At 67.7% G+C, this 56,468-nt stretch carries 59 protein-coding genes (2 of these 59 only partly in view); 39 read left to right on the top strand and 20 right to left on the bottom strand.

Annotated features, from left to right (window positions below; all coding sequences use genetic code 11):
* The 5 genes from AB0L57_RS28735 to AB0L57_RS28715 form a co-directional block, all read left to right on the top strand.
* On the top strand, positions 1-185 hold the end of the coding sequence (locus AB0L57_RS28735; RefSeq protein ID WP_364968596.1) for an acetyl-CoA C-acetyltransferase. The gene continues 997 nt to the left of window position 1, outside the view; only the last 185 of its 1,182 coding nucleotides appear in the window; the start codon falls outside the window, past its left edge; it ends in the stop codon at positions 183-185.
* Between the two features lie 78 nt (positions 186-263).
* Entirely contained in the window at positions 264-617 is a 354-nt protein-coding gene (locus AB0L57_RS28730) for a DUF3817 domain-containing protein (protein ID WP_357569725.1), read from the top strand.
* Positions 618-678: 61 nt separating this feature from the next.
* Positions 679-1,527 (top strand): tetratricopeptide repeat protein, encoded by an 849-nt coding sequence (locus tag AB0L57_RS28725; RefSeq protein WP_364968630.1) that lies wholly within the window; start codon positions 679-681, stop codon positions 1,525-1,527.
* 32 nt (positions 1,528-1,559) lie between these two features.
* Positions 1,560-1,928 carry an SSI family serine proteinase inhibitor gene (locus AB0L57_RS28720; protein WP_364968591.1) on the top strand — a complete coding sequence of 123 codons (369 nt, stop codon included), beginning with the start codon at positions 1,560-1,562 and terminating at the stop codon, positions 1,926-1,928.
* A gap of 6 nt (positions 1,929-1,934) precedes the next feature.
* On the top strand, positions 1,935-2,456 hold the full coding sequence (locus AB0L57_RS28715; protein ID WP_364968588.1) for a hypothetical protein: 522 nt from the start codon (positions 1,935-1,937) through the stop codon (positions 2,454-2,456).
* Position 2,457: 1 nt separating this feature from the next.
* On the opposite strand, the gene glgB is transcribed toward AB0L57_RS28715, so the two are convergent.
* Both glgB and AB0L57_RS28705 read right to left on the bottom strand, forming a co-directional pair.
* Positions 2,458-4,608: a 1,4-alpha-glucan branching protein GlgB gene (gene glgB, locus AB0L57_RS28710; protein WP_364968585.1), complete on the bottom strand. Its 2,151-nt coding sequence runs from the start codon at positions 4,606-4,608 to the stop codon at positions 2,458-2,460.
* A gap of 31 nt (positions 4,609-4,639) precedes the next feature.
* Positions 4,640-6,643, bottom strand: a complete 2,004-nt coding sequence (locus AB0L57_RS28705) for a maltotransferase domain-containing protein (RefSeq protein ID WP_364968581.1) — start codon at positions 6,641-6,643, stop codon at positions 4,640-4,642.
* A gap of 161 nt (positions 6,644-6,804) precedes the next feature.
* On the opposite strand from AB0L57_RS28705, the gene AB0L57_RS28700 reads away from it, so the two are divergent.
* The 5 genes from AB0L57_RS28700 to AB0L57_RS28680 all read left to right on the top strand — a co-directional run bounded on the left by AB0L57_RS28700 (position 6,805) and on the right by AB0L57_RS28680 (position 12,921).
* On the top strand, positions 6,805-7,566 hold the full coding sequence (locus AB0L57_RS28700; RefSeq protein ID WP_364968578.1) for a dienelactone hydrolase family protein: 762 nt from the start codon (positions 6,805-6,807) through the stop codon (positions 7,564-7,566).
* Positions 7,567-7,626: 60 nt separating this feature from the next.
* A complete protein-coding gene (gene glgP / locus AB0L57_RS28695; RefSeq protein WP_364968575.1) occupies positions 7,627-10,284 on the top strand; it encodes an alpha-glucan family phosphorylase in 2,658 nt (885 codons plus the stop codon).
* 79 nt (positions 10,285-10,363) lie between these two features.
* Entirely contained in the window at positions 10,364-10,801 is a 438-nt protein-coding gene (locus AB0L57_RS28690) for a hypothetical protein (RefSeq protein ID WP_364968572.1), read from the top strand.
* A gap of 108 nt (positions 10,802-10,909) precedes the next feature.
* Positions 10,910-12,271, top strand: coding sequence for an NCS2 family permease (locus tag AB0L57_RS28685; protein WP_364968569.1), 1,362 nt, complete (start codon positions 10,910-10,912; stop codon positions 12,269-12,271).
* 119 nt (positions 12,272-12,390) lie between these two features.
* Positions 12,391-12,921 (top strand): DoxX family protein, encoded by a 531-nt coding sequence (locus AB0L57_RS28680; protein WP_364968566.1) that lies wholly within the window; start codon positions 12,391-12,393, stop codon positions 12,919-12,921.
* A gap of 161 nt (positions 12,922-13,082) precedes the next feature.
* On the opposite strand, the gene AB0L57_RS28675 is transcribed toward AB0L57_RS28680, so the two are convergent.
* Positions 13,083-15,158 carry an ATP-dependent DNA helicase gene (locus tag AB0L57_RS28675; RefSeq protein ID WP_364968563.1) on the bottom strand — a complete coding sequence of 692 codons (2,076 nt, stop codon included), beginning with the start codon at positions 15,156-15,158 and terminating at the stop codon, positions 13,083-13,085.
* Positions 15,159-15,314: 156 nt separating this feature from the next.
* On the opposite strand from AB0L57_RS28675, the gene AB0L57_RS28670 reads away from it, so the two are divergent.
* The gene (locus AB0L57_RS28670) at positions 15,315-16,187 is read left to right on the top strand and encodes an alpha/beta hydrolase (protein WP_364968560.1); all 873 of its coding nucleotides are present in this window, start codon (positions 15,315-15,317) and stop codon (positions 16,185-16,187) included.
* Between the two features lie 38 nt (positions 16,188-16,225).
* Here the strand turns inward: AB0L57_RS28670 and AB0L57_RS28665 are convergent, their stop codons facing one another.
* The gene (locus AB0L57_RS28665; RefSeq protein ID WP_364968557.1) at positions 16,226-16,813 is read right to left on the bottom strand and encodes a nicotinamidase; all 588 of its coding nucleotides are present in this window, start codon (positions 16,811-16,813) and stop codon (positions 16,226-16,228) included.
* A gap of 34 nt (positions 16,814-16,847) precedes the next feature.
* The gene (locus AB0L57_RS28660) at positions 16,848-18,161 is read right to left on the bottom strand and encodes a nicotinate phosphoribosyltransferase (protein WP_364968554.1); all 1,314 of its coding nucleotides are present in this window, start codon (positions 18,159-18,161) and stop codon (positions 16,848-16,850) included.
* Positions 18,162-18,410: 249 nt separating this feature from the next.
* Between AB0L57_RS28660 and clpS the strand changes: the two genes are divergently transcribed.
* The 10 genes from clpS to AB0L57_RS28610 all read left to right on the top strand — a co-directional run bounded on the left by clpS (position 18,411) and on the right by AB0L57_RS28610 (position 25,388).
* Positions 18,411-18,704 carry an ATP-dependent Clp protease adapter ClpS gene (gene clpS, locus AB0L57_RS28655; protein ID WP_364968627.1) on the top strand — a complete coding sequence of 98 codons (294 nt, stop codon included), beginning with the start codon at positions 18,411-18,413 and terminating at the stop codon, positions 18,702-18,704.
* Positions 18,705-18,726: 22 nt separating this feature from the next.
* Entirely contained in the window at positions 18,727-19,296 is a 570-nt protein-coding gene (locus AB0L57_RS28650) for a DUF2017 domain-containing protein (RefSeq protein WP_364968551.1), read from the top strand.
* 33 nt (positions 19,297-19,329) lie between these two features.
* Positions 19,330-20,391: a P1 family peptidase gene (locus tag AB0L57_RS28645; RefSeq protein ID WP_364968548.1), complete on the top strand. Its 1,062-nt coding sequence runs from the start codon at positions 19,330-19,332 to the stop codon at positions 20,389-20,391.
* A 137-nt stretch (positions 20,392-20,528) separates the two neighbouring features.
* Positions 20,529-20,951, top strand: a complete 423-nt coding sequence (locus AB0L57_RS28640) for a M67 family metallopeptidase (protein ID WP_364968545.1) — start codon at positions 20,529-20,531, stop codon at positions 20,949-20,951.
* A gap of 54 nt (positions 20,952-21,005) precedes the next feature.
* Positions 21,006-21,314 (top strand): MoaD/ThiS family protein, encoded by a 309-nt coding sequence (locus tag AB0L57_RS28635; RefSeq protein WP_364968542.1) that lies wholly within the window; start codon positions 21,006-21,008, stop codon positions 21,312-21,314.
* Positions 21,315-21,320: 6 nt separating this feature from the next.
* Positions 21,321-22,283 (top strand): cysteine synthase, encoded by a 963-nt coding sequence (locus AB0L57_RS28630; protein ID WP_364968539.1) that lies wholly within the window; start codon positions 21,321-21,323, stop codon positions 22,281-22,283.
* 74 nt (positions 22,284-22,357) lie between these two features.
* On the top strand, positions 22,358-23,119 hold the full coding sequence (locus tag AB0L57_RS28625; RefSeq protein WP_364968536.1) for a rhomboid family intramembrane serine protease: 762 nt from the start codon (positions 22,358-22,360) through the stop codon (positions 23,117-23,119).
* A gap of 69 nt (positions 23,120-23,188) precedes the next feature.
* Positions 23,189-23,953, top strand: coding sequence for a cyclic nucleotide-degrading phosphodiesterase (locus AB0L57_RS28620; protein ID WP_364968624.1), 765 nt, complete (start codon positions 23,189-23,191; stop codon positions 23,951-23,953).
* Between the two features lie 53 nt (positions 23,954-24,006).
* Positions 24,007-24,774, top strand: coding sequence for a ribonuclease PH (gene rph, locus AB0L57_RS28615; protein WP_364968532.1), 768 nt, complete (start codon positions 24,007-24,009; stop codon positions 24,772-24,774).
* A complete protein-coding gene (locus AB0L57_RS28610; protein ID WP_364968528.1) occupies positions 24,774-25,388 on the top strand; it encodes a non-canonical purine NTP pyrophosphatase in 615 nt (204 codons plus the stop codon). Before rph ends, AB0L57_RS28610 begins: the two co-directional genes overlap by 1 nt.
* A 275-nt stretch (positions 25,389-25,663) precedes the next feature.
* Here AB0L57_RS28610 and AB0L57_RS28605 read toward each other — a convergent pair whose 3' ends face one another.
* The 3 genes from AB0L57_RS28605 to AB0L57_RS28595 form a co-directional block, all read right to left on the bottom strand.
* Positions 25,664-25,981 (bottom strand): DUF3817 domain-containing protein, encoded by a 318-nt coding sequence (locus AB0L57_RS28605; protein ID WP_364968621.1) that lies wholly within the window; start codon positions 25,979-25,981, stop codon positions 25,664-25,666.
* A gap of 80 nt (positions 25,982-26,061) precedes the next feature.
* A complete protein-coding gene (locus AB0L57_RS28600; RefSeq protein WP_364968525.1) occupies positions 26,062-26,541 on the bottom strand; it encodes a transcriptional regulator in 480 nt (159 codons plus the stop codon).
* A 110-nt stretch (positions 26,542-26,651) separates the two neighbouring features.
* Positions 26,652-27,527 carry an oxidoreductase gene (locus AB0L57_RS28595; RefSeq protein WP_364968522.1) on the bottom strand — a complete coding sequence of 292 codons (876 nt, stop codon included), beginning with the start codon at positions 27,525-27,527 and terminating at the stop codon, positions 26,652-26,654.
* 229 nt (positions 27,528-27,756) lie between these two features.
* On the opposite strand from AB0L57_RS28595, the gene AB0L57_RS28590 reads away from it, so the two are divergent.
* The gene (locus tag AB0L57_RS28590) at positions 27,757-29,790 is read left to right on the top strand and encodes an MDR family MFS transporter (protein WP_364968519.1); all 2,034 of its coding nucleotides are present in this window, start codon (positions 27,757-27,759) and stop codon (positions 29,788-29,790) included.
* Between the two features lie 35 nt (positions 29,791-29,825).
* Here AB0L57_RS28590 and AB0L57_RS28585 read toward each other — a convergent pair whose 3' ends face one another.
* Together AB0L57_RS28585 and AB0L57_RS28580 are read right to left on the bottom strand one after the other, a co-directional pair.
* Positions 29,826-31,031, bottom strand: coding sequence for an NAD(P)/FAD-dependent oxidoreductase (locus tag AB0L57_RS28585; protein ID WP_364968515.1), 1,206 nt, complete (start codon positions 31,029-31,031; stop codon positions 29,826-29,828).
* Positions 31,032-31,229: 198 nt separating this feature from the next.
* Positions 31,230-31,889 (bottom strand): PadR family transcriptional regulator, encoded by a 660-nt coding sequence (locus AB0L57_RS28580; RefSeq protein ID WP_364968512.1) that lies wholly within the window; start codon positions 31,887-31,889, stop codon positions 31,230-31,232.
* 339 nt (positions 31,890-32,228) lie between these two features.
* Here AB0L57_RS28580 and AB0L57_RS28575 point away from each other — a divergent pair, with 339 nt between their 5' ends.
* The gene (locus tag AB0L57_RS28575; protein WP_364968509.1) at positions 32,229-32,843 is read left to right on the top strand and encodes an NAD-dependent epimerase/dehydratase family protein; all 615 of its coding nucleotides are present in this window, start codon (positions 32,229-32,231) and stop codon (positions 32,841-32,843) included.
* Here the strand turns inward: AB0L57_RS28575 and AB0L57_RS28570 are convergent.
* Complete coding sequence (locus AB0L57_RS28570) at positions 32,795-33,634, bottom strand: helix-turn-helix transcriptional regulator (RefSeq protein WP_364968506.1); 840 nt, start codon at positions 33,632-33,634, stop codon at positions 32,795-32,797. The two genes, AB0L57_RS28575 and AB0L57_RS28570, sit on opposite strands and share 49 nt — an antisense overlap.
* Before the next feature lie 155 nt (positions 33,635-33,789).
* Between AB0L57_RS28570 and AB0L57_RS28565 the strand changes: the two genes are divergently transcribed.
* Entirely contained in the window at positions 33,790-34,437 is a 648-nt protein-coding gene (locus AB0L57_RS28565) for a pentapeptide repeat-containing protein (protein WP_364968503.1), read from the top strand.
* Between the two features lie 9 nt (positions 34,438-34,446).
* On the opposite strand, the gene AB0L57_RS28560 is transcribed toward AB0L57_RS28565, so the two are convergent.
* Entirely contained in the window at positions 34,447-35,070 is a 624-nt protein-coding gene (locus AB0L57_RS28560; protein WP_364968500.1) for a hypothetical protein, read from the bottom strand.
* Between the two features lie 143 nt (positions 35,071-35,213).
* Entirely contained in the window at positions 35,214-35,882 is a 669-nt protein-coding gene (locus AB0L57_RS28555) for a VIT family protein (protein WP_364968497.1), read from the bottom strand.
* A gap of 143 nt (positions 35,883-36,025) precedes the next feature.
* Here AB0L57_RS28555 and AB0L57_RS28550 point away from each other — a divergent pair, with 143 nt between their 5' ends.
* On the top strand, positions 36,026-36,667 hold the full coding sequence (locus AB0L57_RS28550; RefSeq protein ID WP_364968494.1) for a methyltransferase domain-containing protein: 642 nt from the start codon (positions 36,026-36,028) through the stop codon (positions 36,665-36,667).
* On the opposite strand, the gene AB0L57_RS28545 is transcribed toward AB0L57_RS28550, so the two are convergent.
* The gene (locus tag AB0L57_RS28545) at positions 36,664-37,626 is read right to left on the bottom strand and encodes an MBL fold metallo-hydrolase (RefSeq protein ID WP_364968491.1); all 963 of its coding nucleotides are present in this window, start codon (positions 37,624-37,626) and stop codon (positions 36,664-36,666) included. The genes AB0L57_RS28550 and AB0L57_RS28545 overlap by 4 nt on opposite strands.
* 27 nt (positions 37,627-37,653) lie before the next feature.
* Positions 37,654-38,124, bottom strand: a complete 471-nt coding sequence (locus tag AB0L57_RS28540; RefSeq protein ID WP_364968488.1) for a MarR family winged helix-turn-helix transcriptional regulator — start codon at positions 38,122-38,124, stop codon at positions 37,654-37,656.
* Between the two features lie 642 nt (positions 38,125-38,766).
* On the opposite strand from AB0L57_RS28540, the gene AB0L57_RS28535 reads away from it, so the two are divergent.
* The 9 genes from AB0L57_RS28535 to AB0L57_RS28495 are packed head-to-tail and all read left to right on the top strand — an operon-like array spanning position 38,767 to position 47,269.
* On the top strand, positions 38,767-39,612 hold the full coding sequence (locus AB0L57_RS28535; protein ID WP_364968484.1) for an ABC transporter permease: 846 nt from the start codon (positions 38,767-38,769) through the stop codon (positions 39,610-39,612).
* Between the two features lies 1 nt (position 39,613).
* Complete coding sequence (locus AB0L57_RS28530; protein WP_364968481.1) at positions 39,614-40,480, top strand: ABC transporter permease; 867 nt, start codon at positions 39,614-39,616, stop codon at positions 40,478-40,480.
* Positions 40,481-40,484: 4 nt separating this feature from the next.
* A complete protein-coding gene (locus tag AB0L57_RS28525; RefSeq protein WP_364968479.1) occupies positions 40,485-41,510 on the top strand; it encodes an MlaD family protein in 1,026 nt (341 codons plus the stop codon).
* Positions 41,507-42,505, top strand: coding sequence for an MlaD family protein (locus AB0L57_RS28520; RefSeq protein WP_364968476.1), 999 nt, complete (start codon positions 41,507-41,509; stop codon positions 42,503-42,505). The genes AB0L57_RS28525 and AB0L57_RS28520 overlap by 4 nt, the downstream gene beginning before the upstream one ends.
* A complete protein-coding gene (locus AB0L57_RS28515; protein WP_364968473.1) occupies positions 42,493-43,524 on the top strand; it encodes an MlaD family protein in 1,032 nt (343 codons plus the stop codon). Before AB0L57_RS28520 ends, AB0L57_RS28515 begins: the two co-directional genes overlap by 13 nt.
* Entirely contained in the window at positions 43,524-44,609 is a 1,086-nt protein-coding gene (locus AB0L57_RS28510) for an MlaD family protein (RefSeq protein WP_364968470.1), read from the top strand. The genes AB0L57_RS28515 and AB0L57_RS28510 overlap by 1 nt, the downstream gene beginning before the upstream one ends.
* Positions 44,606-45,658: an MlaD family protein gene (locus AB0L57_RS28505; RefSeq protein ID WP_364968468.1), complete on the top strand. Its 1,053-nt coding sequence runs from the start codon at positions 44,606-44,608 to the stop codon at positions 45,656-45,658. The genes AB0L57_RS28510 and AB0L57_RS28505 overlap by 4 nt, the downstream gene beginning before the upstream one ends.
* A complete protein-coding gene (locus tag AB0L57_RS28500; protein ID WP_364968465.1) occupies positions 45,655-46,611 on the top strand; it encodes an MlaD family protein in 957 nt (318 codons plus the stop codon). Before AB0L57_RS28505 ends, AB0L57_RS28500 begins: the two co-directional genes overlap by 4 nt.
* A gap of 22 nt (positions 46,612-46,633) precedes the next feature.
* The gene (locus tag AB0L57_RS28495) at positions 46,634-47,269 is read left to right on the top strand and encodes a hypothetical protein (protein ID WP_364968462.1); all 636 of its coding nucleotides are present in this window, start codon (positions 46,634-46,636) and stop codon (positions 47,267-47,269) included.
* Between the two features lie 19 nt (positions 47,270-47,288).
* On the opposite strand, the gene AB0L57_RS28490 is transcribed toward AB0L57_RS28495, so the two are convergent.
* Positions 47,289-47,768, bottom strand: coding sequence for a carboxymuconolactone decarboxylase family protein (locus AB0L57_RS28490; RefSeq protein WP_364968460.1), 480 nt, complete (start codon positions 47,766-47,768; stop codon positions 47,289-47,291).
* A gap of 12 nt (positions 47,769-47,780) precedes the next feature.
* Positions 47,781-48,857, bottom strand: a complete 1,077-nt coding sequence (locus tag AB0L57_RS28485) for a dihydrodipicolinate reductase (protein WP_364968458.1) — start codon at positions 48,855-48,857, stop codon at positions 47,781-47,783.
* A gap of 135 nt (positions 48,858-48,992) precedes the next feature.
* Between AB0L57_RS28485 and AB0L57_RS28480 the strand changes: the two genes are divergently transcribed.
* From AB0L57_RS28480 to AB0L57_RS28470, 3 genes are all read left to right on the top strand, one after another.
* Positions 48,993-49,289: a DUF6412 domain-containing protein gene (locus AB0L57_RS28480; protein ID WP_364968455.1), complete on the top strand. Its 297-nt coding sequence runs from the start codon at positions 48,993-48,995 to the stop codon at positions 49,287-49,289.
* 86 nt (positions 49,290-49,375) lie between these two features.
* Positions 49,376-50,206, top strand: coding sequence for a membrane protein insertase YidC (yidC, locus tag AB0L57_RS28475; RefSeq protein ID WP_364968453.1), 831 nt, complete (start codon positions 49,376-49,378; stop codon positions 50,204-50,206).
* A gap of 229 nt (positions 50,207-50,435) precedes the next feature.
* The gene (locus tag AB0L57_RS28470) at positions 50,436-52,997 is read left to right on the top strand and encodes an AAA family ATPase (RefSeq protein WP_364968450.1); all 2,562 of its coding nucleotides are present in this window, start codon (positions 50,436-50,438) and stop codon (positions 52,995-52,997) included.
* A gap of 20 nt (positions 52,998-53,017) precedes the next feature.
* Here the strand turns inward: AB0L57_RS28470 and AB0L57_RS28465 are convergent, their stop codons facing one another.
* Together AB0L57_RS28465 and AB0L57_RS28460 are read right to left on the bottom strand one after the other, a co-directional pair.
* Positions 53,018-53,290 carry a hypothetical protein gene (locus AB0L57_RS28465; RefSeq protein WP_364968448.1) on the bottom strand — a complete coding sequence of 91 codons (273 nt, stop codon included), beginning with the start codon at positions 53,288-53,290 and terminating at the stop codon, positions 53,018-53,020.
* A gap of 63 nt (positions 53,291-53,353) precedes the next feature.
* Positions 53,354-54,007 (bottom strand): helix-turn-helix domain-containing protein, encoded by a 654-nt coding sequence (locus AB0L57_RS28460; protein WP_364968446.1) that lies wholly within the window; start codon positions 54,005-54,007, stop codon positions 53,354-53,356.
* Between the two features lie 114 nt (positions 54,008-54,121).
* Here AB0L57_RS28460 and AB0L57_RS28455 point away from each other — a divergent pair, with 114 nt between their 5' ends.
* Positions 54,122-54,892 carry an SDR family NAD(P)-dependent oxidoreductase gene (locus AB0L57_RS28455; RefSeq protein ID WP_364968443.1) on the top strand — a complete coding sequence of 257 codons (771 nt, stop codon included), beginning with the start codon at positions 54,122-54,124 and terminating at the stop codon, positions 54,890-54,892.
* Positions 54,893-54,984: 92 nt separating this feature from the next.
* A complete protein-coding gene (locus AB0L57_RS28450; RefSeq protein ID WP_364968440.1) occupies positions 54,985-55,467 on the top strand; it encodes a nuclear transport factor 2 family protein in 483 nt (160 codons plus the stop codon).
* Between the two features lie 16 nt (positions 55,468-55,483).
* Here the strand turns inward: AB0L57_RS28450 and AB0L57_RS28445 are convergent, their stop codons facing one another.
* A protein-coding gene (locus tag AB0L57_RS28445; RefSeq protein WP_364968438.1) for an AraC family transcriptional regulator crosses the window boundary here: on the bottom strand, positions 55,484-56,468 show its 3' portion. Its footprint extends 56 nt past the window's final position; the window shows 985 of its 1,041 coding nt (coding positions 57-1,041); its start codon lies beyond the right edge, outside the window; the stop codon is at positions 55,484-55,486.

The raw sequence follows: 56,468 nt of genomic DNA, 5'->3' as shown, positions 1-56,468 counted from the left end.
GCATCGATCCGGAGAAGGTGAACGTCAACGGTGGCGCGATCGCGATCGGTCACCCGCTCGGGATGTCGGGCGCGCGGATCCTGCTGCATCTGGCGCTGGAGTTGAAGCGGCGTGGCGGCGGTGTCGGCGTGGCCGCGCTGTGTGGTGGCGGAGGTCAGGGCGACGCCCTCATCGTGCGGGTCTGAACCCGGTCGCGGCCGGATACCTGTGGTATGACCCACACCTACTACGACACTCCGTAGTCGTTCGGCACAATGGTGCCCATGGGCGAATTCTTCGACGTGAGCACCGTGGCCAAACGAGTGCGTCTGTTCGGATTGCTGGAAGCGCCGTCGTGGGCGCTGCTGCTGCTCGGCTCGGTACTCAAGCGGCTACCCGAACCCATCACCTGGCCGGTGATGGTGTTCGGCATGCTGCACGGCCTCATCTTCGTGCTGTACGCGATCAGCCTGCTGCTGGCCTGGCGCGAGTTCGAGTGGCCCGGTAAGACGATTCTGCTGGGACTGGTGTCGTCGGTGGTGCCGTTCAGTTCGGTGTGGTTCGAGCGGTGGGCGATTCGGAGCGGGCAATTGGGTGAACTGAGCCCGACCCCGGCACCGACGGCCGCCGTCTCGTGACAAACTGGATGTCGTGACTCGACCTGCCGCACGTCGTCCTTCGCCCGCCGTCGCCGCCGCCATGTCCGGCGCGGTGGATCTGTCCGCTCTCAAACAGCCGGCTGCCACCGACGTTCCGGGCGATCATGCCGTCACCGAGGCCGATTTCGAGACCAAGGTGCTGCGGCGTTCGCTCGAGGTGCCGGTGGTCGTGGTCCTGTACTCCCAGCGGAGTCCGGGCAGTGTCGATCTGGTGAAGCTGTTCGAGCGGCTGGTCGGTCAGGCCCAGGGCGGCTGGGAGCTGGCCACCGTCGAGGCCGAAGCCAACATGCGCATCGCGCAGGCCTTCGGAGTGCAGGGCATCCCGACCGTCATCGCGGTGGCCGCGGGGCAGCCCCTGGCCGATTTCCAGGGCTCACAGCCGGAAGCGCAGGTCACGCAGTGGCTGGACGCGGTCGTCGACGCTGTGCAGGGCAAGTTGCCGGGTGCGGACGCGGAGGAGGGTGACGCGCCGGCACCGGAGGATCCGCGTTTCGTGGCCGCGGAGGAGGCGCTCGACCGCGGCGATATCGCCGGCGCCGAGGCGGCCTACGAGGCGATTCTGGCCGCCGAGCCCGCCAATGAGGAGGCCAAGGCGGCGCTGCGCCAGGTCCGGTTCTTCGACCGGGCTCGTGCACTGCCCGCCGATGCGATCGCGGTCGCCGATGCCGACCCGGCCGATATCGATGCCGCCTTCACCGCCGCCGATGCCGAACTGTTCAACCAGGAGCCCGATGCGGCCTTCGATCGGCTGATCAACCTGATCAAGCGCACCGCGGGTGACGATCGGAATCGGGTGCGTTCCCGGCTGGTCGAATTGTTCGAACTGTTCGACACCGCCGACCCGATCGTGGTGGCCGCCCGCCGCAAACTGGCGACCGCGCTGTACTGAGTGCGCGAACCGCCGCGGGGATGGGAGCTGGTGTGATCAGGGTGATGCGGTGTGTGGCCGGTGCGGCGTGTGCGGCGGCCGTGCTGGTGCCCGCGGGTGGCGCCGGGGCACATGATGCGGCCACCAGTCTCGTCTTCACCCGGACCGAACCCGATCGCGCACCGCGGACCGTCACGCTGACCTGTGATCCGGTCGGTGGCACACATCCGGATTCGGCGGGGGCCTGCGCATATCTGGCTGACGGCGAGCTCGAGCTGCCCGATTCGGATGCGAGCGTCCGGTGCGTGCGGTACTACCCGGTCGAATTGCGGGCCCACGGCACCGTGCACGGGACGCCGGTCTCGGTGGAACGCACCTACGGCTGCCGGGTTCCCGATCTGCCGGCCCCCTGGCAGTTCTGAGTCGTGATGACGGTGCGCACCGATCATCCGATCGTCACTGCGATTCTCGACCGTCACCGTGACGAGCTGGGAATGGATCTGGTCACCTACCGCAACCACGTGCTGCGGGGGATGAACTATCACGGCCTGCTGTTCGGCGCGGAGCTTCCCGATGCCGCCGTGCTGGCCTGGACCGTCCACGATCTGGGGATCTGGACCGCCGCGACCTTCGACTACCTGGAACCCTCGGCGGCGCTCGTGGACGAGTACGCGGCCATCGCCGGGGTCGTCGACATCGGCGCGGCGCGGCGGATGGTGCTCGACCACCACCGGCTGCGGGGAGTCGGTGACCGGCTCACCGAGACCTTCCGGCTGGCGGATCGGATCGACGTCAGCCATGGCCTGCTGCGGTCCGGGCTCACGCGCGATGCGGTCCACACGATCGTCGCGGCGCTGCCGTATCACGGGTTCCACGCGTTCCTGCTGCGTGCGGGATCGGGATGGGCGCTGCGCCATCCCGGCCGCCCGCTGCCCATGCTGCGCTGGTGAGCTAGCGGGTCAGCCAGATCGCGCTGTTGGGCGCGAGGGCCAGCACCGCGGAGCAGGGGCGCCCGTGCCACGGTTCCTCGGTCGCGTCCACGCCACCGAGATTGCCGATGCCGCTGCCGCCGTAGCCGGTCGCGTCGGAGTTGAGGATTTCCCGCCAGCGGCCCCCGGTGGGCAGGCCGATCCGGTAGCCGGGCTGTTCGATACCGGAGAAGTTGAACACGCAGGCCACCACCGAGCCGTCGGTGCCGTAGCGCAGGAAGGCCAGGACATTGGCGATGTGGTCGTCGGCCTCGATCCACGCGAAGCCGCCGGGTGCGGTGTCCTGGGTCCACAGCGCGGGATGGGCGCGATAGGTGGTGTTGAGGTCGGTGACCAGCCGGCGGATCCCCTCGTGCAGGGGGTTGGCCAGTTCGTCCCAGTCCAGGCCGCGATCGTGTGACCATTCGCGGAACTGGCCGAATTCCTGGCCCATGAACAGCAGCTGTTTGCCCGGATGGGCCCACAGGTAGGACAGCAGCACCCGGACTCCGGACGCCTTGGCGAAGTCGTCGCCCGGCATCCGGGTCCACAGTGTGCCCTTGCCGTGGACGACCTCGTCATGGCTGATCGGGAGCAGATAGTTCTCACTCCACGCGTACACCGCGGAGAAGGTGATCTCGTTGTGGTGCCAGCTGCGATGGACCTGATCGTGGGCCAGGTAGCCGAGGGTGTCGTTCATCCAGCCCATATTCCATTTCAACGTGAAGCCGAGACCGCCGACATCGGTGGAGCGGGTCACGCCGGGCCAGGTGGTGGACTCCTCGGCGATGGTGACCACGCCCGGATGTTCGGTGTGGATCGCGGTATTCATCTCACGCAGGAAGGCGACGGCTTCCAGATTCTCCCGGCCGCCGTGGATATTGGGCTCCCAGCCGCCCGGTGGTCGCGAGTAGTCCAGATAGAGCATGGAGGCGACGGCGTCGACACGCAGTCCGTCGATGTGGAACTCCTCGATCCAGTACCGCGCGTTGGCGACCAGGAAGTTGCGGACCTCGTTACGCCCATAGTCGAAAACGTAGGTGCCCCACTCCAATTGCTCGCCGCGGCGTGGATCCGGATGTTCGTAGAGCGGTGTCCCGTCGAAGCGGGCCAGCGCCCACTCGTCGCGGGGGAAATGGCCGGGAACCCAGTCGAGGATCACGCCGATACCGCGGCTGTGCAGATGGTCGACGAGGGCGCGCAGATCGTCGGGGGAGCCGAAGCGTGCGGTCGGAGCGTAGTAGGAGGTGATCTGGTAGCCCCAGGAGCCGCCGAAGGGATGTTCGGCGACGGGGAGCAGCTCGACATGGGTGAATCCGAGTGCGGCAACGTATTCCGCGAGTTGTTCGGCGGCGGCCCGGTAGTCGGTGCCCGGCCGCCACGAGCCCAGGTGCAGTTCGTAGATGCTCATCGGCGCACGGGTGGGGTCGAGGGCGGCGCGGGCGCTGCACCACTGCCGGTCGGTCCACTCGAATGCACTGCGGGTGACGACCGAGGCGGTGGCGGGCGGGACCTCGGTGGCGAAGGCCAGGGGGTCCGCGTGGTCGGTGGTGCGTCCGTCGGCGCCGTGGATCCGGAATTTGTACCGCGCTCCCACCGGTACGTCCGGGACGAACACCTCCCAGATCCCCGCGGAGCCCAGTCGGCGCATCGGCGTGCTGGTACCGCCCCAGCTGTCGAAATCGCCGAAGACGGTGACGCCGCGCGCATTCGGTGCCCATACCGCGAACGAGGTGCCGGTCACGTCCCCGTCGAGGGTGGTGTAGCGGCGGGGATGGGCGCCGAGGACCTCCCACAGTCGCTGGTGGTGTCCCTCGCCGATCAGATGTAGATCCAGCTCGCCGAGAGTCGGCAGGAACCGGTATCCGTCGGCGGTCAGCACCGTCCGGCTGCCCGGATACGACACCACCAGGCGGTAGTCCCACAGCTCCTCGAATCCGACCACACCTTCGAAGACGCCATGGCCGATGTGGTGCAGCGGATGATCGGTATCGCCGATCCGCGCGCTCACCGAATCGGCATGCGGGCGAAGAGTTCTGATCACGGTGCCGCCGCGATCGGGATGGGCACCCAGGACGGTGTGCGGGTCGTGGTGGGTGCCGGCCGCCAGGAGCATGAGGTCGCGCCGATTCATCGTCGCGACCACCCGCCCGCGACGGCGGTGATCATCGGAACGTCCGGCGATAGGCTAGTTCGGTGCGCTCGGCCGCGGCGACGGCCGGCAGGACGAGGATGTGCGCCGGTGCCCGCACCGGATCCAGCCGCACGTAATTGGTTTGGGCCCAGTGATATTCCTCACCGGTGATGTCGTCGCGAACCGTCGGATGATCGTGCCACTCGCGTCCGATGGCGGGCAGATCGAGCGAGACCATGCCGTCCTCCGCTCCGAACGGGTTGAGGTTCACCACGATCAGGACGGCGTCGCCGGAGCCGGGATCGACCTTCGAGTAGGCCAGCAGTGCGGGATTGTCGACATGATGAAAGGTGATGCAGCGCAACTGCTGCAGTGCCGGATGCGCCCGCCGGATCTCGTTGAGCCGGGTGATGAACGGTTCCAGGGATTCTCCGCGCGCGGCCGCCTCGGCGAAGTTGCGCGGGCGTAACTGGTATTTCTCCGAGTCGAGGTATTCCTCGCTGCCGGGGCCGGCGGCCTGATGCTCGAACAGCTCGAATCCGGAGTACATGCCCCAGCTCGGGCCCATCGTCGCCGCCAGGGTGGCGCGGATCGCGAACATGCCCGGCCCGCCGTGCTGCAGGCTCTCGTGCAGGATGTCGGGAGTGTTGACGAACAGGTTGGGCCGGGCCTCATCGGCCTTGGCGGCGAGTTCGCGGGCGAAGTCGGCCAGCTCGTGGGCGGCCGTGCGCCAGGTGAAATAGGTGTAGGACTGCGAGAATCCGCGGCGGGCCAGTCCGTAGAGCCGGGCCGGGACGGTGAAGGCCTCGGACAGCAAGATCACATCGGGATCGATGCGGCGGATCTGCGCGATCAGCCACTCCCAGAAGTCGGCGGGTTTGGTGTGCGGGTTGTCGACCCGGAAGATCGTGACGCCCAGCCCGATCCAATGCCGGACCACGGCGAGCACCGCGGCGTACAGGCCGTCGGGATCGTTGTCGAAGTCCAGGGGATAGATGTCCTGGTACTTCTTCGGCGGATTCTCCGCGAAGGCGATGGTGCCGTCGGGCAGGGTGGTGAACCACTCCGGGTGCTGTTCGACCCAGGGATGGTCCGGTGCGCACTGCAGGGCCAGATCCAGTGCGACCTCGAGTCCCAGTTCGGCTGCGGCGGCGACGAATTCGGCGAACTCCGCGTCGGTGCCCAGCAGGGGATGGACCGCGTCGTGGCCCCCCTCGGCCGAGCCGATCGCCCACGGCGATCCGACATCGCCGGGCTCGCAGGTCAGAGAGTTGTTGGGGCCCTTGCGATTGACCGTGCCGATCGGATGGATCGGCGGCAGGTACACCACGTCGAAACCCATGGCGGCGATGCGGGGAAGTTCGCTTCGGGCGGTGGCGAAGGTGCCGTGCACCGCGGCGCCGTCTGCGTCGCGGCCGCCGCTGGAGCGGGGAAAGAACTCGTACCAGGAACCGACCAGCGCTCGGCGTCGCTCGACCAGGACGGTATGGGCGGGTCCGCGGGTGACCAGGTCGCGCAGTGGTGCCGCCCGCAGGATCTCGCCGACCTCGGCGCTGAAGGCGGGTGCGACTCGGGCCGGGAGCTGGGCATCGCCGCGCAGGGCGGTTGCGGCGGCGCGGAGTTTCTCCCACTGACGTTTGGGGACGGCCTGCGCGGCTCGATCGAGGAGGCGGGCACCGAGTTCCAGATCGTTGGCCAGATCCGTGGCACTCTGCCCGACGGCCAGTTTCGCCTCCACCGCGGCGCGCCATCCAGCGATCGGATCGGCCCAGCCCTCCACGCGAAAGGTCCACCGTCCCGGGGTGTTCGGAGTGAAGACGGCGTTGAACACGTCGGGTTCGAATTCCGGTGCCATCCGAATGCGCTGGGTGCGCCCGCCGGCGGGCCCACGCACGGCCAGGGTGGCCGCGACCGGATCGTGTCCCTCGCGCCACACCACCGCCCGCACGGGGAACACCTCGCCGACCACGGCCTTGGCCGGGTACCCGCCCGGTACGGCCGGGGCGGTGTCATCGATGGCGATGCGACCGGTCACCCGGACAACCGTACCGGCAATGCCCCGGCGAATACGCGGTGGCGCGATTGCGGGAGCGGGGTGGTCGTGACAGACTTTCCGGGGCGTTGGTTCCGCTTCGAGACCGGTGTCGTTTCGGTGCGTACGGTGGACTTGTCCGCGGCAGCAGAAGGGAATCTCGCATGACGGCAGTGCAGGGGCAGACGGTAGAGATCACGACACCCGACGGTGTAGCCGACGCGTACGTCACCCATCCCGCGGACGGCGGGAAACACCCCGGCGTGCTGCTGTACATGGACGCATTCGGACTGCGCCCGGCGCTGCGCGCGCTGGCCGACGACATCGCCGCGGCGGGTTACACGGTCCTGGTGCCCAATGTGTTCTATCGGCGCGGGCGGGCGCCGATCGTCGAGCTGCCGGAATTCATCGACCCGGGGCAGCGGCCGGACCTGTTCGGCACGATCCTGCCGGCCATGCACGAGCTCACTCCGGAGCTCGTGGCCCGCGATGCGGGTGCCTACCTGGACTGGTTGCAAGGTTTCGAGCACACCGCGCACGGCCCGGTCGCCGCGGCCGGATACTGCATGGGCGGGCGCCTCGCGCTCTACACCGCGGGCGCATTCGGTGACCGGATCGCGGCGGTGGCCGGATTCCACACCGGGGGTCTGGTCGTGGACGGGGCCGACAGCCCGCATCTGGCTGTCGAGAAGGCCACGGCGGAAATGTATTTCGGACATGCCGATCAGGATCGATCGCTGCCGCCCGAGCAGATCGAGAATTTCGACAAGGCGCTCGCCGCGGCCGGACTGCGCTACCGCACCGAGGTCTACGCCGGGGCGCATCACGGTTACACCCAGTCCGACACCGCCGACTACAACAGTGCGGCCGATGAGCGGCATCGGCGCGAACTGCTGGCGCTGCTCGACCGCACCCTGCGCGGATAGCCGCTTACGCTCCAGGTCAGCGGGTTCGGCGGGCGAAAACCGGCGTGTAGGGTCTAACCGGTGAAGGCATTGCGTCGATTCACCGTCCGTGCCCATCTGCCGCAGCGGCTCGCCGCCCTCGGCGAGCTGGCCGCCAATCTCCGGTGGTCGTGGCACGGGCCCACGCAGGATGTGTTCGCGCGGCTGGATCCCGAGCTGTGGGTGCGGGTGGGCCGCGATCCGGTGCGGATGCTGGGTGAGGTCGCCGCCGACCGGCTCGACGAATGGGCGGGCGATTCGGACTATGTCGTGACCGTCGATGCCGCCGCGGCCGATCTGCAGGACTACCTCAGCCGTCCACGCTGGTTCGGTGAGCACGCCGCGGCATCCGGGACGCCGGTGCTGGGCGGGATCGCGTACTTCTCGATGGAGTTCGGTGTCACCGAGGTGCTGCCGAATTACTCGGGCGGGCTGGGGATTCTGGCCGGAGACCACCTCAAGGCCGCCTCGGATCTGGGGCTGCCGCTGATCGGGGTCGGGCTGCTGTATCGATCCGGATACTTCCGGCAATCGCTCACCGCCGACGGCTGGCAGGCCGAACGCTATCCCGACCTCGATCCGCAGGGATTGCCGCTGCGGCTGCTGACACAGGCGGGCGCGCCGGTGCTCGTCCACGTGCCCATGCCCGAGGGGCGGGTGTTGCGGGCTCAGGTGTGGATCGCGCAGGTGGGGCGAATCCCGTTGCTGCTGTTGGATTCCGATATCGCCGACAACGATCCCGAGTTGCGGGCGGTGACCGATCGGCTGTACGGCGGCGATCAGGACCATCGCATCAAACAGGAGATCCTGGCCGGGATCGGCGGAGTGCGCGCGGTGCGCGCCTACACCCGGGCGCGTGGTCTGCCCGATCCGGACGTGTGGCACATGAACGAGGGGCACGCCGGCTTTCTCGGGATCGAGCGGATTCGCGAATACATGTCGGGCGGAATGGATTTCGATTCCGCGCTCACCGCTGTCCGGGCGGCGACCGTGTTCACCACCCATACGCCCGTTCCGGCGGGGATCGATCGGTTCGCGGCCGCCCTGGTACGCCGTTACTTCGGGGGGACCCACGGGGATCGCGAATCTCCACTGCTGCCGGGTATCTCGGTGGATCGGATCCTGGCGCTGGGGCGGGAGGCGGATCCGTCGGTGTTCAACATGGCTCATCTGGGTTTACGACTTGCCCAGCGCGCCAACGGAGTGTCGAAGTTGCACGGCGAGGTCAGCCGGGCGATGTTCGCGCCGCTGTGGCCGGGGTTCGATGTGGCCGAGGTGCCGATCGGATCGGTCACCAACGGGGTGCACGCGCCGACCTGGTCGGCGCGTGAGTGGATCGACGCCGCGGCGCGAGCGACGGGCCCGGCGGAGGCGGCGCGCGTGACCACGGATGGCCCCGGTAGCGCCGCCATGGATACCGCGCGGGACGTGGCCGGGCCGGAGCTGGTCGCCGAGGCACGGGGCTGGGAACAACTGCGGGAAGCGGATCTCGACGAACTGTGGTCGATCCGCACGACGCTGCGCGCCGAACTGGTCGCCGAAGTGCGCCGCCGGGTGCGCGAATCGTGGCTCGAACGCGGTGCCGCGCCGGCCGAATTGGGCTGGGTGGAACAGGTTTTCGATCCCGATGTCCTCACCGTGGGTTTCGCGCGGCGCGTGCCCACCTACAAGCGGCTCACCCTGATGCTGCGTGATCCCGACCGCCTGCGGGCGCTGCTGCTCGATCCGGTGCGCCCGGTCCAGCTGGTGGTGGCGGGTAAGAGCCACCCCGCCGACGACGGGGGCAAGGCGCTCATTCAGCAGGTGGTGCGCTTCGCCGACGATCCGGCGGTGCGCCACCGCATCGTGTTCCTGCCCGATTACGACATGTCGATGGCCCGCTACCTGTATTGGGGTTGCGATGTGTGGCTGAACAATCCGCTGCGCCCGCTCGAGGCCTGCGGGACCTCGGGGATGAAGGCGGCACTCAACGGCGGGCTGAATCTGTCCATCCGCGACGGCTGGTGGGACGAGATGTACGACGGCGACAACGGCTGGGCGATTCCGACGGCGGACGGGGTTCGCGACGAACACCGGCGCGATGATCTGGAGGCGGCCGCGCTCTACGAGATGCTGGAACGCTCGGTCCTGCCGCGCTTCTACGAACGCGACGATCCGGGCCTGCCCACGCGCTGGCTGGAGATGGTCCGTCACACACTGCGGACGCTCGGCCCCAAGGTGCTGGCCTCGCGGATGGTGCGGGATTACACCACCGGCTACTACTTTCCGGCCGCGGCATCGTATGCGGCGGTGGCGGCGTCGGATTTCGCCGGGGCGCGGGAGCTGGCGGAATTCCGGCGCCGGGCCGATGCGGCCTGGCCGCAGGTCAAGGTCGTGCAGGTCGACAGTTCGGGCCTGTCCGATATTCCGGTGATCGGTGCCGAGCTGTCGCTGCGTGCCCGGATCGATCTCGCCGGCCTGTCACCCGCGGAGGTCGAGGTGCAGGCGGTACTGGGCCGGGTCTCCTCCGATGACGAGCTGATCGATACCGTCGTCGTCGAGATGGCACACACCGCAACGGATTCGGGCACCGAGCTGTACACGGTGACCACGCCGGTGCCGCGGTCGGGGGCCGTCGGTTACACCGTGCGGATTCTGCCCCGGCACCGATTGCTCTCCGGCGCCGCGGAACTGGGGCTGGTCGCTGCCGCGAGTCCGTAGACCACTGGGATTTCGCAAGGTGCCGGTAAGGCCGGCAGCCCATGCTGTGACACGTGACAGCATGGACCGGAGGTGCCCGATGAGTGCCGACATCGCCGTATTCGAGGAGACCGGGCAGCTCGCGGTGCTCGACATCGACGTGGTGGCGCCGCTGCGGATCGAGTCGTCCACATTGCTGGCGCTCGTCCCCGAAGTGCTGGTCGACGGCATGCTGGTCGCTCGTGGCTGGGGGCATTGGGCGGTTCCCGTACCTCCCGGCCGGCACGACGTGGGGATCCACATCAATCGGTTCGGTGCCCTGCTGCATCCCGCGCGGCTCACGGTCGATACGGCGGCGGGTGCGCGCACCCCGGTGCACTACCGGATGCCGGTCGGCTCCTTCGCCTCCGCGCGGATCGGCACCACACCCCAGCGGGCCGGTGGTGGTGGCGCGCTGGTGGCGGTGATCCTGTTCCTGGTGGGGGTGATCCCACTGGGCCTGGTGACATTCATGGTCCTGGCCCTGCTGCTCATCTAGCCGCGCCGTCGTGCGCCGCGTGTCAGCTCGGATGAATGGCACGGCGGGGGCGGGGACCGATACGGTTTTCCCACAGTCGGTCGGTCCGGGCGAGGGTGGAGCACAGCTATGAGTATCGACGTCCTGTCGCGTTCCGGTCGGCGCCTCGATCGCTACTTCGGCGTCTCCCGCCTCGGGTCGACGATGAGGCGCGAGTTGATGGCCGGCACGGTGACCTTTCTGGCGATGTCCTATGTGCTGGCGGTCAATCCCTCGGTGCTGGGCGATCACGGGCAGCTCGGTTCGCGTGGCATCCCCACTCAGGCGGTCTTCACCGCGACCGCGGTCGCCGCGGTCGTCGGCACCCTGGTGATGGGGGTGTGGGCGCGGTATCCGATCGCGCTGGCGCCGGGTATGGGGCTCAATGCCTTCTTCGCCTATTCGGTGGTGCTCGGGATGGGGATCGACTGGCAGGTCGCACTCTCGGGAACATTGCTGTCGGGGATCATCTTCTTCGTTCTGGCGGTCACCCGGATTCGGGAGAAGATCATCGATGCCATTCCGCTGCAGCTCAAACTCGCTGTCGGCGCGGGAATCGGGATGTTCGTGGCCTTTCTCGGTCTCAAGAACGCCGGGGTGGTGGTCTCGGATCCGGCGACCTTCGTCCACCTGGGCGACTTCACCGAGGGCACCACGCTGCTGGCGCTGTTCGGCCTGGTGGTGACCGTGGTGTTCCTGGTGCTGGGCTGGCACGGCGCGGTGCTGTACGGAATCGTCTGCACCACCGTGGTGGGAATCGTCAGCGGCCTGGTGCATCTGCCACATCAGGTGGCGGCGTTGCCGCACGGACTGGATCAGACCTTCGGGCAGGCGATCGTCAATCTGCCGCACGCCTTCACCGGTCAGATGGCGATCGTCGTGCTGACCATGCTGTTCGTCGATTTCTTCGATGCGTCCGGCACCCTGATCGGGATCGCGAACCAGGCCGGGCTGCTGGGCGCCGACGGCAAACTGCCGCGGGCGGCGCAGGCGTTCGCCGCCGATTCGATCGGCACCGCCGCGGGCGCGGTGATCGGTACCTCGACCACGACCGCCTATGTCGAATCGACCGCCGGGGTCAGCGCGGGCGGACGGACCGGATTGACCGCGGTGTCCACCGCGGGCTGGTTCCTGATCGCCATGTTCTTCTTCCCGGTTTTCGCGGTGGTCGCGGATGTGCCCGCGGTGACCGCTCCCGCTCTGATCGTCGTGGGTGTGCTGATGTCGCGGGCACTGGGTGATATCGACTGGAGCAGGCTCGAATACGCGATTCCCGCATTCATCACCGTGATCATGATGCCGCTGACGTACTCCATCGCCAACGGGATCGCGATGGGCCTGACGTTCTATCCGATCGTGATGGTGGCGCGCCGCCGGGGTCGTGAGGTGCATCCGGTGATGTGGGTACTGGTGGCGATCTTCCTCTCGTACTTCTTCTTTCTCGCCGATTAATCGCGGGCGGCTCCCTCGTCTACGGAATAAGTGTTGAACCGTGCTCGGTTGGGCCCCGTGGTACCAATCGGACCGCGGTCCGTTTTGTTTCGCACAACTAACGAGTGAGGACCATGATCATGACCGCCGAGACCGAGACCCGCACCGCCCGCCCGTTCGAGTTCCGCATCGCGGCCGATGTCGCCGCGGCCGATGTGGGCCTGTTGCTCCTGCGTGTCGTCTTCGGCGGCCTGTTGTTCGTGCACGGAACCCAGAAGTTGTTCGGCTGGTTCAACGGGTACGGCCTGTCCGCGACGGCCCAGGGATTTCAGCAGATGGGCTACGACCCAGGGAAGTTCTTCGCCACCCTGGCGGGGTTGTGCGAGGCGGTCGGCGGTGGCCTGTTGTTCCTCGGCCTGCTGACGCCGCTGGCGGCCGCGATCGTGCTCGGCACGATGATCAATGCGATGAATGTGACCTGGTCGGGCGGGCTGTCGGGATATGAATCCGCACTGCTGTTCGCGGTGGTCGCGGTGGCGCTGGGCTTCACCGGTCCGGGCCGGTTCTCGCTGGATCACGGTCGGTTGTGGCAGCGTCACGGGCTGGTGTGGGGTGTGGGCGCGGTCGTCGTGGGAGTGGTCGCCGCGGTGGTGACCCTACTGGTCAAATAGCGCGTGGAACGGAGAATCCCCACGTCGCGAGCAGGGGGCGCGACGTGGGGATCGTGACATATCCGATGGGGAATTGGGGGTTCATCGGACATACCGCCCGCCAATGTACTTCCGAATGGTAGTTATTTCACAGTTCATGTGCGGCGTGTCACGTATCTGGTTCAGTTTTCCGCTGCCGCGCTGAGCCGGTGCAGTGCCTTCAGGACGACTTCGGGATCGGAGGTCTCCCAGTACGGCGGCAAGGAGGCCCGCAGGTATCCGCCGTAGCGCGCGGTGACCAGGCGCGGGTCCAATATCGCGATCACGCCCCGATCGTTCACACTGCGCAGCAGCCTGCCGGTGCCCTGGGCGAGCAGTAGCGCGGCATGGTTCGCGGCAACGGCGAGGAAGCCGTTCCCGCCGCGTGATTGCACGGCCTGCTGCCGCGCCACCAGCAGCGGATCGTCCGGACGTGGGAACGGAATCCGATCCAGGATCACCAGGCTCAGCGACGGCCCGGGAACGTCGACTCCCTGCCACAGCGACAGGGTGCCGAACAGCGAGGTCGCCGGGTCTTCTGCGAAGCGCCGGACCAGGGTGCCGGTGGAGTCCTCGCCTTGGCACAGGATCGGGGTGTCGAGGCGTTCGCGCAGGATTTCGGTGGCGGCCTTGGCGGCGCGCATCGAAGAGAACAGGCCCAGGGTTCGTCCGCCGGCGGCCTCCACGAGACGCTGGATCTCGTCCAGGTACGCCGGGGCCAGTCCGTCGCGACCGGGCGCGGGAAGGTGCCCGGCGACGTAGAGAATTCCCGATTTGGCGTGGTCGAACGGCGAACCCACATCGAGGGAGTTCCAGCGCATCGAGCCGGTATCGGAGGGTGCCTCGGCGCCGTTGGCCAGATCCGGGTCCACGCGGCGAATGGAATCGGCGGGTTCACGGGTGCCGGTCGTGTGCGGTGGCAGGCCCCAGGTCGCGGCCAAGCCGTCGAAGGAACCGCCGACCTGCAGGGTGGCGGAGGTCAGGACCACGGTCGAGGCTCCGAACAGTCGGTTGCGCAGCAATCCGCCCACCGACAGCGGTGCCATGTGCAGCGTGCGCCGTGCGACCCCGCGCACCTCGTCCACGGCCAGCCACAGCACATCACGCCGGGCCGCAGCATCGGGTTCCTCGAAGGCCGTCAGCGCGCGGACGGCCGTATCGTGCACCTCCTCGATCGCCGCCACCGCCATGTTGCGGGCCGCCGCGGCCTCCGGATCACCTTGCGGCGCACTGGAACCGGGCGGTGCCAGAGCGGTCCGGACGGTCCACGCGGCATCGCGCAGCAACGCGAGTACCTGGGTGCCACCGGGCGGCAGATCGGCCCAGCGGCCCGGCGGAAGATCCTCGAGCAGCTCGTGCCAGGCCTCCGCGGCACCCTCGAGCCGATCGAGCTCTCCCTCGTCGACGAGTTTGGTGCAGCGTTTGGCCGCCGCGGTGATGGTGGCGGTGGACAGTTCCGCCGTGGCCACGCCGGTGACTCGGTCGACCAGTTCGTGGGCCTCGTCGATGACCACCACATCGTGTTCGGGCAGCACCTGGATACCGCTGATGGCGTCGATGGCCAGCAGCGCGTGGTTGGTGACCACCACATCGGCCTGCCCGGATTCGGCGCGTGCGCGTTCGGCGAAACAGTCGGTGCCGAACGGGCAGCGCCCCTTGCCCAGACATTCGCGGGCCGAGACGCTGACCTGACGCCACGCCCGATCGGTGACGCCGGGGACGAGTTCGTCGCGGTCGCCGGTCTCGGTGTCGGAGGCCCATTCGTTGAGCCGCTGCACCTCACGGCCGAGCCGGGAGATGGCGAACGCGTCGAACAGTTCGGTTTCCGGTGGCTCGTCCGGAGCGATGCTGTTGATCTTGTGCAGGCACAGATAGTTGTTGCGGCCCTTGAGGATCGCGAACCGGGCACGCCGGCCCAGCGGCTTCTCCAGGGCCTGGGCCAGCCGGGGCAGATCGCGGTCCACCAGCTGGCGCTGCAGGGCGATGGTCGCGGTGGACACCACCACCGTGCGGCCGCTCTCCACCGCGTGTCGCAGGCTCGGCACCAGGTACGCCAGTGACTTGCCGGTGCCGGTTCCGGCCTGGATGGCCAGATGCTCCTTGGTGTCGATGGAATGCGCCACCGCGGCCGACATGGTCTGCTGACCGGTGCGCGCCGTACCGCCGAGCGCTTCCACGGCGGTCGCCAACAGGGTCGGTACGGGCGGGAGTTCTGGCACGAAGGCAGACTAGCGCCCCGCCCCGACAACCTGGCCGACCGGCGGTGCCGGCGGATCGCGAACGTCGCGTTCGCCGACCGGCGGCGCCCCCAAGCTCGCCGGTCCGCTCGGTAGGGTTGCGGTAGCCCGCGCGGGTGCGGGCGCGAGGAGGTTCAGGTGGAGCCGGACTATCGCACGTGGGTCGCCGGGGGATCGCATCTCGAACTGGGTGGTCACCGAATCTTCCACCGCCAGGACGGTCCGGCCGGTGGCCGGCCGGTCACGCTGCTGCACGGATATCCGACCTCCTCGCACGACTGGGTTCCGGTACTGCCGGCACTCGTCGAATCCGGTTGCCGGGTGACGACACTGGACTTTCTCGGTTTCGGCGCCAGTGACCGGCCGCGCGACCACGACTACCGGCTGACCGAACAGGCCACCCTCGTCGAACGGCTCTGGGAGCGACTGGGCATCACCGACACGGCACTGGTGGCACACGACTACGGGGTGAGCGTCGCGCAGGAGCTGCTGGCTCGCGACAGTGCGCGCGTGGTTCGCACCGCCTGGTTGAACGGTGGCCTGTACCCGGACCTGTACCGCCCGTTACCGATTCAGCGCCTGATGATCTCACCGGCGGGCAAGCTGCTGGGGCCACTCATGTCGGAGCGGACATTCCGTCCTTCGTTGCGCCGCATCCTCGGCCGCCCGGTCGCCGACGCGGACCTGCATCAGATGTGGCTGGCACTGTCGGACAACGGTGGCCGCCGGGTGCAGTGGGGGCTCAATCGCTATCACGCGGAGCGGCGTGCCCATGCCGAACGTTGGCAGCGGTCTCTCGAATCCTATTCCGGCCCCATGCTTTTCGTCTGGGGTCCGGCCGATCCGATCAGTGGCGGGCATCTACTGCCGCGATTGCGTGAACGGCTACCGCACGCCCGGTTCGAGGTCCTGGACGCCGCACCGGCGACCGGGCACTATCCGCAGGTGGAGAACCCCACGGCGGTCGCCGCCGCACTCACGGAATTCCTGGGGAGCGATCGGCACGGGTGACGTCGTGGAGCCGTCCCGAATTCAGGACCGGGTGCGAATCACCGGTTGTCGTCCGCCGCGGGCAGACTGCCGGACAATTCCACCCCGGCCGCGCGGAGCCGGTCCAGGGCGATGTCCACCGTCGCGGGGGAGACCGCCGCGGTGAGATCCAGCAGCACTCGGGTCGACAGTCCGGCTTCGCGGGCATCGACGGCGGTGGCGCGGACACAGTGATCGGTGGCGATACCACAGATATCCACGCTGTCGATTCCCTTGTCGCGCAACCATTGCGCCAGTTCGGCCGAGTTCTCGGCGAAACCCTCGAATCCGGAATAGGCGGCACTGTAGGCGCCTTTGGAGAACACCTCCTCGACGGCGGAGACGTCCAGATCCGGATGGAAATCCGCACCGGGCGTACCGACCCGGCAGTGCGGCGGCCAGCTGTCCACATAATCGGGCCGATCGGAGAAATGGGCGCCCGGATCGATGTGGAAGTCGCGGGTGGCGGCCACGGCGGCATAGTCGCCGGCGTGTGCGGCCAGGTGGTCGCTGATCCGTCTCGCGACCGCGGCACCACCGGTGACCGCGAGGGAACCGCCCTCACAGAAATCGTTCTGCACATCGACGACGATGAGTGCTCTGCTCATGTCCCCACCTCGTTCCGCGACGACCGCCTCGTATTCATTGTACGAACGTCGTGGGCACGGCCGGTTCGCCCGCCGACAGCTTCAATCCCTCCCACGGCAGGCTGATCAGCCCGCGCGACACCAGTTCCCGCGAGGACGCCAGCGGCGGTGAATCGGCGGCAGGTTCGCCCGCGCGGATCAGCGGGACCAGCAGATCCCGAACCTGGTGACCGTTGCCGCCGGGCCGCGGTGAACCGGCTGGATACACGATCTCCTCCACGATGGTGCCGGTGCCGCGCGACAGGCGCACCGCACGCTTGGTGCCGCCGCGCGACTGTTTGTGGCTGCTGCGCTTGGCGACCGGGACCCCCTCGACCTCGACGAGTTTGTAGACCATCCCGGCTGTCGGCGCACCTGAACCGATGACCAGTGAGGTGCCGACGCCGTAGACGTCGACCGGTTCGGCGCGCAGTGCGGCGATCGCGTACTCGTCCAGGTCGCCGGAGACCACGATGCGGGTCCGGGTGGCGCCGAGTGCGTCGAGTTGCTCGCGCACCTGCCGGGCCAGTACGCCCAGATCGCCGGAATCGATACGCACACCGCCCAGTTCCGGTCCGGCGACCTCGATCGCCCGCGCCACGCCGGCGGTGATGTCGAAGGTGTCGACCAGCAGTGTGGTTCCGATTCCGAGTGTATCGATCTGGCTGCGGAAGGCGGCCGCCTCGTGTTGCCCGTCCGATCCGCTGTGCAGCAGGGTGAAGGCGTGCGCGCTGGTGCCCGCGCCGGGAATTCCGTAGCGCCGCACCGCTTCCAGATTCGAGGTGGCGTCGAAACCGGCCAGATACGCGGCCCGGGCACAGGCCGGTGCGGCTTGTTCGTGGGTGCGGCGCGAACCCATTTCGATCATCCGGCGCCCGGCCGCCGCGCTCACCATCCGCGCCGCCGCGGCGGCGATCGCGCTGTCGTGGTTGAGAATCGACAGGATCAGCGTCTCGAGCACGACGCATTCGGCGAAGGTGCCGCGTACCGACAGAATCGGTGATCCCGGAAAGTAGAGGTCACCCTCGAGGTAGCCGTCGATATCGCCGCCGAAGCGGAATTCGCGCAACCAGGTCAGCGTCCGCTCATCCAGGAAACGGGCCGCGACGGCGAGTTCCGGTTCGCCGAACCGGAAGTCCCGCAGTGCGGTGAGCAACCGGTCGGTACCGGCGACGACGCCGTAGCGACGACCATGCGGCAATCGTCGAGCGAATACTTCGAAGGTGCACTGCCGCTGCGCCGAACCGTCGGCCAGGGCGGCCGCGAGCATGGTGAGCTCGTACTGGTCGGTCAGCAGGGCTGTGCTCACGCCGGTAGCGGAGGTGTCCACGCGGTCACTGTAGACATACCGGCCGGACGGTGGGTGGCGTGGTGCCGGATGCTCGAGCGCCCGGTCGGCGCGGGTGTTGTTTATTCGGAGTCGAGTCGTACTCTGAAGGTTATGGGTCTGTGCATGAGAGACGCTGTCCGGATCGCAGCCGGTCCGGCCGGCGCGAACCAGGCGGCGGCGCGAGCGACGGGCCCGCAGGACACGGCGGCGGCCGGACCGCGCGGCCGGGTGTGCGTCGCGACCGCAGCGTTGTCGGCGGCACAGGCCACGCCGGAAGCGGTCGAGTCCACCGAGATCCTGGAGGCCGAGGACCGGCCGTGGGTCACCGTGGTCTGGGACGACCCGGTGAATCTGATGCACTACGTCACCTACATCTTTCAGAAGCTGTTCGGCTACAGCAAAGCCAAGGCAACCGAATTGATGCTGCAGGTGCACAACGAGGGTAAGGCGGTGGTGTCGTCGGGGTCGCGGGATCGGATGGAGCACGATGTGCAACGTCTGCATGCCGCGGGACTCTGGGCGACCATGCAGCGTGACGAGTGACGGCGGCGGCTACGGTAGCTCCGTGCGCAAGTGGAGCAGGAAGAACTCGCTGAGCGGGCTCAAGCTGCGGTCGGAGATGGACCCGCGGGAAGCCGATGTGCTGCGTTCGCTCGTCGGGGCGGTCACCGGGCTGCTCACCGACCGAGCCGGCTCGGCCCCCGAAGACGACCTCGCGGCGCTGACCGGCCTTCGTACCGGTAACAGCACACCGCCCGAGGACCCGAGGCTGGCCCGGTTGCTGCCCGAATTCCACCGCAAGGAGCCCGGCTCCCCGGACGCCGATCGCGCCGACATCAACAGCGCGCTGCGTAGTCTGCACGAACCCGAGATCATCGATGCCAAGGTGGCCGCGGGCACGGTCGTCCTCGAGACGCTGCCCGAGCGCGGCGGCAAGATCGTGCTCACGCCGGAACAGGCCGATGCCTGGCTCAATGCTCTCAATGATGTGCGCCTGGCATTGGGCACCGCACTGGGGATCGATGCCGATACGCCGGACCAGCTCGACCCGGAGGATCCGCGCGCACCCCATCTGGACGTCTATCACTGGCTCACCTGGATGCAGGATTCCCTACTGCACGCCCTCGCGCCCTGATCTCGCGAACCGGCGCCCTTCTCGGGAGGAACTGTGAATTCCACTGCGGGACCCCGTAATTCGATCACCGACGTGGCGGGAGTGCTGGTCGGCCACCATCATCGGCTCGATCCCGGCGCCACGCTCGGCGCCGGCGCCGCGACCGGCTGCACCGTGGTCCGGGTTCCCGGCGGTGCGACGGCCTCGGTCGATGTGCGCGGCGGGGGACCGGGAACCCGGGAGACCGATCTGCTCGATCCCGGCCACACCGTCCGGCAGGTGCACGCGGTACTGCTCACCGGTGGTAGCGCCTACGGCCTGGCCGCCGCCGACGGTGTGATGCGCTGGCTGGAGGAACACCGCGAGGGCATTCCGATGGACCCGGCCGATCCGGCGCGGGTCGTGCCCATCGTGCCCGGTGCGGTGATCTTCGATCTCCCGGTCGGGGCCTGGGACATCCGGCCGGACGCCGAATTCGGTTATCGCGCGACGGAATCGGCGAGCGACACCGTCGAGCGTGGCAGTGTGGGTGCCGGAGCGGGCGCTCGCGCGGGGTCGATCAAGGGCGGAATCGGCACGGCCAGTGTGCGTTTCACCGACGGCGCGGCAGCCGGACACACCGTGGGCGCCCTGGTGGTCGCCAATCCGGTCGGTTCGGTCTTCGACCCGCGGACCGGACTTCCGTGGGGTGCGGGAACCGACGGCCCGGATCGCTTCGGGCTGACACCGCCGACCACCGAGGCGCTGGCGAGGGCGAACGCGCTGCCGGTGAAGGGCACGGTTCTCAACACCACCATCGGTGTGGTGGCCACCGACGCCGCGTTGGATCCGGCGGGCTGCCGCCGGTTGGCCGTCACCGCGCACGACGGCCTGGCCCGCGCGATTCGACCCGCGCACTCCCCGCTCGACGGAGACACCCTGTTCGCCCTGGCCACCGGTGCGGGGGCGCCGGAAGCGAACAGTGCGCTCCCACCGGCCTTTCCGCCGGATCTGCTGCTGCTCGACGAGTTGTGCACGGCGGCGGCGGTCTGCGTGGAGCGCGCGATCGTGGACGCGGTGCTGCAGGCGCGGCCGGTCGCGGGGATACCGTCCTACCGGGAACTGTTCGACCGCTGAGTCCCGCGCCGCGCATCCCTATACCAGGGGCCGGTCGGCCGGTGGTGGGGAATAGCCGAATATCGTGGGCCGTTGACGGCAGCGATGGTTCCCACGGGGCGGTCGTTGCCACGTGCGTGAGTGGAAGGATGCGAACAGTGCTGGTGATCAGGGCCGATCTCGTGGATGCGATGGTCGCGCACGCCCGTGCCGATCATCCCGACGAGGCGTGTGGTGTGATCGCCGGTGCCGAGGGTTCGGATCGTCCGCGACGTTTCGTGGCGATGATCAACGCCGAGCGCTCGCCCACCTTCTACCGGTTCGACTCCGGTGAGCAGTTGCGGGTCTGGCGCGAGATGGACGATCGCGACGAGGAACCGGTGGTGATCTACCACTCGCACACCGCCACCGAGGCCTACCCCAGCCGCACCGACATCTCGTACGCCTCCGAGCCCAACGCCCACTACGTGCTGGTGTCGACCCGCGACCCCGAAGAGCACGAGCTGCGCAGCTACCGGATCCTCGACGGTGTGGTCACCGAGGAACCCGTTCAGATCGTGTCCGCGTATCCCGAGGACTGAGCCCGGCGTCCACCGGAGTTCCGGTGGACCCGACCCGAAGAAACAGGAGTACCCATGTCGGTAACCGTGTCCATCCCGACCATCATGCGCACCCTCACCGGAGGTGAGAAGCGGGTCCAGGCGACCGGTTCCACCCTCGCCGAGGTGATCGGCGATCTGGAGACCAACTTCCCCGGTCTCGAACAGCGCCTGCTGTCCGACGGCAAGCTGAACCGCTACGTCAACATCTATGTCGACGACGAGGACGTGCGTTTCGCGGGCGGCCTCGCGGCCGAGGTCCCGGCGAACGGGTCGGTGACCATCCTGCCCGCCGTCGCCGGAGGCGCCGCGGACCACATCGCCGCCGGTCCACTCGACCGCTGATCCGTCGTGGCACGTTACGAATCGCTGATCGAGACCCTCGGCAACACCCCGCTGGTGGGTCTGCGGACCCTGTCGCCGAAGTGGGACGGTGACGACCATGTGCGGTTGTGGGCCAAGCTCGAGGACCGCAATCCGACCGGTTCCATCAAGGACCGCCCGGCATTGCGGATGATCGAGGAGGCCGAGGCGAAGGGCCTGCTGCGACCCGGATGCACGATTCTCGAGCCGACCAGTGGTAATACCGGGATCTCGCTGGCCATGGCGGCCAAGCTCAAGGGGTATCGCCTGGTCTGTGTGATGCCGGAGAACACCTCGGTCGAGCGGCGGCAGCTGCTGACCATGTTCGGTGCCGAGATCATCGACTCCCCGGCCGCGGGCGGGTCGAATCAAGCGGTGGCCCGGGCCAAGGAGATCGCTGCCGAGCACCCGGACTGGGTGATGCTGTACCAGTACGGCAACCCCGCCAATGCCGAGGCCCACTATCGGGGCACCGGGCCGGAGATCCTGGCCGATCTGCCCGAGATCACTCATTTCGTGGCGGGTCTGGGTACCACCGGCACCCTGATGGGCACCGGCCGCTATCTGCGCGAGCACCTCGCGGACATCCAGATCGTCGCCGCCGAACCTCGTTACGGTGAACTGGTCTACGGCCTGCGCAACATCGACGAGGGCTTCATTCCCGAGCTCTACGACGAAAAGGTGCTGACCTCTCGCTTCTCCGTCGGACCCTACGATGCGGTACGCCGGACCCGGGAACTGGTTCTCGAGGAGGGCATCTTCGCCGGCATCTCGACCGGCGCGATCCTGCACGCCGCCCTCGGGGTGGGCGCGAAGGCGCTGCGCGCGGGTACCCGGGCCGATATCGCGTTCGTGGTCGCCGACGGTGGCTGGAAATACCTGTCGACCGGGGCGTACGACGGAACTCTGGAAGAGGCGGAGGAGCGGCTCGAAGGCCAGCTCTGGGCTTGATGGAACCGGTTGGGCGTGGCGCCGTGGCGGTACCCTCGAAATCATGAGGGGCCGGTCGGTCCCGCCAGGAGGTGATGGCCGTGGCCGAGCAGATGGGCGCATCCTTCGATCCGGATCGGATCGCGGCGCTGCGTGCCCAGCTGGAGAAGTCCGCGCAGGCACCGGCGGGTTCGAGCGTTCCGCCCCAGCCGGTCCCGCCCGCCGCTGCGCCGGCCGAACCCGGCCGGACGGCCGCACTGAAACTGTTGTGGCAGCGCGCGATTGCGATGACACTCGCCTTCGTCGCACTGCTGTACGCGATCGAGGGCGTGGATTCGGTCACCTCACACGACCTGGATCAGGCGGGTGTGAAGCCGCGCACCGCCGCGGGGCTGGATGGCATCCTGTTCGCCCCGGTCCTGCACGCGAACTGGGCGCATCTGCTCGGCAACACGCTGCCGGTGATCGTACTGGGGCTGCTGACCCTGCTCACCGGTATCGGGCGCGGGCTGGCCGCCACCGCCGTCATCTGGGTGGTGGCCGGAATCGGTACCTGGCTCACCGGAGCCTCCGGCTCGTTGCACCTCGGCGCATCGGTTCTGGTGTTCGGCTGGCTCACCTATCTCATCTCCCGCGGGCTGTTCACCCGCAACCTCTGGCAGATCGGGCTGGGCCTGGTCGTGGGCCTGCTCTACGGTTCGATTCTGTGGGGTGTGCTGCCCGGACAGCCCGGAATCTCTTGGCAAGGCCACCTTTTCGGCGCGTTGGGTGGATTGCTGGCCGGCTGGGTACTCTCCTCGAATGAACGTCGCCACCGTCGCGGGGAGAGTGCCGGCCGCCTCGCATCGTCGGGGTGACCGCGGAACTCGGCCGGCGATTTGGGGGATCCCCAGTTGAGCGATAATGCAGCGTGGCAGCATGGGGGAATGCGCCTCACCGTCCTCGGGTGTTCGGGCAGTGTGTCCGGCCCGGATTCCCCTGCGTCGGGCTATCTCCTGACCGGTCCTGACATCACCCCCACCGTGATCGATTTCGGACCGGGTGTGCTGGGCGCGCTGCAGCGCCACCTGGATCCGGGTGAGGTCGACATCTTCCTGACCCACCTGCATGCCGACCACTGTCTGGATATGCCCGGACTGCTGGTGTGGCGGCGTTATCACCCGAATCCGCCGAGCGGGAAGGCGATCGTGCACGGCCCGTCGGATTCGGCGCTGCGGATCGGTAACGCCTCCGCGGAGATCGGCGGCGAATGCGACGACTGGTCGGACGTGATCGACATGCGGGCGTGGGAAGAGGGGCGGGAGGTCCCCTTCGGCTCGGGCAACACCGTCCTGGCCCGCCGGATGTACCACCCGCCGGAGTCCTACGGCCTGCGGATCACCACGGCCTCCGGCCGGGTTCTGGTCTACACCGGCGATACGGCGTTGTGCGATGCGGTCTTCGAGCTGGCGCAGGGCGCCGACATTCTGCTGTCGGAGGCGTCGTGGACCCACGACCCGGCCAATCGGCCGCCCGGAATCCACCTTTCGGGTACGGAGGCCGGAATGATCGCCGCGCGTGCGGGTGTCGGCGAGCTGCTGCTGACCCACATCCCGCCGTGGACCTCGCGCGAGGATGTCATCGCCGAGGCGAAGGAGCAGTTCAGCGGCCCGGTGCATGCGGTATCGCCCGGTGAGGTCGTCGAAATCTGACTCCCGCACACCGTCCGGGCAGATCGGCCGGACCCATCCCTTAGGCTGGCGTGGTGTCTAGACGAGCCGATGGCAGAGCGGACGACGAACTCCGCGAGGTAAGGATCACCCGGGGATTCACCACGCATCCGGCGGGTTCGGTACTGGTCGAATTCGGTCAGACGCGGGTCATGTGCACCGCGAGTGTGACCGAGGGGGTGCCCCCGTGGCGGCGCGATTCCGGATTGGGCTGGCTCACAGCCGAATACGCGATGTTGCCGGCGGCCACCCACACCCGCAGCGGGCGGGAGTCGGTGAAGGGCAAGGTCGGCGGGCGCACACAGGAGATCAGCCGATTGGTCGGCCGGTCACTGCGTGCGTGCATCGACCTGGCCGCGATCGGTGAGAACACCATCGCCATCGACTGCGATGTCCTGCAGGCCGACGGCGGCACCCGCACCGCGGCCATCACCGGCGCGTACGTGGCCCTGTCGGATGCCGTCACCTGTCTGGCCGCGGCCGGGCGGCTGGCCGATCCGCAGCCGATCTCGTGCATGATCGCCGCGGTGAGTGTCGGTGTGGTGGACGGCCGGGTGCGCCTGGATCTGCCCTACGAGGAGGATTCGCGCGCCGAGGTCGATATGAACGTGGTCGCCACCGATACCGGCACCCTGGTCGAGATCCAGGGCACCGGTGAGGGCGCGACGTTCCCGCGATCGACCCTGGACAAGCTGCTGGATTCGGCGCTGGCCGGCTGTGAGCAGTTGTTCGAGGTGCAGAAGCAGGCATTGGCCCTGCCGTACCCGGGTCGCCTGCCCGAACCGAGCGAGAAGAAGAAGTAGTGGCGCGCCGGGTACTGGTCGCCAGCCGCAACGCCAAGAAGCTCGGCGAACTGCGCCGCATCCTCGCCGAAGCGGGGGTGGCCGGTATCGAGGTCGTCGGGCTGGACGAGGTGCCCCCCTTCCCGGAGGCACCCGAAACCGGGGCGACGTTCGAGGAGAATGCCCTGGCCAAGGCGCGCGACGGGGCGGCGGCGACCGGATTGGCTTGTGTCGCAGACGATTCCGGTATCGCCGTGGATGCGCTCAACGGCATGCCCGGTGTGCTGTCGGCGCGCTGGTCCGGCCGCCACGGCGACGACCCGGCCAACAACGAACTACTGCTGGCCCAGCTGGCGGATGTGCCCGACGAGCGCCGGGGCGCCCGGTTCGTGTCGGCGTGCGCACTGGTCGCCGACGGCCGGGAGGTCGTGACTCTCGGCGAATGGCCCGGCGCCATCGCGCGAAAGCCACAGGGTGAGGGTGGCTTCGGCTACGACCCGCTGTTCGTCCCGGACGGCGGAACCGTCTCCGCGGCCCAGCTGTCTCCGGCCGACAAGGACGCGGCCTCGCACCGCGGCCGAGCCCTGCGCGCGCTGCTCCCGGCCTTGGCCGAACTGGCAAAACCCGAGGGCTGACGCTGCTGGCGCGTTCGATACTGAGCCTTCGAGCATCAGGCTGAGAAGCGGCGTGCGGACCCCGGCCGGCCATCGGTCGGGGCCCGCACGGGTCGCTGATCACTCGAGTGGCGAAAACGATCGCCATGGAAAGACCACGTGCCAGGTGGCAACCGATTCAGCGAGAACATGGGTAACTCACCGGGTACGAGCTGACCAGGCCACCGTGGCGACCGCCGCACGCCGACGCGGCTCTCCCGAATCCTGAATCTGGCCTAGATCCCCGGAGAGGCGGGTCAGCTCAGGAATTCTTCGCGCACCTGGCGGGTGCGGTAGTGCTCGCAGACGAACGACAGGAACGGGATGGTGCCGGCGAGCGCGGTGATCACCAAGGTCGCCGGCTTCCAGCGGGTCTTGATGCCGAGGTCGATGGTGAACACCAGGTACAGCATGTAGAAGATGCCGTGGATCTGGCCGACGTAGAACAGCCAGTGCGGCGCCTTGCTGCTGTCGTCGAGCAGCAGGTACTTGTACACCATCTCCGCGCACAACAGCAGCAGCCAGACGCCGGTGATGTAGGCGAGCACCCGGTAGCGGGTCAGGGCCGAGCGGATGCGACCGGTATCGCGTGCGGGTCGCGCGGCGGCGGGGGCCGGAGCGGCGGTGGTGGCGGCCGGGGTGCTGGGCTGCTCGCTCAACCGGCTCTCCTCTCGGTGTCGGTGCCGTCGAGTCCGACGGCGTGCATCCGCTCGCGCACATCCTGCGCGTGCAGATCGGCAAGGTATTTGTTGTACTCGGCCAGAACCGGATCGTCGTCACGGGCAGCGGTCGGCCGTTCGGGGAGAATGCCCGCCGGGATCTCGCGCGGCGCAACGGATTTGATCTTGCGCCGGACCGGTGCGGAGGTTTCCGCGACCGGCTCGGCCGAGGTGTCGGCGGCTTCGGTTGCTTCGCGGGCGCTGGAGTCGGCATCGCGTTCGAGCCGTACGAAACGGAAATAGGCGAACACCACGAAGCCGGCGAACAGCGGCCACTGCAACGCGTAGCCGAGGTTCTGCCCGGTTCCGGTCGAGGATTCGAAGCGTCCCCATTGCCACCAGCCCAGTCCCAGGCAGGCCAGCGTGGCCACGATCACCAAGATGATCAGAGCCGGGCGGCGGTGGGGAGCGGGCACGCCTACCACGGTACCTGTCTACTACACCGGCCGTAGTGTGAGGTACCTCCGATCGCGATCGGCCGGTGCGGGCGGATCGGGCAGGTCAGCCGTGCGGTGCGGGCGCCGGTTCAGAACTTGTAGGTCACTCCGGTGAGCCGTTCGGATTCCTCCCACAGCCGTCGCTGCAGATCCTTGTTCTTCGACAGTCCGGTCGAGGGGGACCGCCGCACCGGACCCCGCGAACCGAACAGCCACGTGGGACCCCAGTAGGTGGTCGGATCGGCGTCCGGTTCGGTGGCCGCGAACAGGCTGGACTCGGCGGCCTTGCGCGGGGAATGGCCGACCAGCGCGATGAACGGTTTGGCGACCTTGTCGATCGGCGTCTCGGTGCGGGTGAACAGGTCGGTGGCCGAGACACCCGGATGCACCGCGTAGGACCGCTTGGCCGATCCGGCGTCGCTCAGGCGGCGCTGCAGTTCCCGGGCGAACATCAGATTCGACAGTTTGGCCTGGGCATAGGCCAGATTGCGCTGATACCGGCGGTTCTCGTAGTTGAGGTCGTCGATCCACAGCTTCGGGGTCTGCCGATGCGCGATGCTGGCCAGTGTCACCACTCGATCGCCGATGCGTTCGAGCAGCAGGCCGGTGAGTGCGAAGTGGCCGAGGTGGTTCACACCCCACTGGGTCTCGAAGCCGTCCTTCGTCCGGGAGAACGGGATGTTCATCAGGCCGGCATTGTTGATCAGGACATCGAATTCCCCGATGCGGTCGGCGAATTCGCGAACGGAGGCGAGATCGGCGAGGTCCAGGGCGGATACCCGGACATCTCCGTCGATACCGTCGGCCACCTGCTGTGCGGTCGTGGTGTTGCGGCAGGCCATGATCACCGTGGCGCCCTTGGCGGCCAGGACCCGGGTGGTCTGCTTGCCGATACCGCCATTGGCTCCGGTGATCACGAACGTGCGTCCGTGCTGCGCCGGAATGTCGCCGGGATTCCACGCCATGGTGAGACCTCACTGGTTATGGGTTGGAAGGAGCCTCGTCGCATCCTCGCCGCCAAACCTTACTTCAGAGTAAGTTCAGGCGGTAGGGGTGAATCACAGTTGCCTCAGCGTATCGATCCGGAGGGTCCGCCGTGTAATTCGGATGCCATAAGTTTGCGGATTCTGGAACCGAACTGGTGTATTGCCGTGTTGCGCCGAGCAAATCGCCAGTAAGGCACATACTTGGCTAATGTCTGGTGCCACCGCAGTCGCCGAATCGCCCGCACCCGTGAGCCACACCCGAGCCAACGTCGTCTTCATCACCGTCGTGCTGGGCATGTTGATGGCGGCACTGGATCAGACCATCGTCTCCACCGCCCTGCCCACCATCGTCGCCGACCTCGGCGGTGCGGGACATATGGCCTGGGTGGTGACGGCCTATCTGCTGGCCGAGGCGGTCGCGACGGCGCTGGCCGGTAAATTCGGCGACCTGTTCGGCCGCAAGCTGATCTTCCAGCTCAGCGGGGCGATCTTCATCGTCGGTTCGATGGTGGCCGGACTCGCGAACGGGATGGCGGTGCTGATCGTCGCGCGCGGTATCCAGGGGGTGGGCGCGGGCGGACTGATGGTGACCGCGATGGCGCTGATCGCCGACGTCATCCCACTGCGCGACCGCGGAAAATATCAGGGTGCGCTGGGGGCGGTCTTCGGGATCACCACGGTGGTCGGGCCGACGCTGGGCGGACTGTTCACCGACCACGCCAGCTGGCGCTGGTGCTTCTACGTGAACGTCCCGATCGCGATCGTGATGATCGTGATTGCGGCACGGGCGATTCCGTCGATCCGCGCGGCGGTACGGCCGGTGATCGACTACGCCGGGATCGCGTTGATCGCCGTCGGCGTCAGCTGTCTGATCCTGGCGCTGGAGTGGGGCGGCCAGGAGTATCCGTGGGGGTCGGCCACGATCATCGGTCTGTTCGTCGCGGCGGTGGTGCTGATCGCCGCGTTCGTGGCCGTGGAGCTGCGGGCCGCGGAGCCGATGCTGCCGATGCATCTGTTCCGCAGCAATGTCTTCACGGTCTGTTCCATCCTGAGTTTCATCGTCGGCTTCGCGATGCTCGGTGCGCTGACCTATCTGCCGGCCTATCTGCAATACGTCACCGGTGTCTCGGCCACCGCCTCGGGGTTGCGGACGCTGCCGATGGTGGTCGGCCTGTTCACCACCTCGATCATCTCCGGGCAGGTGGTCGGCCGGACCGGAAACTACAAGTACTTCCCGATCGCCGGCACCGCGGTGATGGCGGTGGGCCTGTATCTGATGTCGACGATGGGCCGGACCACCGGATTCTGGCTGCAATCGCTGTACATGCTGATCCTCGGGCTCGGTATCGGGCTGGCGATGCAGGTGCTCACGATCGTCGTGCAGAACACGGTCCCGTATCACGATCTGGGGACCGCGACCTCGGGTGTGACCTTCTTCCGGACGCTGGGGTCGACGTTCGGCACCGCGATCTTCGGCACGCTCTACAGCAATCAGCTGGGGCCGAATCTGCGCGACGCCTTCGTACAGGTGCCCGATGTTCCGCAGGCGGCGGCGCAGAGTCCGCAACTGCTGCACAAACTTCCCTACGAGCAGGCGATTCCGATCATCGACGCCTACGCCGACACCATCGACTACGTCTTCCGCTGGGTCGTTCCGGTCGCGGTGGTCGGATTCCTGGTGGCCTGGTTGCTGAAGCAGGTGCCACTTCGCGACAGCGTGCGCGCGGAAGCAGCGGATATGGGCGGTGGTTTCTCGGTGCCGGATTCGGCGGATCGCGCTGTGCGGCTGGAGCATTCGCTGGCCAGTGTGATGCGCCGGCTCCGGGACGACGAACTTCCCGATCCGCGCATCCTGGCAGCCGCGGACAGTCCACTGGGCCGCGATCAGGCCTGGGCGATCGGGCAGGTGAAAATGCTGCAGCGGGCTCGGGGCTCGGCCGACCTCGCCGCGGTGGCGCGAGCACACTGGATGCCACCGGAGGTGCTGGAACCGGTGTACGACAAGGCTGTTCGGTCCGGCTACATCGAATTCTCCGATGAGCGAATGTCGTTGACGGCGAGCGGACAAGCCGAATACGACCGTATTCTCGCCGCGTGGCGCCGGTGGCTGTGCGGCTACCTGGACGACTGGGACTGCGCCGATCCCGAGGACCGAGCCCTGTTCGATCAGGCGCTGGACAGTATCGCGGCGAAACTGCTGGACGAGGTGGATCGGCCGGAGGCGCTGCGGCTCACGGTATGAGATCACCGGTGCCGCAGCGCCTGTCGGTACTCGGATCAGACCGCGGCCAGTTCCGCGTGCTCGTCGACCGGTGCGTCCCAGTCGATGGTGTAGCTCTGCTCGCGAGCCATCGTTTCCTCGATCTTGAGTGCCTTGGTCGCCAGCGGCATCATCACCGGCATCAGCCGGCGCATGATCGGACCGACGGTCTTGGACTGGTTGATCTTCGCGCCACGTGCGGTGATCTTCTCCACCCGGGGTCGGCGAATTCGTTCGTAGGCGGCGAAAGCCGTTGCCGGATCATCGAAGTCGCGCAGACAGCGGGCAATCTGGATGGCGCTCTCGATGGCCAGTGACGCACCCTGCCCGGTGCTGTTGGACGGCGCGTGCACGGCATCGCCGACCAGTGCCATCCGGTCGCGGTACCAGTGCGGCACCGAGGGCATGATGTGCAGTCCGCCGGTGGTGACGAGTTCCTCCGGCGGGGTGTTGCGCACGAGATCGGCGCCGGGTGTGTCCTCGCCGTAGACCTCGCCCAGGGTGCGCAACCACCGTTCGGCGGGTATCTCGCGGGCCTCGGTCAGCGAAAGGTACTGCTTGTGCGGAAGGTTCGCGCCCCACGCGATTCGGCCGTCGGGCATCGACCAGTACAGGTAGTAGGCGTTGCGGCCGTAGGCGAACACCATCGTCTCCGGGGGAATGTCGACCGAGCATTCGGTGTAGGCGCCGAAGCCGAGCATGCCGGTGTAGTTCGCGCCGGGTGCGTTCGGATCGATCAGTGCGCGCACCTGGGACTTGATGCCGTCCGCGCCGATGAGGATATCGGCGGTGGCGGTGGAACCGTCGGCGAATCGAGCGGTCACGCCGTCGGGGTGCTCGTCCACGCCGACGAGGCGCTTGGAGTATTCGATGCCGACCCCCGCGGCGACGGCGTGATCGTGCAGCAGTTGGTGCAGGTCACTGCGGTCCACGGTGTACAGCGGTTCGGGACCGGCCGTCGGCATCTCGATTGTCTTGTGCCCCAGCGACATCACGGTGTGTGTCATGGGCGCCGCGATGGCTCGGACCGCATCGCCGGCACCGATGATGTCCAGTGCCGCCGGGCCGTTCGGCGCGAAGCCGAGAGCGCTGCCGATGTTGTAGGCCGGACCGGGATAGGCCTCGTGGACGGTGGCCACGATACCGGCCTTGCGCAAAGCGGTGGCGGTGACCGGGCCGGCGATACCGCCGCCGATCACGAGGGCGGAGGTGACTGCGGACATGGGAGTTCTCCTCGTGTGGATGAACCCGATCCGATCCGAGCGGTACGTGCCCCGTTATCCTGAAGTTGCCACACTTGGACCAGGGTTCGCCTGCGCGAATGCGGTTCGAGAGGTGAATGGATCGGGCTCGGCTCGGTGTTGGAGCACCGGCCGGGCCCGGTTCTTGTCACACGCCGACGATGGGCCGGCGGCGCGATCTCAGTCGGAGGCCGACTGCTTGAACGTGCCTCCTTCCACCATGGCGGCGACCTCGCCGAGCGGAATCTTCTCGGTGTGTGCCCGGCGCCAGAAGCCGACGTCGGGGAAGGTTCCCGAGGCCAGTTCATCGCGTAGCGCGGCGACCCATTCGGCCTCGGCCGACAGCATGGCGACGCCGAACTCGGCCTCGATCATGAACAGTCGTGGAATGAGCGCCGTCTGGGTCTCGATCTCGGCGCGACGGGCCGCGATGTCGTTGTTCAACTGCTCGATCCGAGTGTCGAGCAGGGCGACCACCTCGTCCGGCGGCAGCATGGCGACGACCGACAGGCCGGCGACGAAGCGATGATGTTCGGGCTCCGGAGTGGAGATCAGTTCGCGCGTCCAGTCCTCGGCTTCGGCCCGGCCGGAATCGGTGAGCCGATAGATGGTGCGCTCGGGCCGGGCACCATCGCGCTCACTGCCGATGACCTCGACGAAGCCGTGCTTCTCCAAGTTCTGGACCACCGTATAGAGCGAACCCCACTTGATGTCCATATCGCTGTCCTTGCCGCGTTCACGCAGCACGGCCGCGAGTTCGTAGCGATGCATGGGGCGCTCTATCAGCGCCGCCAGCACCGCGAGGGCCAGCAGATTTCCGACTTTGCGCTTCTTGGCCACGCTCGCACCTCCTTACTCGTCTACGAATATACGTCTACGAGTATTCGTTCACAAGTATCGTTAGCGACACAAAAAGAACCACCCCCGCGGATTCCGGCGTGCCGGCGCCGGATGCGGGGGTGGTTCGCCACGAGCGCCGCCGATGGGATGTGCGCCGCGGAGTCGATGAGGGCCGCTCCGAGCGCAACGGGCGTGCTGTGACAGCGTGGGCCGCGTGTGGACGCGGCGGGAATGCCGATGCTATCTACTATGTGTGTACGTAGACAGTAGGTGGCGACCCGGTGGCCGGTCAAGGGTGTCGGGACCACTTCCGCGCCGCGGGCGGTTATCGTGGCGATCGTGCGGATTTTTGTGGCGGGCGCGACCGGAGTACTGGGCGCCGGACTGACACCTCTGCTGATCTCGGCTGGATTCGAGGTGGCGGGGATGACCCGTTCGGCCGAGAAGGCAGCGATGCTCAGGGAATTCGGCGCCGAACCGATCGTCTGCGATGTGTACGACGCGGACGGACTCGAGCGCGCGGTGCGGGATTACGCTCCTGACCTCGTCATGCATCAGCTGACCGATCTGCCCGACGATGTCGCGGATCTGGCCGCCGGCCGTGCCGCCAACTCCCGGATGCGCCGGGAGGGTACGGCCAATTTGATTGCCGCTGCGCAGGCCGCGGGCGTGAAACGCTTTCTCGCGCAGAGTGTTGCGTGGGGCATGTCGGGGGAGGGGCAGGCGGCCAAGGAGTATCTCGAGGAGTCGGTACTCGGTATCGGCGGAGTCGTCTTGCGGTACGGGCAGTTCTACGGTCCCGGGACCTACTATCCCGAACCCTCGGCCCTGCCCGATCCACCGCGTATCCATATCGCCGAGGCCACGGCTCGCACCGTGGTCGCACTGGATCTGGCGCCGGGTGTCTATGCGGTCACCGAGGACGGCCGAATGGATTTCGAACCGGTGCAATGATTTCCGGTGCCGCCGTGGTGCCGGAGCCGTTCGGCGGTCGCCGCGTCGGCGGGCAGGAATGCCTCCAGATGCAGCTCGGCCAGGGAGATGTCGGTCGCGGTGGCGAACGAGGTCAGGGTGGTGATCAGGCGTAGTTCACCCGCGTCGCTGCGTAGCCGGAGCGGGACCGCGAAACCGAGATAGCCCGGTCCGGGCTCGGCAGGCGACAGATAGGTTTCGAATTCGGCGACCAGTTCCTCGGCCAGCGGATCCGGTGAGATCCGGTTGCGGGCTCGCATGGATTCGGTGACGTGCCGGCCCCATTCGCCGAAGTTGACCACCCTGGGGGCCAGGCCGGACGGATGTAATGCCAAGCGGCGCACATTGATCGGGGCCGCGAGCAGTTCCGGCGCGCAACCGGCGGTGAAGATGTCGAAGGCCGCGTTGGACTCGATCAGATCGCCGTAGCGGTCGACGATGAGGGCGGGATAGGGCATGTGCCCGTCGAGCACCGAGCGCAGGGCGTCCCGCACCGGCGCCAATCGCGGTGCGTCGAAACCGGATTCGTCGTAGGCGGGGGCGTAGCCGGCGGTGGCCAGCAGCGCGTTGCGTTCGCGCAGCGACAGGTGCAGTGACTCGGCCAGCCGCAGCACGATCGCCCGGCCCGGCTGTGAGCGCCCCTGTTCGAGGTAGCTCAGGTAGCGCTGGGTGGTGTCGGCCCGGATGGCCAGATCCAGCTGGCTCCAGCGCCGCAGACCTCGCCAGCGGCGCAGCTCGCGGGCGAACGGTCCCGGTGGTGCGACGGTTGTCATGGGTTCATCGTCGGCCGATCGGGGCCGCCGCGCCATACCCTGCGGGGAATCGCGTGGTCGCGGTGTGGTGCGCGGACTGTCGCCATGAGCTACGAACCGACCGATCACGAATACGTGTCCCGATCGGTGTCGGTGGCGGTGTCTAGGGTGCAGGAATGCCCCGTGACCTCATCGACCTGCCCTATGCCGCCGATCTGACCCCGTTGCTGGAGCCGCTCGAGCCCGACAGCGAGTACGAGCAGGCCCATCTCGACGCCGTCACCGCCGACGGGGTCTCGGCGGCGGGGTCCTGGTTCCACCGGTCGGCGCTGACCTCGGTCGCTTTCACCGGTGGCAGTGTGGCGCACAGCCGCTTCGACGAGGTGTGGTTGCGGGGCGCGCGCTGGATCGGCACCGACATCGGCGAAACTCGCTGGCTGGACGCGGAACTCATCGATTCGGCGTGGTCGGGTGTGATCGCGGTGGACGCGCAACTGCACCGTGTCCGTTTCGAGGGGTGCAAACTCGAGTCGGTGAACTTCCGGGCAGCGAAATTCCGCACTGTCACCTTCGCCGACTGTGTTCTGCGCGATGTGGATTTCTCCGCCGCGGCGCTGCGGCAGGTGGACTTCCCGGGGTCCCGGCTCGATGGTGTGGTCCTGCATCGCGCCACGCTGGACAAGGTGGATCTTCGTGGTGCCGCGACCCTGGATCTGATCGCCGACATCGGCACTCTGAAAGGGGCGGTCGTCTCCACGGGGCAGCTGATGGAGATGGCCCCGGCCTTCGCGCGTGCGGCGGGAATCATCGTGCGCGACAGTTGATTCCCGCTGCTATGGTGCCGCGGCCGGCTCGGGCGCCGGAGCGGATCGGAAACCCGGGAGCCGGCGATCGACCAGCGGGATCATCAGCTGGATCAGGGGCCCGATGCCGAAAGCGTAGATGAAGGTGCCGACCCCGACACTGCCGCCCAGCAGCCACCCGGTGCTCAGCACCGTGGCCTCGATTCCGGTGCGAATCGCCCAGACGGGACGACCGGTGCGCGCGACCAGGCCGGTCATCAGGCCGTCGCGCGGACCGGGTCCCATACCCGCACCGATGTAGAGGACCGTGGCGATCGCGTTCAGTACGACGGCCGCGGCCATCGCCGCGATGCGCGGCGGCAGCGCGTGAAGTTCGGGCAGCAGCCACAATCCGGCGTCGACGGATATCGCGATCACCACGACATTGCTCACTGTGCCCAGGCCGGGGCGTTGCCGTAGCGGAATCCAGGCCAGTAGTACCGCGAGTCCGGTTGCCGCCGTGACGGTTCCGAAGCTCACCGGAATGTGCGCGGTGACGCCCTGGTGGAAGACATCCCAGGGATCGAGCCCGAGCGCGGCCCTGATCATGACGGCCATCGAGAACCCGTACAACCACAGTCCGGCGTAGAGCGCACACAGGCGGCGGAGCAACATTCGGCCAGTATTCCGAGGATTGGACCTCGAACCCAGAGCCAGTTGTCCACTAGTGGACTGTCTGGAGATGTCCGGATACTCGGCGGATCAGGTCTGCGGCGGAGTCGCCCCGCCGTGCCGCTGTCGCACCGGATTCGATGCACTCATTGCGACACCCCTGGTATCTGGCCGATGGCATAGGTCACCAGCATGGCGAGTGCCCCGCCGATCAGCACGCGCGGGACGGCGCGGAGTCTGCTGCTGCCGCCGAGCCGGGCACTGAGTGAGCCCGTCCCCGCCAGAGCCAGCAGCACCGCCACGAAGGTCACCGGAATCCGCCAGGTCGGCGGCGGCAGCAGAATCGCCAGCAGCGGGAGCAGTGCACCGCAGGTGAACGAGATCGCGGAGGAGATCGCGGCCTGCCACGGGTTGGTGAGTTCGTTCGGATCCAGACCCAGTTCGGCCTCGGCGTGTGCGGCGAAGGCGTCGTGGTCGGTCAGTTCGCGCGCGACCTGCCGGGCGGTCGCCAGGGTCAGGCCCTTGTGCCGGTAGATCTGGGTCAATTCGTCGAGTTCGTAGTCGGGATCCGCGGCCAGTTCGCGCTTCTCCTGGGACAACAGGGCGCGCTCGCTGTCGCGTTGGGTACTGACCGAGACGTACTCTCCGACGGCCATCGACAATGCGCCCGCGACCAGTCCGGCCACACCCGCGGTCAAGATCGGCGTGGTGTCGGCGGTCGCCGAGGCGACACCGACGACCAGTCCGGCGGTCGAGACGATGCCGTCGTTCGCTCCCAGCACCCCCGCACGCAACCAGTTCAGTCGTGAGGCCATGCCTTGACCGTGCGGTTCGTGCGGATGTTTCCAGCCGCCGGGACTTCGCACGTGGTCGGAGTCGTCCACGCTGTGCAGACTATGCCGCCGGCCGGCCGATGTGGTGGACCGGCGCACCGCGCGATATCGGTAGCATTCAGCAGGTGACTTCGCTCGTCTCCCGTGCCATGGCCACGGTCTCCGCGCAGCTCGGTAATCCACACGGCCTGCTGGGCAAGGGGGTGGCGCGGATGTTGAACCGGACGAACCGTTTCGCCATCGACGCCGCGATCGACTCGGCCGAGGTGCGGCCGGGGCAGGCGGTGGCCGATATCGGATTCGGCGGTGGTGTCGGGTTGTCGGTGCTGCTGCGGCGCGTCGGTCCCGACGGCACGGTGCACGGAGTGGAGATCTCGCCGGACATGGCGGCCCGCGCCCGATCCCGGTTCGCTCGCGAGATCGGTACCGGTCAGCTGCGTGTGCTCGAGGGCGGGCTCACCGAGCTGCCGCTCGCGGACGCGAGTCTCGACGCGGCGATCACGGTGAACACCGTCTACTTCGTGGACGAGCTGGACCGCGTGTGCGCCGAGCTGGCCCGGGTCCTGCGTCCAGCCGGCCGGGTGGTGATCGGTATCGGGGACCCCGAGGCGATGGCCCGGATGCCGTTCACCGCCAACGGTTTCCGGTTGCGACCGGTGGCCGGGGTGTCGGCGGCACTCGAGCGGGCCGGGCTGGCGGTGGAGCACCGCGTCGTCGATCGCCGGCCGATCCCGGCGCATCTGGTGATCGGTCGGTTCGCCCGCTAGTTCTCGGGCGTCGGCGCGCGGTGGATCGGCGGTAGTGCGACGAGGTCGATATCGCGGCTCACCGCGGCGATCTCGTCGGGCACCGCGGCCAATCCGATATCGAGGGTGAATCCCATCGGGGCGTCCAGTGGGCGCAGGAAGTCGTCGTAGTGCATGGGCACGACCGTGGCCGGACGCAGTGCGGTCAGGATGCGTTGCCAATACCCGGGGGTCACCGATCGTCCGGCGACCCCGGCCAGGAACAGATCGACATCGCGGTGCCGGATCGCATCGTCGATCAGGTCCGCACTGCCCTGGTGATAGATCTGGATGCCCGCGACCTCGATGTGGATGCCCCAGGTCTGCCCGCAGCCGTACGCCAGTGGTGCCAGTCCGGCGAGGGATTCGCAGCTCGTGTCGCCGGGGGAGGGGATCCGCACTCCGAACGGGATCTTCGAATGCACACTCGGAACGAAGGTCACCGTGAACGGGCCCAGTTCGTAGCGGCGGTACGGCCGCACCACCACACCCTGGTCGCCGAGTCCGTGCAGATCCATCAGATTCCGCACCGACTGTGAGCCGTGGACCGGGCAGCCGGTCCGTCGCGCGATCTCCGGCGCGTCCAGGGCGTGGTCCCAATGCCCGTGTCCCACAAGGATTCCCGACACCTCGCCGAGGCCGGGAAGGAAGCGGTCGACAGCCGCGGGGTCGGGCAGGGCGGTGCGCCGGCGCACGATCGTCGACAGCGGCACCCGGCTGAGAAACGGATCGATCAGCAGGGTCTGCCCCTGGAAGGTCATCCGGTATCCGGCGGTGCCGAGCCACTGCAGCTCCAGGCCCACCGGCAGGTTCAGTGCCCGCGATTCCAGCTCGCCGAGCACCTGGGCGTCCGCACGATCGCGGGCGCTCTTGTGCAGGAGGTAGCGGGCGTAACCGGCGGTGTGCCGGAGTGGATCGAGCACGGTCGAGAGGGCGCGCATCGGTCCATTGTGCGTGATCGGACCCGGTCAGTCGTGCCGGTGCGGATCGGCGTCGTCGGCCGGAACGCCGATCACCTGCTGCAGTGCGGTGACGAGGGTTTCGAGTGCGCCGTCCGGAAGCCCGGCGAAATGCTGGTCGATCGCCGCGCGGTGAAAGGGGGTGGCCTCGTGCAGTCGTTGCCATCCCGCGGCGGTGATCGCGACGTACGCCGATCGGCCGTCGGCGGGATTGCATTCGCGACGGACCAGGCCGCGCCCTTCCAGCTCACCGACCAGGCGGCTGACCCGCGTCCGGCTGAGTACCATGTGCTCGCCGAGATCGCTCATCCGAAGTCGTTGCGGGCCGGACAATTCGACGAGCATGTCGTACCAGCTCGCGGGCAGACCGGTCGATCGCCGCAGTTCGGAGTCGAGTTCCGGACGCAGATCCACGTAAACCCGTTGCAGTGCCCGCCAGACTTGGACAGCGGCGGGCGCGGGACTCGCGGACTCCGGCACCCCGCCGATCCTAGCCGCCCGCCGGGTGGCACGCCCGGACGCGCCGACGCAGATCATGGCGCATTCAGGACGTCCTGCGATGACGCGGAGATGGATACGCGTGCCGCCGTGCGGGTTTCGGCCGATGGGCGGAACCGGGTGCGTGGCGCACTCGGGACATCGTCATGGCCACCGTGTCGTTTCTGCGTCGGATCGACGTGGCGGAGCGGGCGATGATCGACACGCTGCGCGCGCCCACACGCGATCCCGTGCCCGGACCGGCGGCTGGTCCCGGGTTTGTGTTGGCTCGACCCGTGTCGAGCCTCGGTGGTGTGACTTCTTCCCGTGTTGCTCGCGGGATTCCTGATCCTCGTGGTGCCTCCGGGGCGCGGATCGATGTAGCCCACACCACGTGACGCGGGTCATAGTGATAGCAGATCTGTGCTGATAACAGGTTTCAGAACTGTCGGTCGCTCAGAAAAACATGCGCGTGAGCTGGATTTATTGAGAATGCCGGATGTTCGCTGGAGCGGCCACCCTCACACCGTGATCGACTTTACTGTAACTGGTTGTAACCGATAGCTTCGTGTTGGCAGTGTCGCCGATCACGGAGAGAACGATTGTGAATTTCGAGCCACACCGCCCGGACCGAGCCCGCCACTCATGGCGCCGGTGACCCGGGCTTCCTCGGGCGCGTCCGCTGTTCGTATCGTTCGCAAGAATTTCTCGGACACCATCGTGTCCGCGCTGCGTACCTTCGGCAGAGCGGTCGATATCGCCCGGGAATCGGTGAGCGGCACCGCTTCCGACATCGTCCGGCGCGAATTCCAGTGGCGCGAAGCGATTCTGCAGGCATGGCGGCTGGTGACGGTCACCGCGATCCCCGCAGTGCTGATCGCGATCCCGTTCGGCGTCATCGTCTCGGTGCAGGTCGGCAATCTCATCCACACCCTGGGCGCGGATTCGCTGCTGGGTGCCACCGGCGGGCTCGGGGTGATCAAACAGGGTGCCCCGCTGGCCACCGGCTTCCTCCTCGGCGGCGCGGGTGCGGCCGCGATCGCCGCCGATCTGGGCGCGCGCACCATCCGTGAGGAGATCGATGCCCTCGACACGATGGGCATCTCGCCGATTCACCGGTTGGTGATACCGCGGCTGGTCGCGATGATCCTGGTCGCACCGCTGCTCAACATCCTGATCATCTTCGTCGGCGTGGTCGCGGGCTATGCGGTCGCGGTGGGCGGGCAGAACGTCACACCCGGAAGTTATTGGGCCACTTTCGGTTCGTTCACCACGGTCGCCGATGTGTGGGTCTCGCTGTTGAAGGCGGTGATGTTCGGATTCCTCGTGGTGATCATCGCCTGCCAGCGCGGACTGGAGGCCAAGGGCGGCCCGCGCGGGGTGGCCGACGCGGTGAACGCGGCCGTGGTGCTGTCGGTGGTGTCGATCGCGGTGGTGAATCTCGGCGTGACCCAGGTGGTCGAGATGTTCCTGCCCACGAGGCTGGTCTGACGTGGCGATCTCGACCTATAAGCCCTCCGGGCTCCGGCATGTCGCGCGCTTCTACCGCCGCCGCGGACTGATCTTCGCCCGGGTCGAGGGCCTGGGCTTCGTCCTGGCCTTCATCTGGCAGGTGCTGTCCTCGATCCCGTTGACGCTCAAGCGCTATCGCGACGAGACCCTGCGCGTGATCTCGGATATGACCTGGGGACGTGGCTCGGTGATCGTCGGCGGCGGGACCGTGCCGATGATGATCGTGCTCGGTCTCGTGATGGGCGCATCGGTGGCCGTCGAGTCGTTCACCATGCTGAACATGCTGGGCATGGGGCCGGTGACGGGCATCGTCTCGGCCTACGCCACCACCCGTGAGCTCGCGCCCATCGTGGCCGCCATCGGATTCGCGGCGCAGGCGGGCTGCCGGATGACCGCCGAGATCGGCTCCATGCGGATCTCGGAGGAGATCGACGCGATCGAGGCGCTGGGGCTGCGGTCGGTGCCGTTCGTGGTGACCACCCGGGTCATCGCGGGCGCCATCTCGATCGTGCCGACCTTCCTGATCGGGCTGATCCTGTCGTATCTGGCGTGCCGCGGGCTCATCACCCTGGTGCACGGCCAATCGGCGGGAGTGTACGACCACTATTTCTTCCAATTCGTGTCCGGATTCGACGTGATCGCCGCGGTGATCAAGGTGGCGATCTTCGCGACCGTCGTGATCCTGATCCACAGCTACTACGGCTTCTTCGCCACCGGCGGCCCCGAGGGGGTCGGTATCGCGTCGGGGCGTGCGGTACGGGCCTCATCGGTGGCGATCGTGGCCATCGACATGGTGCTGACGCTGATGCTGTGGGGTTTCAACGCGACGATCGACTTCACGGGGTAGCGCGGTGCCGAATTACGGAATGCCCGGCGTGGCGGTGGACAAGCGGCGCTCACTGCTGGTCGGCGCGGTCGCGCTCGCGCTCGTCGCCGCCGTGGTGATCGCCTCGATGCTGTATCGCGGGTTGCGTGACGACGACAGCCTGCACATCGCGCTGCACACCGAACAGATCGGCGACGGCGTGCTCACCGGCACTTTTGTACGGGTGGACGGCGTGCAGGTGGGCAAGGTCGACGAGATCGCACCGGTGGCCGGCGGCACGCAGCGAATCAGCCTGCGGCTGGATCGATCTCAGCTGCACGGTATCGACGACAGCCTGCGGGTGGATTACGCGCCCGCGAATCTGTTCGGTATCAGTGAGATCGAGTTGCGGCCGGGCTCCGGTGGCGCACCGCTCCGCGCGGGCAGCACGATCGAGCTGATCGGACAGCGCTCCGGCGCGGTCTACGACGCGACCATGGGCGGGCTGCTGCGCGGACTGTCGCAGACCGGCAATGCCCTGCTCACCCCGCAGATGGCGACTGTGATCTCGCAGGTGGCCGGCGATGTGCACGGGTTCACGCCGCTGGTGCAGGCATTGATCTCGGTGGCCCAGACCATCACCGACAACCAGACGATGCCCAGTTCCGAACTCGTGGGGCGGCTCGGCCCGGCCTTCGACGGTGGCGGCCGCTTCGCGGGCGCGACCATTCAGGTACTCGATCTGATCCGCAATATTCCACGGCTGCAGGACAATCGGGATTCCTACGATGCCGGCACCGCCGCGCTCACCGATTCGGTACTGCCCGCACTGGCGGGATTCGGTGACCGGGCGGGGAGTGAATTGTCGGGCAGCACAGATGCTGTGGCTCCGGTGCTCGCCGTCCTGGCCCAGATGGTGCCCCGGCCGCAGCGGTCCGGTGCGGATCTGACCGAGTTGCTGCGCCGGTTGCGCGCCGGCCTGCACGACACTCCGGACGGACCGGTGCTCGACACCGAGATCGATGTGCGCGGGGTGCCCGTGCTGGCCCCGCTGCTGGGAGGACTCCGATGAAGGTGGGCGCCGCCGCCTGGCGGCTGGGACTGTTCGCGGTGGTGATGATCGTCGTGCTGTCGGTGGTGTTCACCGCCATCAAGCGCCCGGTCTCCGGCGAAACCGAAACACATCAAGCGCTGTTCACCGATGCCAACGGGCTCAAGGTCGGCGACGATGTGCGCCAGTTCGGTGTCCAGGTCGGCAAGGTCGAGGGCATCTCCCTCGACGGCGCCCTGGCGCGAGTCCGGTTGTCGCTGAAGACGAATGCCCCGGTCTACGACAACTCACATCTGGCCATCCGATATCAGAACCTCACCGGCCAGCGCTACGTCGATCTGCAGCAGGAACCGAAACCCGGGGCCCGGCTGCCGGGCGGGCGCACCGTAGGCATCGACCACACCGTGCCGTCCTTCGATGTGACCAGCATGTTCAACGGTTTGAAACCGGTGCTGGCCACCATCTCCCCGGAGGCGATCAACCAGTTCAGCGCCAGTATGGTGGCGCTGATCGAGGGCGATGACACCCAGGTCGAACCGGTGCTGGCCGCGATCGGACGATTGGCCTCGTATGTGGACAATCGCCAGCAGGTGATCGGCACGTTGATCCACAACATGTCCGACCTGTCGGACCGGGTCGGCGGCAGGGTGCACCATCTGGTGCCGTTGCTGGCCCGGCTGACCGACATCTTCGCCGCGTTGCAGACCAATATCGGCGGGCTGGCCCAGTTCGCCATGGCGGCGCCCTCGGTACTGGGACCGCTGGACAGCCTGTTCGACGCGCTCGGCCTGCGCTCGGGCACCGATGTCGATGCCCTCATCCGCCGGCTGTTCCCCGATCCGCAACAGGCCGTGGACGTATTCGGCAAGCTGCCCGCCCTGCTGGGCGGTCTGGACGCGGCGGCACCGAAGTCCGTCGCGGACTGGCAACCACAGTGCTCCAAGGGAAATGCCGAGTTGCCGGAGGCGCTGCGGATCATGGTCGCCGGACAGCAGGTGGCGGTATGCAACGGCTGAACCTGCCGCGCGGGCGCGAGCGCCGGGTCGCCGACGAAAGTGGCAAGCGCCGGCGCGAGATCCGCCTGGGCATCGTGGGCGTGGCGCTGGTCGTGATCTGCGCGGCGGCCGCCGGGATCCTGTACGTGGTGCCGTTCGGGAAGAAGACCTACACCGCCGAACTGTCGGAAGCGCAGTCGGTGAAGGTCGGCGACGACATCCGGGTGGCCGGAATCCCGGTCGGGAAGGTGGATTCGCTGGATCTGCGTCCCGATCGGGTGCGGATGCGATTCACCGTCGATTCGAAGGTTTTCGTGGGCGATCGGTCCTCGCTCGACATCCGGATGCTCACCATCGTCGGCGGCAACTACGTGGCGCTGTTCCCGGCCGGACGTAACCCGCTGGGCGACACGGCGATTCCGGTCGACCGGGTGCATCTGCCCTACAGTCTGGTGCAGACCTTCCAGGATGCGGCACAACCGCTGAGCCAGGTCGACGGTGACACCCTGCGCCGCAATCTCGCGGCACTGGATTCTTCGATCGATGCCGCGCCCGATGCCCTGCGCACCACCTTGAACACCCTCGGTACCTATGTCGATGCCCTGAACCGGCAGCGCACCCAGGTGACGAACGCGATCGCCGTCGCAGACGAGTACGTGACGATGTACGACGGCGCCAGACACGATCTGGGTCGGCTGATGGTCAATGTCAACCAGATGGAGACCCTGCTGGTCGACAAGCGCGCCGAACTGCGCGAGGGTGTGCGGCTGCTGCGCGCGGTGATCGAGCGGGTCGCGGCCCTGGCGCCGACCTACGATTCCGCGCTGAAGCCGAAGTTGCGGCAGCTCGGTGACGCCCTGCCGGAGCTGGAGAAGCTGGGCGGGCAACTCGAGCCGATCATCGGTTCGGTACGGAGTCTGCAGTCGAAGTTCGCTGCGCTCAGTGGGACCGATGGTGCGGTGACGGTGGATCAGTCGGGACAGACCGTCACCGCTCCCGCCGCGCGGCTGTGCATTCCGGTGCCGGGGAAGGACTGCTGATGCTGCACAAGCTGCTCGGTTCGCGCGCCTTCATGTCGATCGCCGGTGTGGTGGCGGTTGTCGTCGTCGCGGTGGTCGGCTATCTCGCCGCATTCCAGCCCATGAAAGCGACCACGGCGTACTGCGCGATGATGCCCGACAGCGTCGGGCTGTACCCCGGCAATCAGGTCACCATGCGCGGTATCGCGGTGGGCACGGTGACATCCATTGCGCCGCAGGGTAATGCGGTGAAGGTCGACTTCGCGGTCGACGCCGATCATCCGCTGCTCGCCGATGCGGGTGCGACGACGCTGTCGGACAGTATCGTCGCCGCGCGCGAACTCGCCGTGGTCTCCGGCGGCAAGAATGCCGCGCACTGGGATCACACCCGCTGTCTCACCAACACTGTGACGCCCAAGAGCATCACCGAGACCTTGAACGCGCTCGCGCAGTTGTCGTCGCAGATCCAGGGCCCCGATGCCGCGCATCCCGACGCGCTGGCCCGCGGCCTGACCTCCCTCGACAACGCCACCGCCGGAACCGGCCCGCAGATCAACGAGCTGGTGGGCACGCTCAGCGCCGCCATGTCCGCACCGGATGCCGATATCGCCCATCTGGCGGGGATTTTCGATGCCTTCGCCTCGGTCTCCAAGGATGTGGAAGCGCACTGGGGCGAGCTGAAGACCATGCTCACCCGCCTGGGGCCGGTGCTCAATCAGGCCGGTACCGACCTGCTGCAACCCGGTGCGGCCCTGTTCGACGGTCTGGGCCGGGTCCTGCCCATGCTCAACGACATCACCACCCTGTTCGGCGATCCGATCATGCGCGCCCTCGACGACACCGTGCCGCTGGTGAAGTTCCTGCGGGCGAATGTGGGCTCACTGGCCCAGATGGTTTCGCTGACACCGGTTCTCGCTCAGGCCGTGCACAGTGTGGGCGCCGCGGGTATCGGCTACGCGGCGCCGAAGGTCGCGATCCCGCAGGAGCACGCCGAGCAGGTGTGCGCCGCGATCGACGCGCTCGCCCCCGGCCGCTGCACTCCCGCCGACGGTCTGGTGCGAATGGACATGGCCGCCCTGGTATTCGGATTGGCAGGTGCGCGATGAGAATTCGGGTCATGGCCGCGGCACTCGCGGTGGGTGTGCTGGCGGCCTCGGCCGCCGGATGCGCGTTCGATCCCTCTTCGGTACCGGTGCCCGGCACCACCGTGTCGGGTCCCACGTACCACGTGCGCATCGAATTCACGAATGTGCTGAACCTGCCGGCGCGCGCCAAGATCATGGCCAACGGCGCACGGGTGGGCACCGTTTCCGGTGTGACGGTGGTGAATCCGGCCGGTGATCGCGGCGGCTATGTCGCCGTCGACGCCGAGCTCTCGACATCGGTGAAACTGCCCGCCTCGACGATCGCCGAACTGCGGCAGAACACGGTGCTCGGCGATATTCACGTCGCGCTGACCACCCCGGCGAACGGCTTCGGCACGCTGCTGCACGACGGGTCGACGATCCCGGTGGCGCAGTCGAAACCGCCTGTGCAGCTGGAGGATACGATGGCGCTGGTCGCCGCCTTCACCCAGGGCGGCGCGGTCACCCAGCTGCAGGACGTGATCACCGAGATCAACCACGCCCTGCCGCGGGATCCGGCGCAGACCGCCCGCATCTCGCACACCATGGCGGCCGATGCCGCGGATCTGGCGGACAATCTCGACCAGGTCGACGCACTGCTGAACGGCCTCGGTACCAATGCGCAGGTGCTGCACGACATCCAGCCCGAACTCGACGATATTCTCAGCCGCACCTCGGTGGATCAGATGAACGCGATCACCGATTCGGTCATCGGCGTGACGAAGATCTTCGGCGGACTCGGGCCCGTGGGAACGTCGCTGACCTGGCTCGGCCCGGTTCTGAGTGGCGCCGACGGTGCGGTCCAGGCGTTCTCCCCGCTCCTGCTGTCGGCCGGGCCGGTGGACCTGAGCCGCTCGTCGAACCTGTCCGCCCTCGTGGAACTGCTGCGGGACAGGGTGATTCCGTTCGTCGAGCACGGCGCGAAGGTGAACGTCGTCGGCGTGCACTCGGATGCCGCTGCGGACATGCCACCCGATCAGCAGACCGATCGCATGCTGGCGACCCTGCGGATGATCGGAGTCGTGCGATGAAGTGGTCGACACCGATCTCGCTCGGTGGCATCGTCGCGATCACGGTGGCGGGAGCGAGCTATCTGACCTTCGGCGTGGTGCGGGCCGATCCGTTCGCCGACTACACCCGGACCACCATGGTGCTCACCGATTCCGGTGGGCTCGGCGTCGGCTCGCCGGTGTTGCTCACCGGTCTCGAGGTCGGCCGGGTGACGACCGTGCGGCACACCCCCGCGGGGGTCGAGGTCGGCATGCGACTGGCCGCCGACAAGCGGGTGCCCACCGACAGTTCGGTGACCATCGAACATCTGTCGGCCCTCGGCGAGCCCTACGTCGAGTTCCGCCCGACGACCGGCAACGGGCCGTACCTGCACGACGGCCAGCGCCTGGAGACCTCGAGAGTACGCATGCCGCTGTCGATCCCCGAGGTGGCGCGACTGGTGACGAAGACGATGAATCAGATCGACCCGGATGTGGTCGGATCCCTGGTCGCCACCGCCGGTACCGCGCTGAACGGAACCGACTCCGCCATCCCGAATCTCACCCGGTCCGGTGATCTGCTGGCCGCGGCGATCATGAGCCGCAGCCCGCGCATCGCGGATCTGCTCAACAGCTTTCAGGCGGCGGCCGCCGACATCGATTGGGCGGGTCCGGCGACCGGCGCGGCCGCACCGGAATTCGTGCGCTTCACCCACGCCCTCGACGACCTGGTCGCCGCGGTGGGCCGGATGGTCGACGCCCGCCCGGCCGAAAGCTACACCGACGGAAACGGTCTCGCGCCGTTTCTGGCCGAGCTCACCGATCGGCTCGGGGAACTGGGTCCCGAGCTGAAATCACTGGCCCCGGCGCTGGCACCGCTGGCCGATGCGGCGACCGCCTCGGCGCCGCGGATCGATATCTCCAGTCTGATCGCACAGGCCCTCGACGATGTGGGCACCGACGGAACCGTGCGGGTGCGGATCAATGTCAAGTAATTCGACCGAGAAGGAGGACGCCATGTCGAACGACACCGGCACCGAACCGAAGCGGGCAGTCGACGCGGAGGCCGAGTCCTCCGCGCCCGCCGACACCACCGAGACCGCATCGAAGGCCGTCGCGGCGAAAGCCCCACGCACGCTGTCGATCCGGTTGTCGACCGTACTCGGCGCGGCCGCCGGGGTGGCGCTGATCGCGCTCGCCGCGGTCTTCGCCTCGCTGTGGTCGTCCGCACGCGGTGATCTGAACGACCGCGACGATCGGGCGGCGGCGCAGCAGCACGCCGAACAGGTCGCCACCGACTACGCGGTCGGCGCCTCGAATATCGACTATCAGGACGTCAACGCCTGGGTGACGAAGTTGAAGGCGAACACCTCGCCGCAGCTGGCCGCCAAGTTCGACGCGACCGCGCCGAAGCTGCAGGAGATCTTGGTCCCGCTGAAGTGGACCTCCTCGGCGAACCCGATCACGGCCAAACTCATGAGCACCGACAACGGTGTCCACAAGGTCGACGTGTTCCTGAACGTCAACTCCACCAGCGCTCAGAATCCGCAGGGTGCGCAGACCACCGTCACCTACACCGTCGACGTCGATCCCGGCAACGGCTGGAAGGTGACCGACGTGGGCGGTATGGCCGGAGCACTGCCGAAGCAGTGACCCCGGCCGGGGCGCACGATCAGTGGCCGGGCAGCACGCAGACCGTATCCAGCCCCAGCACATGATTGAGGCGGCCGAACGCCAGCCACGACCCGATGCACATGCTCAGCTCGACGATTTCGGCCTGGGTGTAGTGCCCGGTCATGCGCGCCCAGAACTCGTCGTCGAGATTGTGATGGTCGACGGCGTAGCGCTCGGCGTACTCGGCCGCCAGCCGGGTCCGGTCGTCGAAGGCATCGGTGGTGCGCCAATCGGTCACCGCCTGATCGAATCCGATCTCGACCTTCTGCCCGTCCCGGTCGGTGCGGTAGTCCTGGCAGAACAGGCAGCCGTTGATCTGGGCGATGCGCAGCCGGGCCGCCTCGAATTCGCGTAGCCCCAGCGTGGTGTCGGAGTACACCGCCAGGGAGAATTTCGAGGCCGCGATCCCGATACCGGGGACCATCTCACCCCACACGTAGGAGATCGGGTCCTTGCCCTCGGGGATGTCGATGTTCATGGTGGTGTTCTCCTAAGCGTCGGTTCCGGACAGCCCGGGTGCGGGGCGCAGCGGGACGTCGAGTGCGTCGTAGAGACCTGGTTCGGCGGCTACCAGCCAGTCGATGGCGTTGACCAGCCGGGCCACGGCCGTGGCGTTGCCGCCCGCGGCGCGATTGCCGCCCTCGGTTTCGGCGGTCACGGTCACCTCGAGACGGGGGTCGCCATCGACGACGACCCGATGCGCACCCGCGCCGTCCGGCGGTACCGGCCAATCCGGTGCGCAGTCCGGATGGATACGGGTGATGTGCTCGATGATCAGGCGTGGCTGCCCGGCGACGATGCCCTGCACCTCGAATCGCACCGCACCCTGTGTCCCCGCCTCGAATTCGCCCATCGATGCGGTGGTGACCGTGGCCTCGAGCTTGCGCCGGTCCAATGTCTCGCGGATCTCGTCCAGTTCGACCCCGAGCCCGCGTGCCAGCAGCCGGAGCTGCCCACCCCACACCATGGTCGGGATACCGGGCGCGGTCATCGGCGGCACATAATCCATCGGCTGACCCATCCCGACCAGGTAACGCACCGAATCGGGCTGATCGTAGGTCGAGTAGTCGAAGATCTCCTGGCAGCGGATCGTGTCCACGCGCCCGCCCAGCCCGCTGAGCAGCAACGGCAGTACATCGTTACCCCAGCCCGGATCGATGCCGGACACGAACAGCGAACCACCGCCCGCGGCGATCGCGGCCGTCACCGGATCGCGGATCTCCGCGGGTGCGTTGCGCGGATCGTAGAGCGGGTAGAGGGCCGGGGTGACGACCACGGCACCCGCCCGGATCGCGGCCGCGATATCGCGCAGGGCGTCGTCGGGGCGGATGTCACCGGAGGCGGCGTACACGACGGCCTGCGGTCCGCTGCCGAGCATCGCCTCGATATCGGCGGAGGCGGCCACATCGATGTCGTGGTCGAGGCCGGCCAGCCGGCCCGCGTCGCGGCCGACCTTCTCCGGATCGTGGACCAGTACGCCGGTCAGGGTCAGTCCGGGATGCGCGTGTACCGCGCGGATGGCGGCCCGGCCGACATTGCCGGTACCCCAGACGATCGTCGAGATCATCTCTCAGAGGCTAGCAAGCGCTTGGTTGTACGTGGGCGTTATAAGCGGTTTGCCCGTCGATGTCCCGGGCGGGGCAGCCGGGACACGATCCCGGCCGTCGCCGGCGGGCGATCCGGATTGGGTATCCTCACTGTCATGGTGACGCGGATCCGTGCGATGGGGCTGGTGCTGTGCGCACTGGTGCTGTCCATGATCGCAGTCACGGCCGTGCCTGCGGGCGAACCCAATTCGCTGCTCGCGGTGGGTGCCGCGGCCATTCTGGCGCTGGCCGTGGTGGCCGCGTACTCGGGCCGGATGCGGTTGGTGCCCGCCACGGTGCACAGCGGGCCACCGGTCTCGGCGCAGCAGCGCCGCCGGGGATCATTTCTGCGACAGAGCAATCCGGATGCGGCGGGCCGGCCACGGCCCAGGGCGCCGGGGCTGCCGAGCTGAACGCGTTCAGGCGCGTTCGGCCGTCCGGCTGCCCTGTTCACTCGCCCGTATCCGTTGCGGGTGCCTCATAGTGAGGTGATCTTCCCATGCTCGATTTCGTCTATTACCCTGTCTCCGCCGTGCTCTGGCTCTGGCACGCCGGATTCGCGACCCTGTTCGGCGCCGCGAGCGGACTGTCGTGGTCGCTGGCCATCGTCATGCTCGTTGTGACATTGCGGCTGGCGCTGTACCGGCCGTTCATCGCCCAGGTTCGTTTCTCCCGCACCATGGCGGTGCTGCAACCGGAGATCCGCCGATTGCGGGACGAATGCGGTGACGACCGCGAAAAACTGGCCATCGAAACCCGGAAACTTCAGCAGCAGCACAATTTCAGTGTGCTCAGCGGCTGTCTGCCGGTCTTCGCGCAGACCCTGATGTTCCTGGGCCTCTATCACGTCCTGCGTTCATTCGACCGCACCGGTGCGGCCTCCCACCTTCCGTTTCTCGGCGGTTCGAATCCCTTGACTCCGGAACAGAACTCGACCACCGCGAATTACGTGTTCTCCTCGGATCTCGTCCAGTCGTTCCTGCATGCCGACGTGTTCGGCGCACCACTGTCGGCGACGCTGGCCGCCGCACCCGGCGCCGTGGCGGTGGTGGCGATCCCGCTGATGCTGATCGCCGCGATCGCCACCCACTGCACCGCCCGCGCCTCGATCACCCGGCAGACCGACACGACACCGCAGACCCGGCTGATCAATGCGATGACGATGTGGGTGTTCCCGCTGGGAACCATGGTCGCCGGTCTGGTGATGCCGATCGGAATCCTGGTCTACTTCGCGACCAGCAACACCTGGACCTTCGTGCAGCAGTATGTGGTGCACCGGCGGCTGGGACCGGTGGGAACGGTTGCCTCTGCGGCACTTCCGCCGATCTAGGATCTCGCGGCCGGGGCGCCCGCCGACGCGGTCGTCCGGGCGTGCGCATTGTGATCGCTGGAAAGTAACGGATACGTCGGCGGCCTCCCCGGATTGTGGTCGCCGGAGTACGGTGGGACCCGAACTTTTCGGAGTTTTCCTAGGATCGACGAGCGAGGTGAATGGGTAGCTGGTCATTCGCCGATCGCTGGGACGGTGAAAGATTCTCCAGAGATGACGAGGTGTGCACATGACCGCTGCGTGGCCCGGTTCGTTCAACTCCTTCGACTCGTTCGACGACCTGTTCAGTCGGTTCTTCGGTCCCGGAATGGCGGCACAGCCCCCGGTGCAGCGCATCGATCTGGGCAGGCTGCTCAGTGACAACGCCAAACAGCTGATCGGCACCGCGCGCTCGGCGGCGCAGGAATGGGGCAATCCGGAGGTCACCGCAGAACATCTGCTCTACGCGGCCACCCAGGTCGAACCCGCACGCGGTGTGATCACCCAGCTCGGGCTGGATCCGGACAAGGTCGGCGCGCAGATGCGTGGTGCGGTGGGCAGTGGTGCGGCCACCGCGACCGCCGGCGATCAGGTCGTGCTGGGACCGGGTGCCAAACTGGCATTGCGCAACGCGCAGCGCAGCGCCGCCGAGGCGGGGTCGAGCTACATCGGGCCCGAACACATCCTGCTCGGTATCGCGGAGAATCCGGAAAGCCCTGCCGCACAGGCATTGTCGGGTGCGAAGTTGCCGGCGGCCGAGGGGCAGAAGCCGCCCAGCGACACCCCGACCCTCGACGAGTACGGCCGCGATCTGACCGCCGAGGCGCGGGCCGGGAAGGTCGATCCGGTGGTCGGCCGGGCCGAGGAGATCGAGCAGACCGTGGAGATCCTGTCGCGGCGGCGCAAGAACAATCCGGTGCTGATCGGCGATCCCGGTGTCGGCAAGACCGCCATCGTCGAGGGCCTGGCGCAGCGCATCGTCAACGGCGACGTTCCCAGCACACTGGCCGATCGCCGGGTGGTGGCGCTGGATGTGGGCTCGCTGGTGGCCGGGAGCAAGTACCGCGGTGAATTCGAGGAGCGGCTCACCAAGATCCTCGACGAGGTTCGCGAGCACTCCGACGAACTGGTGCTGTTCATCGACGAACTGCACACCATCGTCGGCGCCGGAACCGGCGGTGAGGGCTCGATGGACGCCGGAAATCTGCTCAAGCCCGCCCTGGCCCGCGGTGAACTCCATGCCATCGGCGCGACCACGGTCGACGAGTACCGCAAGTACATCGAGAAGGACGCGGCGCTGGAACGTCGCTTCCAGCCGGTTCTGGTGCCGGAACCCTCGGTCGCCGACACCATCGAGATCCTGCGCGGACTCACCGATGTCTACGAGGAACACCATCAGGTGCACTACGAGGATGAAGCGTTGATCGCCGCGGCCGAACTGTCCGATCGCTACATCACCGACCGGTTCATGCCCGACAAGGCGATCGATCTCGTCGATCAGGCCGGTGCGCGGGTCCGCCTGCGCACCCGGATGCCGGGCCCGGATCTGCGTGCGGCACAGGAGGAATTGTCGCGGCTCGAGCGGGAGAAGGACGCCGCGGTCGCCGGCGAGGAATACGGCCGCGCCGACGAGCTCAAGGCCGAGATCGGTGCCGCCGAGGAGCGCGTCGGGCACATCACGGCCGACGACGCACCCACGGTGACCCTCGACGACATCGCCGAGGTGGTGTCCAAGCAGACCGGAATTCCGGTGTCGGAGTTGACCGTCGAGGAACGTCAGCGACTGCTGCACCTCGAGGACGTCCTGCACGAGCGGGTGATCGGCCAGGACGAGGCGATCGTGGCGGTCGCCGAGGCGGTGCGCCGCGCCCGTGCCGGAATGAAGGATCCCAGCCGGCCGATCGGGTCGTTCCTGTTCCTCGGGCCCACCGGTGTGGGTAAGACCGAGCTGGCGAAGGCGTTGGCGGAGGCGGTATTCGGTGACGAGGACCGGATGATCCGGTTCGACATGAGCGAATTCCAGGAGAAGCACACCGTCTCCCGGCTCGTCGGCGCCCCTCCCGGATACGTCGGCTACGACGACGCCGCCCAGCTCACCGACAAGGTACGCCGACAGCCGTATTCGGTGATCCTGTTCGACGAGGTGGAGAAGGCGCATCCGGACGTGTTCAACGTGCTGCTGCAACTTCTCGACGACGGCCGCGTCACCGACGCCAAGGGCCGCACCGTCGATTTCAAGAACACCATCGTGATCATGACCAGCAATATCGGATCCGATCTGATCCTGCATGCCGGTGCGACCGACCTGGATTCGCTCACACCGAGGTTGATGGAGCGGTTGCAGCAGCATTTCCGGCCGGAATTCCTCAACCGCATCGACGAGACGATCGTGTTCCACCGGCTCGACAAGGAGCAGTTGCGGCGCATCGTGGACCTGGTGCTCGACGGCCCGCGCCGCCGCCTGCGGGCTCAGGACATCGACCTCGATGTCACCGATACCGCACGGGACTGGTTGTCCGACAACGGATACCAGCCGGAATTCGGTGCCCGGCCGCTGCGCCGCACGGTGCAGAAGCAGCTGGAGAATCAGGCGTCGCGATTGGTGCTCGGCGGTGAGCTGAACCCCGGTGACACCGTGCGCGTCGACGCCGACGACAGCGGACTGCTGGTCGCCGCGGTGGCCGGATCGGGCGCCGAGCGCTCTGTGGACACCTCCGACAACGGCCGGAAACCCAAGGGAGGCAAGGCCAACGGAAAGAGTGGCGCCAAATCGGCCAAGAAGGCCGCCGCCGCGAAGTCCGGGAAGACCTAGCCGGTGGACTGTGCCGTCGATCAGCCCGGCATGCGTTCGGCGAGGGTGAGCCGGAAGTGGAACTCACTCATCATGCCCTCGACCATGACCACCCAGCCGTCGGTGGTGCGGTAGCGGGTGCGGCCGCGCGGGTTGAGCGGATTGCGCGGCTGGTAGGTCCGCGAGAGCTTGTCGGCCAGTTGCTCCGCGGCAGCGCGGCCGCCGCCGGAGGCCTCGACACCGGTCAGCTCCCACTGTCGGCGTTCTCTGCCGCCGACCTGCTCCTCGATCAATACACACCACTGTGTGCTCATGGAACCCCCCATAATCGAAACCCGGGCAGCCGCTGCCGCGCCGGAACACCTCTGTGCTGCAGGCTATGTCGTCTCCGGCGCGGCGTCCATCTCGGTCGCCGCGAAGACGCCCGCGGTGAGTTCGCGCATGCACCGCACCACCAGATCCGCCGGACCCGCCGTCGTCCGATCGGCGGCCCATTGCTCCAGCCCCACCCGGATGGCGCCCGCGGCCGCGGCGGCCAGGGTGCGCAGGCGCAGCGGGTCGGTCTGCGGCGACCATTCGGTCAGCAGGGTCAGCAGGGCGTGTTCACCGGCGAGATTGGCCCGGAACCACACCGCGCGCAGTGCCGGATCGTCGGCCATCGCGCGCAACAGCCCACGGGTGACATCGAGTTCGTCGTGATCGACGACGTCGAGTGCGCGGATCGCCGCGGCCTCGAACTCCGAGATGGTAGGCAATCGATGGGGGCCGGTGGCGAGAATGTCCAGCCACCGAGACGCACCGGTCGAGAGCATCGGTTCGACGGCATCCTCTTTGGTACGGCAGTAGCGATAGAAGGTGCGCAGGCCGACACCCGCTTCGGCGGCGATCTGTTCCGCGGTGACCGCCGTGGTGCCGTACTCGGCGAACAGCCGGGCCGCGGTGTGCGCGATCTCCGTCCGGGTCGCCGTCTTGCGTCGTTGCGCCAGATTGGGGCGGGGTGTGTCGATCCGCGCGGCCTTCGAGACGGTCATCGCCTCACCTCCTGCCCACCAGTGTATGGGCAAATTGCCATAGTGGCACAACGTGCCAACTGGGCGTAACGTGTCAAGAGAACAATGGAAATTCGAATCGAGGAGAGTTTCGCAATGGAGCGTTTCACCGACCGCCGCGTACTGATCACCGGTGCCGGATCCGGCATCGGCCGCGCCACCGTGCACCGCATCCTGTCCGAGGGCGGCACCGTGGTGGGTGCCGATGTCAGCGAGGCCGGTCTCGCGGAAACCGCGAAGCAGGCCGCGGAGAAGGGCTACGCCGACCGGCTGACCACCGCGGTGATCGATATTTCCGACGAGGACTCGGTTCGCGCCGGGGTCGGTTCGGCGATCGAGACCCTGGGTGGTCTGGACGCGCTGGTCAATGCCGCGGGCATCCTGCGTTCGGCACACACCCACGAAATGCCGCTGGCGGACTGGAACCGCATCCTCACCACCAATCTCACCGGCACCTTCCTGATGATTCGCGAATCGCTGCCGGCCCTGCTGGACAGCGGGCACGGTGTGATCGTGAACTTCGCCTCCACCTCGACCTATTTCGCGCACCCGTACATGGCCGCCTATGCCGCGTCCAAGGGCGGCATCATGTCGATGACGCACGCTCTGGCCGCGGAGTACGCCAAGCAGGGCCTGCGCGCGGTGGCGGTGGCACCGGGTTCGATCTCCAGCGACATGACCGACGGTCGCGGCCCGGGCCTGCCCGAGGATGCCGACTACAACCTGCTCATGAAGCTGATGCCGCTGCTGGGCAAGGGTTTCGCCTCGCCCGACACCGTCGCCGGCGTGGTGGCGATGCTGGCGTCGGACGACGGTGCCTTCATCACGGGCACCGAGATCCGGATCGACGGTGGCACGCACGCCTGATTTCCCCGCGGTCCCGGTGAACGGCAAAAGCCGGGACCGAAACAGAAACGTGTTCTATTGTGCTGGCGAACCGATATCAGGAGGTGGCCGCGATGGATCTCGTTGCGTTGGAAGAGATTCGTGCGTTGAAGTACCGCTATCTGCGAACGTTGGATATGCGGGAGTGGGAAGAATTCGCCGACACCCTCACCGTGGACGCGGTGGCCGATTACGGGTCGCCCTCGGGTGGCCGGCCGCTGCAGTTCGACAGTCGCGAAGCGATCGTCGGCTATCTCAGCGGTGCGATGACCGGGACGATGATCACCTCGCACGTCTGCAGTCACCCCGAGATCGAGGTCGACGGCGACACCGCCTCCGGCAGCTGGTGCCTGGAGGACACGGTCATCATCCCCGACCACGGTGTGATGATTCGCGGTGCGGCCTACTATCGCGACACCTACCGCCGCGAGTCCGACGGCCGCTGGCGCATCGCGCGCACCGGATATCAGCGCAACTACGAGGCGGTGATTCCGCTGGCCTCGATCAAGGGCTTCACCCTCACCTCCAGCCGCTGGGATCCGAGCCTGACCCACTGAGGCGCCGGCCACTCGGTCAGTGCCGGAGGTGATCGCGGCGCAGCGCCGTGGGTGTGGTGTTCCACCAGCGGCGCGCGCAGCGAGTGAGGGTCGCCTGTTCGGACAGGCCGAGCAGCGAGGCGATCTGGCTCATCGGCAGATCGGTGGTGGTCAGGTATCGGCGTGCCTCGCTGCGCCGCACATCCTCGACGATGGTGGCGAAACTGGTTCCTCCGGCCGCCAGCCGCCGCTGCAGGGTGCGCGGATGCACGGTCAGCAGTCGTGCCACCGAATCGATGTCGGGTGCGGCGGTGCCGAGCAGGTTCTGTACCGCCGCGCGGACCCGCGGCACCGTCTCGGCCCCGGCGTCACCGGCCTGTTCGGCCAGGAATGCCACCGCCAGCCGGCGTAGATTCTCGTCGCCGCCGGCGACGGCCCGGTCGGCCAGGCTGCTCGGCACGCGCAGCATCGCCGCCGGGCGCTCGAAGCGCACCGGTGCGCCGAAGAAGTCCTCGTAGACGGTGCGGGCGGCGGGTGGCCGATAGGGCAGTTCCACCGAGCGCAGCCCGTACGGGCCGTCGATCAGCCGGATCAGGGTCCGATGCAGGAATCCCAAGCCGAGATCGGTCCCCTGGATCACCGTGGGCAGGCCGGGCCGCACACCGTAGTTCAGGGCGGTGACCGCGCGATCGTCGTACGGGTCGGGTTCGATGCTCAACCGCAGCGAACGCGCGTGCACGAACAGGTAGCGGGAGGTGCACTCGAGCGCGTCGGCCAGCGTCGGCGAGCTCCGGATCGCCAATGCCAGCGGGCCCAGCATGCCCAGATCCTGCCGTGCGGCGATGCGCAGCCCGAGATCGGGGCGCTGCAGCCGATCGGCCGCGATTTCCAGGACCAGTGCCATCGCCTGATCGGAGACCAGCAGGTCGTCGGCGTCCAGGGCGGCGATCGGCAGTCCGGCGGCCACCGCGTATTCCTCGGCGTTTCCGCCCAGTTCCGCCACCGTGGCGCGGAATCCCCGC

Source organism: Nocardia sp. NPDC052254, from assembly GCF_040679495.1.
GTDB lineage: Bacteria > Actinomycetota > Actinomycetes > Mycobacteriales > Mycobacteriaceae > Nocardia.
This window is presented reverse-complemented; position numbering and strand designations above follow the sequence as displayed.

Coding starts and splice junctions, on each gene's coding strand:
- AB0L57_RS28730 (WP_357569725.1), top strand. CDS start 264: ATGGGCGAATTCTTCGACGTGAGCACCGTGGCCAAACGAGTGCGTCTG.
- AB0L57_RS28725 (WP_364968630.1), top strand. CDS start 679: ATGTCCGGCGCGGTGGATCTGTCCGCTCTCAAACAGCCGGCTGCCACC.
- AB0L57_RS28715 (WP_364968588.1), top strand. CDS start 1,935: ATGACGGTGCGCACCGATCATCCGATCGTCACTGCGATTCTCGACCGT.
- glgB (WP_364968585.1), bottom strand. CDS start 4,608: ATGAATCGGCGCGACCTCATGCTCCTGGCGGCCGGCACCCACCACGAC.
- AB0L57_RS28700 (WP_364968578.1), top strand. CDS start 6,805: ATGACGGCAGTGCAGGGGCAGACGGTAGAGATCACGACACCCGACGGT.
- AB0L57_RS28690 (WP_364968572.1), top strand. CDS start 10,364: ATGAGTGCCGACATCGCCGTATTCGAGGAGACCGGGCAGCTCGCGGTG.
- AB0L57_RS28685 (WP_364968569.1), top strand. CDS start 10,910: ATGAGTATCGACGTCCTGTCGCGTTCCGGTCGGCGCCTCGATCGCTAC.
- AB0L57_RS28680 (WP_364968566.1), top strand. CDS start 12,391: ATGACCGCCGAGACCGAGACCCGCACCGCCCGCCCGTTCGAGTTCCGC.
- AB0L57_RS28665 (WP_364968557.1), bottom strand. CDS start 16,813: ATGAGCAGAGCACTCATCGTCGTCGATGTGCAGAACGATTTCTGTGAG.
- AB0L57_RS28635 (WP_364968542.1), top strand. CDS start 21,006: ATGTCGGTAACCGTGTCCATCCCGACCATCATGCGCACCCTCACCGGA.
- AB0L57_RS28625 (WP_364968536.1), top strand. CDS start 22,358: ATGGCCGTGGCCGAGCAGATGGGCGCATCCTTCGATCCGGATCGGATC.
- AB0L57_RS28620 (WP_364968624.1), top strand. CDS start 23,189: ATGCGCCTCACCGTCCTCGGGTGTTCGGGCAGTGTGTCCGGCCCGGAT.
- AB0L57_RS28595 (WP_364968522.1), bottom strand. CDS start 27,527: ATGGCGTGGAATCCCGGCGACATTCCGGCGCAGCACGGACGCACGTTC.
- AB0L57_RS28590 (WP_364968519.1), top strand. CDS start 27,757: ATGTCTGGTGCCACCGCAGTCGCCGAATCGCCCGCACCCGTGAGCCAC.
- AB0L57_RS28585 (WP_364968515.1), bottom strand. CDS start 31,031: ATGTCCGCAGTCACCTCCGCCCTCGTGATCGGCGGCGGTATCGCCGGC.
- AB0L57_RS28570 (WP_364968506.1), bottom strand. CDS start 33,634: ATGACAACCGTCGCACCACCGGGACCGTTCGCCCGCGAGCTGCGCCGC.
- AB0L57_RS28565 (WP_364968503.1), top strand. CDS start 33,790: ATGCCCCGTGACCTCATCGACCTGCCCTATGCCGCCGATCTGACCCCG.
- AB0L57_RS28560 (WP_364968500.1), bottom strand. CDS start 35,070: ATGTTGCTCCGCCGCCTGTGTGCGCTCTACGCCGGACTGTGGTTGTAC.
- AB0L57_RS28555 (WP_364968497.1), bottom strand. CDS start 35,882: ATGGCCTCACGACTGAACTGGTTGCGTGCGGGGGTGCTGGGAGCGAAC.
- AB0L57_RS28545 (WP_364968491.1), bottom strand. CDS start 37,626: ATGCGCGCCCTCTCGACCGTGCTCGATCCACTCCGGCACACCGCCGGT.
- AB0L57_RS28535 (WP_364968484.1), top strand. CDS start 38,767: ATGGCGCCGGTGACCCGGGCTTCCTCGGGCGCGTCCGCTGTTCGTATC.
- AB0L57_RS28520 (WP_364968476.1), top strand. CDS start 41,507: ATGAAGGTGGGCGCCGCCGCCTGGCGGCTGGGACTGTTCGCGGTGGTG.
- AB0L57_RS28515 (WP_364968473.1), top strand. CDS start 42,493: ATGCAACGGCTGAACCTGCCGCGCGGGCGCGAGCGCCGGGTCGCCGAC.
- AB0L57_RS28510 (WP_364968470.1), top strand. CDS start 43,524: ATGCTGCACAAGCTGCTCGGTTCGCGCGCCTTCATGTCGATCGCCGGT.
- AB0L57_RS28505 (WP_364968468.1), top strand. CDS start 44,606: ATGAGAATTCGGGTCATGGCCGCGGCACTCGCGGTGGGTGTGCTGGCG.
- AB0L57_RS28500 (WP_364968465.1), top strand. CDS start 45,655: ATGAAGTGGTCGACACCGATCTCGCTCGGTGGCATCGTCGCGATCACG.
- AB0L57_RS28495 (WP_364968462.1), top strand. CDS start 46,634: ATGTCGAACGACACCGGCACCGAACCGAAGCGGGCAGTCGACGCGGAG.
- AB0L57_RS28490 (WP_364968460.1), bottom strand. CDS start 47,768: ATGAACATCGACATCCCCGAGGGCAAGGACCCGATCTCCTACGTGTGG.
- AB0L57_RS28485 (WP_364968458.1), bottom strand. CDS start 48,857: ATGATCTCGACGATCGTCTGGGGTACCGGCAATGTCGGCCGGGCCGCC.
- AB0L57_RS28480 (WP_364968455.1), top strand. CDS start 48,993: ATGGTGACGCGGATCCGTGCGATGGGGCTGGTGCTGTGCGCACTGGTG.
- yidC (WP_364968453.1), top strand. CDS start 49,376: ATGCTCGATTTCGTCTATTACCCTGTCTCCGCCGTGCTCTGGCTCTGG.
- AB0L57_RS28470 (WP_364968450.1), top strand. CDS start 50,436: ATGACCGCTGCGTGGCCCGGTTCGTTCAACTCCTTCGACTCGTTCGAC.
- AB0L57_RS28465 (WP_364968448.1), bottom strand. CDS start 53,290: ATGAGCACACAGTGGTGTGTATTGATCGAGGAGCAGGTCGGCGGCAGA.
- AB0L57_RS28460 (WP_364968446.1), bottom strand. CDS start 54,007: ATGACCGTCTCGAAGGCCGCGCGGATCGACACACCCCGCCCCAATCTG.
- AB0L57_RS28455 (WP_364968443.1), top strand. CDS start 54,122: ATGGAGCGTTTCACCGACCGCCGCGTACTGATCACCGGTGCCGGATCC.
- AB0L57_RS28450 (WP_364968440.1), top strand. CDS start 54,985: ATGGATCTCGTTGCGTTGGAAGAGATTCGTGCGTTGAAGTACCGCTAT.